General features: G+C 53.5%; 51 protein-coding genes and 1 tRNA gene (1 of these 52 running past the window's edge). 36 read left to right on the forward strand and 16 right to left on the reverse strand.

All coding sequences use genetic code 11. The features are described 5' to 3' along the window. The 11 genes from NTH01S_RS05460 to NTH01S_RS05515 all read left to right on the forward strand — a co-directional run. On the forward strand, positions 1-404 hold a 404-nt coding region (locus tag NTH01S_RS05460), incomplete at its 5' end, for a type III pantothenate kinase (protein ID WP_157070875.1). 48 nt (positions 405-452) lie between these two features. Then, the gene (locus NTH01S_RS05465) at positions 453-2111 is read left to right on the forward strand and encodes a ribonuclease J (RefSeq protein WP_068170903.1); all 1659 of its coding nucleotides are present in this window, start codon (positions 453-455) and stop codon (positions 2109-2111) included. 15 nt (positions 2112-2126) lie between these two features. Next, on the forward strand, positions 2127-3443 hold the full coding sequence (gene proS, locus NTH01S_RS05470; protein WP_068170708.1) for a proline--tRNA ligase: 1317 nt from the start codon (positions 2127-2129) through the stop codon (positions 3441-3443). Next, on the forward strand, positions 3443-4690 hold the full coding sequence (locus tag NTH01S_RS05475; RefSeq protein WP_068170713.1) for a lipoprotein-releasing ABC transporter permease subunit: 1248 nt from the start codon (positions 3443-3445) through the stop codon (positions 4688-4690). The genes proS and NTH01S_RS05475 overlap by 1 nt, the downstream gene beginning before the upstream one ends. Beyond that, on the forward strand, positions 4683-5366 hold the full coding sequence (locus NTH01S_RS05480) for an ABC transporter ATP-binding protein (RefSeq protein WP_068170715.1): 684 nt from the start codon (positions 4683-4685) through the stop codon (positions 5364-5366). Before NTH01S_RS05475 ends, NTH01S_RS05480 begins: the two co-directional genes overlap by 8 nt. A gap of 263 nt (positions 5367-5629) precedes the next feature. Beyond that, on the forward strand, positions 5630-9052 hold the full coding sequence (gene dnaE / locus NTH01S_RS05490) for a DNA polymerase III subunit alpha (RefSeq protein WP_068170719.1): 3423 nt from the start codon (positions 5630-5632) through the stop codon (positions 9050-9052). 202 nt (positions 9053-9254) lie between these two features. Continuing rightward, positions 9255-10043: a 30S ribosomal protein S2 gene (rpsB, locus tag NTH01S_RS05495; RefSeq protein WP_068170722.1), complete on the forward strand. Its 789-nt coding sequence runs from the start codon at positions 9255-9257 to the stop codon at positions 10041-10043. 96 nt (positions 10044-10139) lie between these two features. Continuing rightward, positions 10140-11045, forward strand: coding sequence for a translation elongation factor Ts (gene tsf / locus NTH01S_RS05500; protein WP_068170724.1), 906 nt, complete (start codon positions 10140-10142; stop codon positions 11043-11045). Positions 11046-11163: 118 nt separating this feature from the next. Next, a complete protein-coding gene (gene recO / locus NTH01S_RS05505) occupies positions 11164-11922 on the forward strand; it encodes a DNA repair protein RecO (RefSeq protein ID WP_068170725.1) in 759 nt (252 codons plus the stop codon). A 173-nt stretch (positions 11923-12095) separates the two neighbouring features. Continuing rightward, positions 12096-14303 (forward strand): DNA topoisomerase IV subunit A, encoded by a 2208-nt coding sequence (gene parC, locus NTH01S_RS05510; protein ID WP_068170728.1) that lies wholly within the window; start codon positions 12096-12098, stop codon positions 14301-14303. A gap of 100 nt (positions 14304-14403) precedes the next feature. Continuing rightward, positions 14404-15648, forward strand: coding sequence for a cation:proton antiporter (locus tag NTH01S_RS05515; protein WP_068170731.1), 1245 nt, complete (start codon positions 14404-14406; stop codon positions 15646-15648). Between the two features lie 39 nt (positions 15649-15687). Here NTH01S_RS05515 and NTH01S_RS05520 read toward each other — a convergent pair whose 3' ends face one another. Next, entirely contained in the window at positions 15688-16401 is a 714-nt protein-coding gene (locus tag NTH01S_RS05520; protein ID WP_084367042.1) for an arginyltransferase, read from the reverse strand. Positions 16402-16528: 127 nt separating this feature from the next. Here NTH01S_RS05520 and cls point away from each other — a divergent pair, with 127 nt between their 5' ends. Next, entirely contained in the window at positions 16529-17953 is a 1425-nt protein-coding gene (gene cls / locus NTH01S_RS05525) for a cardiolipin synthase (RefSeq protein ID WP_068170734.1), read from the forward strand. A gap of 124 nt (positions 17954-18077) precedes the next feature. On the opposite strand, the gene NTH01S_RS05530 is transcribed toward cls, so the two are convergent. Together NTH01S_RS05530 and NTH01S_RS05535 are read right to left on the reverse strand one after the other, a co-directional pair. After that, complete coding sequence (locus NTH01S_RS05530; RefSeq protein WP_068170738.1) at positions 18078-18713, reverse strand: endonuclease/exonuclease/phosphatase family protein; 636 nt, start codon at positions 18711-18713, stop codon at positions 18078-18080. Further along, positions 18710-19795 carry an AI-2E family transporter gene (locus NTH01S_RS05535; RefSeq protein ID WP_068170740.1) on the reverse strand — a complete coding sequence of 362 codons (1086 nt, stop codon included), beginning with the start codon at positions 19793-19795 and terminating at the stop codon, positions 18710-18712. Before NTH01S_RS05535 ends, NTH01S_RS05530 begins: the two co-directional genes overlap by 4 nt. Before the next feature lie 148 nt (positions 19796-19943). Here NTH01S_RS05535 and NTH01S_RS05540 point away from each other — a divergent pair, with 148 nt between their 5' ends. Together NTH01S_RS05540 and metC are read left to right on the forward strand one after the other, a co-directional pair. After that, complete coding sequence (locus tag NTH01S_RS05540) at positions 19944-20774, forward strand: sulfurtransferase (protein WP_068170744.1); 831 nt, start codon at positions 19944-19946, stop codon at positions 20772-20774. Positions 20775-20818: 44 nt separating this feature from the next. Continuing rightward, positions 20819-21994 (forward strand): cystathionine beta-lyase, encoded by a 1176-nt coding sequence (gene metC, locus NTH01S_RS05545; RefSeq protein WP_370664302.1) that lies wholly within the window; start codon positions 20819-20821, stop codon positions 21992-21994. A 5-nt stretch (positions 21995-21999) separates the two neighbouring features. Here metC and NTH01S_RS05550 read toward each other — a convergent pair whose 3' ends face one another. The 3 genes from NTH01S_RS05550 to NTH01S_RS05560 all read right to left on the reverse strand — a co-directional run bounded on the left by NTH01S_RS05550 (position 22000) and on the right by NTH01S_RS05560 (position 25700). Further along, positions 22000-23499, reverse strand: coding sequence for a YifB family Mg chelatase-like AAA ATPase (locus NTH01S_RS05550; protein WP_068170749.1), 1500 nt, complete (start codon positions 23497-23499; stop codon positions 22000-22002). 36 nt (positions 23500-23535) lie between these two features. Then, positions 23536-24783, reverse strand: a complete 1248-nt coding sequence (gene serA, locus NTH01S_RS05555) for a phosphoglycerate dehydrogenase (protein WP_068170753.1) — start codon at positions 24781-24783, stop codon at positions 23536-23538. Positions 24784-24887: 104 nt separating this feature from the next. Beyond that, entirely contained in the window at positions 24888-25700 is an 813-nt protein-coding gene (locus NTH01S_RS05560) for an inositol monophosphatase family protein (protein ID WP_068170756.1), read from the reverse strand. A gap of 101 nt (positions 25701-25801) precedes the next feature. Between NTH01S_RS05560 and NTH01S_RS05565 the strand changes: the two genes are divergently transcribed. The 4 genes from NTH01S_RS05565 (at position 25802) to smpB (ending at position 28807) form a co-directional block, all read left to right on the forward strand. Next, on the forward strand, positions 25802-26536 hold the full coding sequence (locus tag NTH01S_RS05565; RefSeq protein ID WP_068170909.1) for a 3-deoxy-manno-octulosonate cytidylyltransferase: 735 nt from the start codon (positions 25802-25804) through the stop codon (positions 26534-26536). Continuing rightward, on the forward strand, positions 26527-27357 hold the full coding sequence (locus tag NTH01S_RS05570) for a prephenate dehydratase (protein WP_068170759.1): 831 nt from the start codon (positions 26527-26529) through the stop codon (positions 27355-27357). Before NTH01S_RS05565 ends, NTH01S_RS05570 begins: the two co-directional genes overlap by 10 nt. 72 nt (positions 27358-27429) lie before the next feature. After that, positions 27430-28308, forward strand: coding sequence for a 4-hydroxy-tetrahydrodipicolinate synthase (gene dapA / locus NTH01S_RS05575; protein ID WP_068170910.1), 879 nt, complete (start codon positions 27430-27432; stop codon positions 28306-28308). A gap of 4 nt (positions 28309-28312) precedes the next feature. Then, complete coding sequence (smpB, locus tag NTH01S_RS05580) at positions 28313-28807, forward strand: SsrA-binding protein SmpB (protein WP_068170762.1); 495 nt, start codon at positions 28313-28315, stop codon at positions 28805-28807. A gap of 149 nt (positions 28808-28956) precedes the next feature. On the opposite strand, the gene NTH01S_RS12155 is transcribed toward smpB, so the two are convergent. Beyond that, a complete protein-coding gene (locus tag NTH01S_RS12155) occupies positions 28957-29673 on the reverse strand; it encodes a cold-shock protein (protein ID WP_068170765.1) in 717 nt (238 codons plus the stop codon). Positions 29674-29975: 302 nt separating this feature from the next. Here NTH01S_RS12155 and NTH01S_RS05590 point away from each other — a divergent pair, with 302 nt between their 5' ends. Then, the gene (locus tag NTH01S_RS05590) at positions 29976-30998 is read left to right on the forward strand and encodes a lipid A deacylase LpxR family protein (protein WP_068170767.1); all 1023 of its coding nucleotides are present in this window, start codon (positions 29976-29978) and stop codon (positions 30996-30998) included. 43 nt (positions 30999-31041) lie between these two features. Here the strand turns inward: NTH01S_RS05590 and NTH01S_RS05595 are convergent, their stop codons facing one another. Beyond that, positions 31042-32625: a GGDEF domain-containing phosphodiesterase gene (locus NTH01S_RS05595; RefSeq protein ID WP_068170769.1), complete on the reverse strand. Its 1584-nt coding sequence runs from the start codon at positions 32623-32625 to the stop codon at positions 31042-31044. Between the two features lie 59 nt (positions 32626-32684). Beyond that, entirely contained in the window at positions 32685-34781 is a 2097-nt protein-coding gene (gene recG / locus NTH01S_RS05600; protein ID WP_245642203.1) for an ATP-dependent DNA helicase RecG, read from the reverse strand. Positions 34782-34834: 53 nt separating this feature from the next. On the opposite strand from recG, the gene mfd reads away from it, so the two are divergent. Continuing rightward, on the forward strand, positions 34835-38326 hold the full coding sequence (mfd, locus tag NTH01S_RS05605) for a transcription-repair coupling factor (protein ID WP_068170772.1): 3492 nt from the start codon (positions 34835-34837) through the stop codon (positions 38324-38326). A 65-nt stretch (positions 38327-38391) separates the two neighbouring features. Here mfd and NTH01S_RS05610 read toward each other — a convergent pair whose 3' ends face one another. Beyond that, positions 38392-39387 (reverse strand): pectinesterase family protein, encoded by a 996-nt coding sequence (locus tag NTH01S_RS05610; RefSeq protein ID WP_068170776.1) that lies wholly within the window; start codon positions 39385-39387, stop codon positions 38392-38394. A gap of 9 nt (positions 39388-39396) precedes the next feature. Beyond that, positions 39397-40251, reverse strand: a complete 855-nt coding sequence (locus tag NTH01S_RS05615; protein WP_068170778.1) for a hypothetical protein — start codon at positions 40249-40251, stop codon at positions 39397-39399. A 94-nt stretch (positions 40252-40345) separates the two neighbouring features. Here NTH01S_RS05615 and NTH01S_RS05620 point away from each other — a divergent pair, with 94 nt between their 5' ends. Continuing rightward, positions 40346-41182 carry a DUF1217 domain-containing protein gene (locus NTH01S_RS05620; RefSeq protein WP_068170781.1) on the forward strand — a complete coding sequence of 279 codons (837 nt, stop codon included), beginning with the start codon at positions 40346-40348 and terminating at the stop codon, positions 41180-41182. A 98-nt stretch (positions 41183-41280) separates the two neighbouring features. Here the strand turns inward: NTH01S_RS05620 and NTH01S_RS05625 are convergent, their stop codons facing one another. The 3 genes from NTH01S_RS05625 to NTH01S_RS05635 all read right to left on the reverse strand — a co-directional run bounded on the left by NTH01S_RS05625 (position 41281) and on the right by NTH01S_RS05635 (position 44899). Next, the gene (locus NTH01S_RS05625) at positions 41281-43092 is read right to left on the reverse strand and encodes a cobaltochelatase CobT-related protein (protein ID WP_408887596.1); all 1812 of its coding nucleotides are present in this window, start codon (positions 43090-43092) and stop codon (positions 41281-41283) included. A 95-nt stretch (positions 43093-43187) separates the two neighbouring features. Next, complete coding sequence (locus tag NTH01S_RS05630; protein WP_068170784.1) at positions 43188-44204, reverse strand: AAA family ATPase; 1017 nt, start codon at positions 44202-44204, stop codon at positions 43188-43190. A gap of 86 nt (positions 44205-44290) precedes the next feature. Further along, entirely contained in the window at positions 44291-44899 is a 609-nt protein-coding gene (locus NTH01S_RS05635; RefSeq protein ID WP_068170786.1) for a J domain-containing protein, read from the reverse strand. A gap of 119 nt (positions 44900-45018) precedes the next feature. Between NTH01S_RS05635 and NTH01S_RS05640 the strand changes: the two genes are divergently transcribed. Together NTH01S_RS05640 and NTH01S_RS05645 are read left to right on the forward strand one after the other, a co-directional pair. Then, positions 45019-45318 (forward strand): BolA family protein, encoded by a 300-nt coding sequence (locus tag NTH01S_RS05640; RefSeq protein ID WP_068170788.1) that lies wholly within the window; start codon positions 45019-45021, stop codon positions 45316-45318. After that, entirely contained in the window at positions 45315-45926 is a 612-nt protein-coding gene (locus tag NTH01S_RS05645; RefSeq protein WP_245642206.1) for a LolA family protein, read from the forward strand. Before NTH01S_RS05640 ends, NTH01S_RS05645 begins: the two co-directional genes overlap by 4 nt. Here NTH01S_RS05645 and lipB read toward each other — a convergent pair. Next, positions 45907-46581, reverse strand: coding sequence for a lipoyl(octanoyl) transferase LipB (gene lipB, locus NTH01S_RS05650; protein ID WP_068170791.1), 675 nt, complete (start codon positions 46579-46581; stop codon positions 45907-45909). The two genes, NTH01S_RS05645 and lipB, sit on opposite strands and share 20 nt — an antisense overlap. An 84-nt stretch (positions 46582-46665) precedes the next feature. Between lipB and NTH01S_RS05655 the strand changes: the two genes are divergently transcribed. From NTH01S_RS05655 to NTH01S_RS05685, 7 genes are all read left to right on the forward strand, one after another. Next, positions 46666-46752: transfer RNA gene (locus tag NTH01S_RS05655), tRNA-Leu, on the forward strand. Positions 46753-46943: 191 nt separating this feature from the next. Continuing rightward, on the forward strand, positions 46944-47816 hold the full coding sequence (gene galU, locus NTH01S_RS05660; RefSeq protein WP_068170794.1) for a UTP--glucose-1-phosphate uridylyltransferase GalU: 873 nt from the start codon (positions 46944-46946) through the stop codon (positions 47814-47816). Between the two features lie 79 nt (positions 47817-47895). After that, complete coding sequence (locus tag NTH01S_RS05665; protein ID WP_068170797.1) at positions 47896-48081, forward strand: DUF3553 domain-containing protein; 186 nt, start codon at positions 47896-47898, stop codon at positions 48079-48081. After that, positions 48044-48880 carry a ComF family protein gene (locus NTH01S_RS05670; protein WP_084367048.1) on the forward strand — a complete coding sequence of 279 codons (837 nt, stop codon included), beginning with the start codon at positions 48044-48046 and terminating at the stop codon, positions 48878-48880. The genes NTH01S_RS05665 and NTH01S_RS05670 overlap by 38 nt, the downstream gene beginning before the upstream one ends. Further along, on the forward strand, positions 48873-49133 hold the full coding sequence (gene grxC / locus NTH01S_RS05675; RefSeq protein ID WP_068170801.1) for a glutaredoxin 3: 261 nt from the start codon (positions 48873-48875) through the stop codon (positions 49131-49133). Before NTH01S_RS05670 ends, grxC begins: the two co-directional genes overlap by 8 nt. Continuing rightward, on the forward strand, positions 49130-49624 hold the full coding sequence (locus tag NTH01S_RS05680) for a DUF2147 domain-containing protein (RefSeq protein WP_245642208.1): 495 nt from the start codon (positions 49130-49132) through the stop codon (positions 49622-49624). Before grxC ends, NTH01S_RS05680 begins: the two co-directional genes overlap by 4 nt. Before the next feature lie 83 nt (positions 49625-49707). Continuing rightward, complete coding sequence (locus NTH01S_RS05685; RefSeq protein WP_068170803.1) at positions 49708-50985, forward strand: lactonase family protein; 1278 nt, start codon at positions 49708-49710, stop codon at positions 50983-50985. A 57-nt stretch (positions 50986-51042) separates the two neighbouring features. Here the strand turns inward: NTH01S_RS05685 and ubiG are convergent, their stop codons facing one another. Further along, a complete protein-coding gene (gene ubiG, locus NTH01S_RS05690; protein ID WP_068170806.1) occupies positions 51043-51810 on the reverse strand; it encodes a bifunctional 2-polyprenyl-6-hydroxyphenol methylase/3-demethylubiquinol 3-O-methyltransferase UbiG in 768 nt (255 codons plus the stop codon). A 4-nt stretch (positions 51811-51814) separates the two neighbouring features. Between ubiG and NTH01S_RS05695 the strand changes: the two genes are divergently transcribed. The 6 genes from NTH01S_RS05695 to hisS form a co-directional block, all read left to right on the forward strand. Continuing rightward, a complete protein-coding gene (locus NTH01S_RS05695; protein WP_157070876.1) occupies positions 51815-52000 on the forward strand; it encodes a hypothetical protein in 186 nt (61 codons plus the stop codon). Continuing rightward, entirely contained in the window at positions 51987-53312 is a 1326-nt protein-coding gene (locus tag NTH01S_RS05700) for an aspartate kinase (RefSeq protein WP_084367050.1), read from the forward strand. Before NTH01S_RS05695 ends, NTH01S_RS05700 begins: the two co-directional genes overlap by 14 nt. Beyond that, positions 53309-54349: an NAD(P)H-dependent flavin oxidoreductase gene (locus NTH01S_RS05705; protein WP_068170815.1), complete on the forward strand. Its 1041-nt coding sequence runs from the start codon at positions 53309-53311 to the stop codon at positions 54347-54349. Before NTH01S_RS05700 ends, NTH01S_RS05705 begins: the two co-directional genes overlap by 4 nt. Positions 54350-54404: 55 nt before the next feature. Then, a complete protein-coding gene (locus tag NTH01S_RS05710) occupies positions 54405-55733 on the forward strand; it encodes a helix-turn-helix domain-containing protein (RefSeq protein WP_068170818.1) in 1329 nt (442 codons plus the stop codon). A 99-nt stretch (positions 55734-55832) separates the two neighbouring features. Continuing rightward, on the forward strand, positions 55833-56978 hold the full coding sequence (ispG, locus tag NTH01S_RS05715; RefSeq protein ID WP_068170821.1) for a flavodoxin-dependent (E)-4-hydroxy-3-methylbut-2-enyl-diphosphate synthase: 1146 nt from the start codon (positions 55833-55835) through the stop codon (positions 56976-56978). Between the two features lie 11 nt (positions 56979-56989). Continuing rightward, positions 56990-57671: the 5' portion of a histidine--tRNA ligase gene (gene hisS, locus NTH01S_RS05720; protein WP_068170924.1), read on the forward strand. Its footprint extends 560 nt past the window's final position; only the first 682 of its 1242 coding nucleotides appear in the window; it begins with the start codon at positions 56990-56992; the stop codon falls past the right edge of the window.

Raw genomic sequence — 57671 nt, forward strand, 5'->3', positions numbered from 1 at the left:
CGACTTTTGATGTGATTAATGCTCAAGGGCAGTACTGTGGTGGTGCTATTGCGCCGGGTGTGAATTTGTCGAGTGAAGCCCTGCATCGGGCTGCGGCGCGACTGCCCCGTATGAGCATTGGTCGGCCTATTGCTGTCATTGGGCGCAATACCAGCATTGCGATGCGCTCTGGGTTGTTTTGGGGCTATGTGGGGCTTGTCGAAGGTATTATTCGACGCATTGCCGATGAAATGGATGCGCGCCCTAAAGTGGTGGCGACGGGCGGTTTAGCGCCGCTGTTTTCTGAAGGTACAGATCTTTTTGACGTGATGGCACCAGATTTGACGCTGGATGGTCTCCGTCTGTTGGCAGACCGTAATGCGGCTGTTGAACAAGAACATTCTTCCGGTCGCACAGAAAAGTGATCGGCCATGGATACACTCTCTCATTGATGACAAAAGTAAGGATTTATGATGACGGATATGCCTGACGGTTTGTCCTTCCTGCCCATGGGTGGGACGGGCGAGATTGGCATGAATTTCAATCTCTATCGTCTCACGAAAGATGGGCGCGAACATTGGTTGGCTATTGATTGCGGTATTGGGTTTTCGGGCAATGATACGCCAGAAGCTGAAGTGCTTATGCCGGATCCATCCTTTATTGCGGAGCGTAGAAGAGATCTGCATGGGTTAGTGATTACGCATGCGCATGAAGACCACTTGGGTGCTGTGGCGCATTTGTGGCCGTATTTGCAGTGCCCAGTTTATGTGACGCCTTTTGCTGCGGCTGTATTGCGCCGTAAATTGTATGAAGCTGGTCTTTTGAACCAGGTTCCGGTCAATATTATTTTGCCTGCGTCTCGTTTTGATGTGGGACCATTTGACCTGCAATTTGTGCCGGTGACGCATTCTGTTGCTGAAGCACAGGCCATTGCGCTGCGCACGCCGCATGGTTTGATCGTGCATACGGGTGACTGGAAGCTGGATGAAAACCCGCTGGTCGGACCTAAAACGGATCTTGAGACCTTTGAACGCCTTGGCAAAGAAGGTGTTCTGGCCATGGTGGGTGACAGCACCAACGTCATGAAGGAAGGTCGTTCAGAGTCCGAAGCTGATGTCCGCATTGGTCTGACAGAACTCGTGGCTGGTTTGACTGGGCGTATTGCGGTGACGTGCTTTGCAAGTAACGTTGCCCGTGTTGAGAGCATTGCGAAGGCAGCACGTGCTTCTGGCCGCGAAGTGATGATTGTTGGTCGTTCGTTGCGTAACCTTGAAACGGCTGCGCGTGAATGTGGCTATTTCTCTGATCTGCCACCGTTCCTGACGGAGCAGGATGCTCGTGATATTGAAGATGATCGTTTGCTGATGATCATTACGGGCAGCCAAGGTGAGGCGCGTTCTGCTCTGTCGCGCATTGCTGGTGATACGCATCCCAATATTTCTTTGGGTGAGGGCGATACGGTTATTTACAGCTCCCGCGTTATTCCGGGTAATGAGCAAGCCGTGATGGGTGTGCAGGATAATCTGTCCCGTCGTGGCGTGCGTGTGCTGACGGATAAGGACGGGAAGGTGCATACCTCTGGTCATGCGACGGGCGGTGATGTGCGCGTTCTGTATGACTTGGTAAAGCCCAAATACAGCATCCCGACCCATGGTGAATGGCGTCATTTGACGGCGCATGCGGCTCTAGCGCGTGAAGCTGGGGCTGAGCCAATTTTGTTGGAAGATGGGGATATTTTGAACCTGTCTCCGGGGGCAGTTGGGGTTGTGGATACAGCGCCAACGGGACGTTTGGCGCTGGATGGTGGCCGTTTGCTGCCTATGACGGGCGGTGTTTTGGCTGCGCGTCGTAAGATGCTGTTTAATGGTATCGTTCTGGCCAGCTTCGCAGTGGATGATGAAGGTTACGTTATTGGTAACCCGAAGATCAGTGCGCCGGGTTTGCTGGAGGTTGAAGATCCAGAAACGCTGCGTATCCGTGAAGAATTTGCAGATGCGATTGACGCGATTCCGGATGAACTGCGCGAAGATGACCTGATGTTCCGTGATGCGGCGCGTACGGCATTGCGTCGGGCATTGGGGCGTAAGTTGCAGAAGCGTCCGTTGGTTGATGTCCATTTGCTGCGCGTTTAAGGGAATTTAAAAATCATGCGTTTAAGTAAAGCATTTCAGCCAACGCTGAAGGAAGTCCCGGCGGAAGCGCAAATTGCGTCACATCGTCTTATGTTGCGGGCAGGTCTGATTCGTCAGACTGCTTCGGGCATTTATGCGTGGTTGCCAGCAGGGCTGCGCGTGCTGCGCCGTATTGAAGATATCGTGCGTGAAGAGCAGGATGCGATTGGGGCGCAGGAACTGCTGATGCCGACGTTGCAATCCGCTGAATTGTGGAAGCGTTCTGGCCGTTATGATGCGTATGGCCCAGAAATGCTGCGTATTCAGGATCGTCAGGGGCGTGATCTGCTCTACGGGCCGACCAATGAAGAAATGGTCACGGATATTTTTGGCGCGGCGATCAAGTCCTACAAGGATTTGCCAAAAGCGCTGTATCATATTCAGTGGAAGTTCCGTGATGAGGTGCGCCCACGTTTTGGTGTGATGCGTGGACGTGAGTTTTTGATGAAGGACGCATATTCCTTCGACGTATCATACGAAGACGCTGTGGCCAGCTATCGCCGTATGATGCTGTCTTACTTGCGTATTTTCCAACGTCTGGGTGTGCGTGCCGTGCCAATGGTGGCGGATACGGGGCCGATTGGTGGTGATTTGAGCCATGAATTCTTGGTTCTGGCACCAACGGGCGAAAGCGGCGTGTTCTTTGATGCCGCTTTGGAAGAGCAAGATTGGCTGAGCCGTCCGGTTGATTGTGATGACCATGCGAGCTTGGGAGAGTTCTTCCAAACGGTGACGGGTCATTATGCTGCGACTGACGAAAAGCATGATGAAGCCGCTTGGGCAGAAGTGCCTGAAGCGCGCCGTCGCGAAGGGCGTGGCATTGAAGTGGGGCATATCTTCTACTTCGGCACCAAGTACACGGCGTCTATGGGCGTTGAAGTTGTAGGGCCAGATGGGGCGAAGCTTGCGCCGCATATGGGGTCTTATGGTGTTGGCGTGTCGCGTTTGATGGGGGCGATTATTGAAGCCTCTCATGATGATGGCGGGATTATCTGGCCAGATTCTGTTGCACCTTATCGTGCGGCGATCTTGAATTTGCGTCCGGGTGATGAGGCGTGTGATCGTCTTTGTGCTGAGATCTATGATCGTGAGCCAAACAACCTGATGTATGATGACCGTGATGAGCGGGCCGGTGTAAAGTTTAACGATGCAGATTTGATGGGGCATCCGTGGCAAGTCGTTGTTGGCCCGCGTGGTGCTAAGAATGGTCTGGTTGAATTGAAGCGTCGTGCTACTGGTGAGCGGGTTGAGGTCACGGTGCAAGAGGCCCTAGAGCGTATCGGAATCGCCTGATGTTTGGCCGCTTTGAGCGTATGGTTGCGGGGCGTTATTTACGCGCCCGCAAAGGTGAACGGTTTGCGTCCATTATCGCCATTTTCTCGTTAATCGGGATTGCGCTTGGAGTGGCTACGCTCATCATCGTGATGTCGGTGATGAATGGTTTTAAGTCAGATTTGATGGGGCGGATTTTGGGCCTGCATGGTGATTTGACCGTGTTTGGCTATGGCCGTTCCATTGATGATTATCCGAATGATGTTGCGGCGATTCGCCAAGTGCCGGGGGTGCGGTCTGCGATTGCGATGACCCAGGGTACGGTTTTGGTGGAAGCCGGGCGTTATTCGACGGGGGCGCAGCTTCAGGGGATTGCGCAGGATGATCTGCGGAACTGGAAAGCGTTAAGCAGCGGTGTTATTGCCGGTAGCCTTGATCGTTTTGTAGGCGATGATGCTGTTGCGATTGGGATTACACTGGCGGAGCGTGCGGGCTTAACGGTTGGTTCGCCATTGACGCTGTTATCAGCCGATGGACAAGCGACGCCATTTGGGACGATGCCACGGGCCAAAGTGTACCATGTGGCGGTCGTGTTCGATGCAAACTGGAACGACTACAACGCGAATGTTGTTCTGGCTCCGATTGGGGCGGCGCAGAAGTTTCAAATGCTGGGCAATGCGGCGTCTTTGATTCAAGTGTCTACCGATGACCCGACGCATGTGCAGCCTATTCGCCAAGCGATTGCGGCGCGTTTGGACGATCCGCGTTTGCGGGTGCTGGACTGGACGCAAAGTGCCAATGGCTTTTTGGATGCTGTGACGGTTGAGCAGAATGTGATGTTCCTCATTCTGACGCTGATTATTCTGGTTGCCGCGTTCAATGTCATTTCATCGTTGATTATGATGGTGAAGGACAAGACGCGCGACATTGCGGTGCTGCGGACATTAGGGGCTAGTCGCGGCGCGATTATGCGAATTTTTCTGATGTGTGGTGCTTTTGTTGGTGTTGCGGGGACATTCGCAGGCTCTGTGCTTGGGATTGCGTTTGCGTTGAATATTGAGCGTATTCGGCAGGCGTTGCAGTCTTTGACAGGGACGAATTTGTTTAACCCAGAAGTGTATTTTCTGGAGCGTTTGCCGGCCAAGCTTGTGTGGTCGCAGGTTATCGAAGTGATTGTTATGTCGTTGGTCTTGTCGCTGTTGGCGACGATTTATCCGGCATGGCGTGCTGCAAAAACAGACCCGATTGAGGCCTTGCGTCATGAATAATGCGGTTTTGCAGCTAAAGAATGTTGTCCGTCGTTTTCGGTCGGGTGATGAAACGTTAGAAATTTTGTCGGGTGCAGATTTTGCGCTCATGCCTGGCGAGATTGTGGCGCTGGTTGCGCCGAGCGGCACGGGGAAATCGACGCTGCTGCATTTGGCGGGGTTATTGGAAACGCCGACGGAAGGTGAAGTCTGCGTTGCAGGGCGTGTTATGGGCCGTAAAGAGGCGGCACGTACGGCGATGCGGCGTGATGAGATTGGGTTTGTCTATCAATTCCATCATCTGTTGGGTGAGTTTTCGGCCTTAGAAAATGTGATGTTGCCGCAGCTTGTTGCTGGGGTGTCTAAGGCTGATGCGAAGGCGCGGGCCGTGTCTTTGTTAGAACGATTTGGCCTGGGGCATCGTTTGCATGCGGCACCGGGGCGGATGTCTGGCGGAGAGCAGCAACGCACGGCAATTGCGCGGGCTTTGGCCAATCATCCTAAAGTTATTTTGGCAGATGAGCCGACGGGTAATCTTGATTCGGGGACGTCTGATCAGGTTTTTGCCGAACTCTTGCGTGTGGTGCGTGAGGAAGGTTCCGCGGCTTTAATTGCAACGCATAATGCGGAATTAGCGGCACGTATGGACCGTACGGTGACGTTGCGTGGCGGTAAAATTGTTTCTTATGAAGGCTAGGTCGATAGGGACGAGCTTTGGTTCGTGGGGTGGCTTCTTTTTCTGAAGAAAAAGAAGCAAAAAGACTTTTGAAAATTTGGGGCTGGTGTGGGGCGTGGACGTCAAGCCTAAGCGTTTGCATTTTTGCGGGGCTTAAAAGCCGCTCGGCCCTAGTGGATAAGAGTTTTTTTGATTCTTTTTTGCAAAAAAGAATAACCAACCCTTTACAGCAAGCACTTCATTAACGGCTGCATAGAAGCGGGTGTGCGTGCTAGAGAAGCAGCATGTCCCATGCTGATTTTGTTCATCTCCGTAATCACTCGGCTTACTCTTTAAGTCAGGGTGCTATTCGTATTCCGGACCTTGTTGGTTTGGCGGTAGAAAACGCCATGCCAGCCGTTGCGCTGACGGATAGTGGCAATCTTTTTGGGGCTTTAGAGTTCTCCCTGACGGCACAGGGCAAGAATGTGCAGCCTATTGTGGGATGTCAGCTATCGCTGCCGCCACGGAGTACGAAGCCGGGTGCGCCGTCTGAGCCTTTGGTGGTGTTGGCGCGGAATGAGGTTGGACTGGCCAATCTGCAGATTCTGTCATCGCATGGTTTTTTGAATGGTGACCCGGGGGATCCGACGGTTGCTGTTGATGTGTTGGGGCAGCATGCGGATGGGTTGTTTTTGCTAACGGGTGGTAAGCGTGGCCCGTTGAACCGCATGATTGAAGATGAGCAGAAGGTTGAGGCTGAGGCGCTTCTGCAAAAATTGGCGGCGTTTTTTCCGGATAATATCGCAGTTGAATTGAACCGGTATGGCGAACCGGGTGAGGCGGCGATTGAAGATGTTCTTGTGGCAATGGCGGACCGGCATAATGTGCCGCTTGTTGCGACGAATGAGTGTTTCTTTCCTAACCCGAAGATGCATGAAGCCCATGATGCGCTGATTTGTATTGCGCAGGGTCGGACGATGGCGGAGACGGATCGGTGGCATGTCTCGCCCGAAGCGTGGTTTAAAACGCCGGCTCAGATGCGGGCGTTGTTTCACGATTTGCCTGAAGCCTGCGACAATACGCTGATCATTGCGCAGAAATGCGCCATTGCGGCAACGACGCGTAAGCCTTTGCTTCCAGTGTGCTCGAAAGTTCGTGAGGGGACCACGGAAGAAGAAACCTTGGGTGCTATGGCACGCGAAGGGTTGGACGCACGCTTCGAGGCGATGACTCTTAGCGATGAAGAAAAGCAGACATATCGGGATCGTTTGCAAGTTGAACTCGATATTATCGCAGGGATGGGTTTCCCGGGTTATTTCTTGATCGTTGCGGACTTCATTCAGTGGGCGAAAGCGCATGATATTCCTGTGGGGCCTGGGCGTGGTTCGGGTGCAGGGTCATTGGTGGCGTATGCGCTGACGATTACGGATATTGATCCGCTGCCATTTGGGTTGCTGTTTGAGCGGTTTTTGAATCCTGAACGTGTATCAATGCCTGACTTTGATATCGATTTTTGTCAGGATCGGCGTGACGAAGTCATCCGGTATGTGCGCGAGGAATATGGCGGAAGCCGTGTGGCGCAGATTATTACGTTCGGAAAGCTGCAAGCAAAAGCGGCGGTGCGGGATGTCGGGCGTGTGCTGGGCTTGCCGTATGGGATGGTGAACCGCGTTGCGGAACTGATTCCTAATAACCCGGCTAAGCCTGTGACCTTGGCGCAGGCTATTGAGGGCGAAACGCGCTTACAGGAAATGCGTGATAGTGATGAAGCGCTACGCCGTTTGTTGGAGATCGCGCAGCAGCTTGAAGGATTGTATCGTCACGCATCAACGCATGCTGCGGGCGTGGTGATTGGTGATCGTGAACTAGTCGAACTCGTACCGTTGTACCGAGACCCGAAGAGCGACATGCTGGTGACGCAGTTCAACATGAAGTTTGTTGAGCAGGCAGGGTTGGTGAAGTTCGACTTCTTGGGTTTGACTACGCTAACGATTCTAAAAAGGGGTGTAGACTTCCTTAAAGAACAAGGGGTTACGGTTGATCTTTCACGTATTCCTTTGGATGATAAAAAGACCTTTGAGATGCTCGCACGCGGTGATGCGGCGGGTGTATTCCAATTTGAAGGCGCGGGCATGCGTGACATGCTCAAACAGATGGCTGCCAGCCGTTTGGAAGATTTGATTGCGGGTGTGTCGCTCTATCGACCGGGGCCGATGGCGAATATTCCGGATTATTGCCGTCGTAAACATGGGGAGGCATGGGAGCCGCCGCATGAAGAGATCCGCGATATCTTGTCTGAGACCTATGGTATTATGGTCTATCAGGAACAGGTGATGCAGATTGCGCAGCGCATGGCTGGGTATAGCCTCGGCGGTGCGGATTTGCTGCGTCGTGCGATGGGTAAGAAAATTGCTTCTGAGATGGAGAAGCAGCGAGCGATCTTTACGGAAGGTGCGACGAAGCGGGGTATTACACCAGAGAAAGCGACGGAGGTTTTCGACCTCATGGCGCGCTTTGCGGATTATGGTTTTAACAAATCCCATGCGGCGGCTTATGCCTTAGTTTCGTACCAGACCGCGTGGATGAAGGCGAACCACCCGGTGGCGTTCCTGGCTGGTTGTATGTCTCTGGCGCGTGAAAAAACGGAAAAATTGGCGGCTTTGTGCCAAGAGGCACGCCGCATGAAAATCAAAGTTTTGCCGGTTGATATCAACCGCTCTTTGGCTGATTTTTCGATTGAGACTTTAGAGGACGGGACGCAGGGTATTCGTTATGCGCTCTCTGCGGTGAAGCGTGTTGGCGCTGCGGCGATGGATGCTCTGGTGGCGTCACGCGGGGATAAGCCATTTATTGATATGACGGATTTTGCAGAGCGTGCAGATCCGGCGAGTATCAATAAAATACAATTAGAAAGTCTTGCAAAAGCAGGGGCTTTTGACAGTATCCTGAAAGAAAGACATACGGTTTTTGCGAGTGCGGAAACCATTTTGCGCCGGGCTCAAGCGAAAGCGCAGGAACAGAAAATGGGTCAAGCGGGCCTCTTTGGGGGGGCTGGTCAGGACCGTGAAATTCTTAAGTTAAAAGAGGGGCAAGCATGGCCTGATTTTGAGCGCTTGTCCTTGGAAGCGGCAGCGGTGGGCTTCCATATGAGTGCGCATCCGCTGGATGCGTATCGTACGGTGTTGCGTCGCTTAGGCGTTACGCCCGCGAGTGGCCTAGAGGCCGCGGCTAAAACGGGTAGCACGCGTGTGAAAATAGCCGGATGTGTGATTGATAAAAAGGAGCGCCCAACCCGGACAGGGAAGAAAATGGCGTGGGTCAATTTATCGGACAGCACGGGGACATGTGAGGCAACGCTATTTTCTGAGACGTTGGTCTCGTGCCGAGAGCTTCTCGTGGCAGGGCAGGCTGTGCTGGTGAATGCAGAGTTGAAGCTGGATGGCGATGCGCTGAGAATTACGGCTCAGAGTGTTGTTGATCTGGAGCAGGCGGCGGCTGAAGAGCGTGGGGAAATTCGGGTATGGCTGCAAGAGCCTAAGACCTTGCCGGCTTTGTCTGCCATGCTGGATGACATGCGGGGGGGGCGCGGCCGTATTACGCTTTTGCCGTCTTTGGCGGAAACGAGGGATGTCGAAATCGCGTTGCCGGGGACGTATAAAGTGACGCCTCGTTTGGCGGAGCGTCTGCGGACGATACGTGGGGTTGAGCGCGCAGAGCAGGTTTGATGGCAATCCGATGAAGACTGCCGAATCATGCTTGCAAAAGCGCGGCATTTCAGCCATACCGCAGGCGTCCGCGTACCTTGGTTTTGATCAAGGCGGTGGGCAATTCGCACGCATGGCTGGGGCGTTTACCCAAACGTTCTTCTGGTGTTCCTGAGGGGACCACGCCGTGCGGAGGCTAAACCAGAGGCAAGGAATTCGATTCATGGCAGCGCCTGAATTCACCATGCGTCAGCTGCTCGAAGCTGGCGTTCACTTCGGTCACCACACACGTCGCTGGAACCCAGCGATGGCTCCATACCTGTTCGGTGTCCGTAACCAAGTTCACATCATTGATCTGCAGCAGACAGTTCCTCTGCTCGATCGTGCACTGAAGCAAGTTCGTGATACCGTTGCAAACGGTGGCCGCGTTCTGTTCGTTGGTACGAAGCGCGCTGCTGCTGAGCACGTTGCTGAAGCTGCAACGCGTTGCGGTCAGTACTACGTCAACCACCGTTGGCTCGGCGGTATGCTGACGAACTGGAAGACCATCACGGGTTCCATCAAGCGTCTGCGTCAAATCGACGAAATGCTGAGCGGTGACACGGCTGGTCTGACGAAGAAAGAAGTGCTCGACATCACGCGTGATCGTGAAAAGCTTGAGCGTTCGCTGGGCGGCATCAAGGAGATGGGTGGTCTTCCAGACCTGATCTTCGTGATCGACACGAACAAGGAAAAGCTGGCCGTTGAAGAAGCTAACAAGCTGGGTATCCCGGTTATTGGCGTTCTGGACAGCAACTCCAACCCGGCTGGCGTAACGTTCCCGGTACCGGGCAACGATGACGCTATCCGTGCAATCACCCTGTATTGTGATCTGGTGTCTGCTGCAGTTCTGGACGGTATTTCCGCTGAGCTGGCTGCTTCCGGTCATGACATTGGTGCAGAAGAAGAACTGCCAGCTGAAACAGTTGTCGCTGAGACGGCTGCTGAAGGCGAGCAGGCTTCCGCGAACTGAAACGGTGTGTCGACTCTGCAAAGAGACGATAGCTGAACCAGTCATGCGGCCGGGCGAGTGCGTCCGGCCGCATTAATTTTTTGAGGGATGAGAGATATGGCAGAGATCACAGCAGCCCTAGTCCGCGAACTGCGCGAAAAGACCGGCGCAGGCATGATGGATTGCAAAAAGGCTCTTAAAGAAGCCGCTGGTGACATGGAAGCCGCTGTTGACTGGCTTCGTAAGAAGGGCCTCTCTCAGGCTGCTAAGAAGTCTGGCCGTACGGCAGCTGAAGGCCTGGTAGGCGTTGCGTCTGAAAAGAACCGCGCTGCTATGGTTGAAGTGAACGCTGAGACGGACTTTGTCGGCCGTAACGAAGCGTTCCAACTGCTGGTTGAGCAGGTTGCACACGTAGCGCTGAAGGTTGGTGACGACCTCGAAGCGATCAAGGCGGCTACGGTTCCTTCAGGCCGTACGGTTGCTGACGAACTGACACATCTGATCGCAACGATCGGTGAAAACATGTCACTGCGTCGCGCTAAGGTTCTGGCGGTTTCTAGCGGTGTTGTTGCAAGCTATGTTCATGGTGCGCTGCGCCCGGGCATCGGCAAGATCGGTGTGCTGGCTGCTCTGGAAGCGGAATCTGAAAACGACGCTCTGCTGACGCTGGGCCGTCAAATCGGTATGCATGCTGCTGCAACGCGTCCGGCTGCTCTGGATGTTTCCAGCGTTGATGCTGACGCTCTTGAGCGTGAGCGCGCTGTTCTTGTTGAGCAAGCTCGTGCATCTGGTAAGCCAGAAGCAATCATCGACAAAATGGTTGATGGCCGTATCCGCAAGTTCTACGAAGAAGTTGTTCTTCTGGAGCAAGTTTGGGTGCATGACGGTGAAAGCCGCGTTGCTAAGGTTGTTGAAAAGGCTGGCGCTAAGCTGGTTGCTTTCGAGCGCTTCCACCTTGGTGAAGGCATCGAAAAGGAAGAAAGCGACTTTGCTGCTGAAGTGGCTGCTGCTGCTGGCAACTAAAGGCGTATTGTGTCTGCCCGATTATGATGTATCGGGCAGAACGAAGGCTTATTCTTCGTGTATGCTGAAAACTCCCACATGGTATTCATGTGGGAGTTTTTTTATGGAGTGACGGCGTGTGAAGGAATGGCAGGAAGCGGGTTTGGTGCTCTCTGTATGTCCTTATGGGGAGGGGAGCATTTTGGTTCATCTCTTCACGGAAGAACACGGCGTGGTGCACGGCATTGTGCGTGGTGGTGGGGCACGGCGGAATGCGGCAACGTGGCAGGTTGGTAATCTGGTCATGGTGCAGTGGAAGGCGCGATTAACAGGGCAGTTGGGTTCTGTGGCCGGTGAGTTGGTGCAGAGTGTTGCGGCGCGCTGTTTGGATTATCCGGTGGCGCTTTCCATGTTAAGCAGTGCGTGTGCTGTTGCGGATGGTGCATTGCCGCAGGATGAGGCGCATCCTGAAGTGTTTATGCGTTTGGTACGTTTATTGACGTTGATTGGTGTTGCGCCTGAACCGCCACCAATGGCGGCGTATTTGCGGTGGGAAGCGTGTCTCTTATCCGCTTTGGGCTACGGCTTGGATTTGCGGGTTTGTGCGGTGACGGGTACGCGTGAGGGGTTGGAGTATGTTTCTCCGAAAACTGGGCGTGCTGTCTCGGTTGAGGGGGCGGGTGAATGGCGTGATCGTTTATTGCCGTTGCCGTCGTTATTTTTGGATGAAGATCTCGAAGGTGCGCGTGATGAATGGTGCGCTGGGATTGATCTGACAGGGTATTTTTTAGAGCGCTGGGTGTTTGGGGTGCGGCATAAGGGGATGCCGTTAGCGCGGGGGTATTTGAGGGAACGTTTATCGGTTCCGCTCGGTAGTACTGAAGATGATGCGGAATGAGATGGCCGTATTCATAGCTAGAATGTGTTATTGGGCAGTATGAAGCGGCAGAAAAAAGTGGATGTTTTCTTTTTTCTGCGCAGGCAGGTTAATAAACTACGTTAAGGCGTTTTGAGAGCGCTGGACAGATGGGCGGTGCAGTGTCTAAGTCCTGCGTAAACGAAGGAGTGGGCATGGGCACGGATCTGGCTGGTCATATTGAAGATACGCGTTTCGCTGAGGCTTTGAGCGAGCGTTATATTGCGTATGCCATGTCCACTATCATGTCTCGATCGCTGCCGGATGTGCGCGATGGGTTGAAGCCGGTACATCGGCGCTTGTTGTATGCTATGCAGCAATTGAAGCTTGACCCATCTTCGGGTTTTAAGAAATGCGCCCGTGTTGTTGGTGACGTGATCGGTAAGTTTCACCCGCATGGTGATGCTTCGGTTTATGACGCATTGGTGCGCCTCGCGCAGGATTTCGCGGTGCGTTATCCGTTGGTAGAGGGGCAAGGCAATTTTGGTTCCGTCGACGGTGATGGTGCGGCGGCCATGCGTTATACGGAAAGCCGCCTGACGGAAGTTGCGTGGACGTTGCTGGATGGGTTGGCCGATGATGCCGTGGACTTCCGCGCGACGTATGACAACGAAGATCATGAGCCGGTTGTGCTCTCCGGTACGTTCCCGAATTTGCTGGCCAATGGTGCTGCGGGTATTGCCGTAGGGATGGCGACGAGTATTCCGCCCCATAATGCTGCGGAAGTCTGCCGTGCTGCGAAGCTTTTGATTGAGAAGCCTGATGCTGAGGTGGCCGAACTGGTTGGGCTGATGCCGGGGCCGGACTTTCCGACGGGTGGTATTCTGGTAGAAGATCAGGATGCGATTATCCGGGCGTATGAGACGGGCCGTGGTAGTTTTCGTACGCGTGCGCGCTGGGCTGTGGAGCAAGGGCGCTTTGGTACGTGGACGATTGTGGTTACGGAAATTCCGTATCAGGTGCAGAAATCACGTCTTATTGAGCAAATCGCACAGCAGATGGATGAGAAGAAGCTGCCATTGCTGGGTGATGTGCGCGATGAAAGTACGACGGATATTCGGCTGGTTTTAGAGCCGAAGAATAAGACGGTTGATCCTGATCTTCTGATGGAGACGCTGTTTCGCAATACGGCGTTAGAAAACCGTTTTAGCCTGAATATGAATGTGTTGGGTGGAGATCGGGTGCCGGGGGTTTTGTCCCTCAAGCAGGTTTTGCGGGCATGGTTGGACCATGTGCATGAGGTTTTGGTCCGGCGTTCTAATCATCGCTTGGCGGCAGTTTTGCGCCGCTTGGAGATTTTGGAAGGGTTCCTTGCGGTTTATTTGAATCTGGATGAGGTGATCCGGATTATCCGTGAGGAAGATCATCCTAAGGCTGCGTTGATGGAGACGTTTAGTCTGAGCGATATTCAGGCTGAATCTGTTTTGAATATGCGTTTGCGGTCTCTGCGACGTTTGGAAGAAATGGAGATCCGCAAGGAGCGGGACAAGCTTGATGATGAGCGGCGCTCACTGGAAACATTGCTGGGATCAGAAAAACGTCGTTGGACGCGTATTGGCCGTGATCTGGACGCAACGATTAAGAAGTTTGGTGCGGGGGCCTTAGGAGATCGGCGTACGACGATTTCTGAGCCGCCGAAAGCGATTGATTTGTCGGTTGCGTTTGAGGTGGATCGTGAGCCGTTGACCGTGCTTCTGTCTCGTGAGGGATGGATACGGGCGATGAAGGGCCATAATCTTGATCCGGCGGGGCATCGCTTTAAGGAAGGTGATGATGCTGGTGTCAGTGTGGAATGTCAGAGTACGGAGCGGCTGTGCCTGATTGCCTCTGGCGGTAAGGCCTTTACGCTGAAAGCGGCGGATTTGCCGCGTGGGCGCGGGTTTGGTCAGCCCGTGCGGACGCTTTTGGACATTCCGCAAGAAGATCGCATTATTGCGATGTTTGCGGTGCGTGACGATGGCAAGCGTTTGATTGCGTCCGCGCATGGGCGCGGCATGATCGTGGCCGATAGCACGATGGTGGCCGAGAAACGAACGGGCAAACAGGTCTTTAACATTAAGCCCGGTGAGGCTGTCTTTGCGTGTATGGAAGCTGTTGGCACGCATGTTTTGACGTTGGGTGAAAACAAGCGTGCGCTGATTTTCCCGATGGAGCAGCTACCGGAAATGAGCCGTGGTGCTGGTGTTGCGCTTCAGAAATTGGGTGAATTTACGCTTCGCGATATTCGGACGTTCACCATGGCTGATGGGCTGGTTTGGCAAGAGGGGCAGCGTGCGCGGAGTGCATCTGATCTCTCCGTATGGGAAGCGCGGCGTGGTGCGCTGGGTAAGGCGGCTGCGCAGTGGATGCTGCGGAAGGGGTGATTGGGGCCATCGTATTTGACGGTGCGTGATGTGAGCGGGGGTGCGAGCGTGAAGCGTTTGCTGAGCCGTATGGAATGATCACTGTGAGCGAGGAAAAAGCATGGATACGATTAGTCTACTCGCTCTGCTTTTAACGTGCGCAGCCGGTTTGAGCATTTTTAATTATCACACCGTTCGTCTTCCCATGACGATTGGGGTGCTTGTTTTTTCATTATTGGCCTCTGTGTTTATGATGGCCCTGAATGTGCTGTTCCCCTCTTATGATTTTCAGGCCCTGCCACGATCTGTTCTCGGAGCCATAAATCTTCCAGTGGCATTGCTGAATGGCGTTTTGTCGTTGCTGCTGTTTGCTGGGGCTATGCAGGTTGATGTTGGGCATTTGCGGGCAAAATGCGCTTCAGTGGCGGCGCTTTCTGTTTTAGGGACGGGGTTGGCTGTAGCTTTTCTGGCTATTGTGGCGTGGTATGTTTTCTCTTTGTTAGGCCACGACATTCCTTTTTCTTGGTGCGTTGTGTTGGGAGCTATTTTGGCACCGACAGACCCGGTATCCGTCGTTGGCATGTTGAAACGTTTGGGGCTGCCAGGGCCAATACAGGCTGTGTTTGCTGGTGAGAGTTTGTTTAATGATGGTGTGGGCGTTGTTATCTTCGGTGTGATGATTGGGGTGGCAACGGGAAATAGTCATGGGGTGATGTTCTCGGAGATTGCTTGGAGTTTTTGTCGAGAAGCGCTCGGTGGCGGTGTTGTGGGAGCATTGACGGGCTGGGTCGCTCTTCATGTGCTGAAGAAGCAACGAGATGCATATATTGACCTGTTGACATCGCTCGCTTTAGCGACGGGAACGTTCAGTATTGCCAATCAGTGTGGCATGTCTGGCGCTATTGCCGTTGTTGTTGCTGGGCTGTGTTTTGGGAGTAGTGGCAGTCAGTCTGTTTTTGATGATACGTCGCGCAAGGAGCTTGATGTTGCTTGGGCATTGATTGACGAGATATTGAATGTTCTCTTGTTCATGATTATGGGCTTTGAGATCCTCGACATTACGCCGTGCTTCTTTGCGATATTGGCTACTCTTTTTATAATCCCGCTCTCAATTGTTGTGCGCGCATTGAGTGTATTTTTTTCGACTTTGCCTGTTCATTTGCGGCAATGGGAACGGGGGCGTGTGTTGAGTATCCTGACTTGGGGTGGGTTACGGGGTGGGATCTCTGTCTCTCTTGCTCTTGGCTTGCCGTCTGGAGATTTGCGCGACCTGCTCTTGCCTATTTCTTATGGTGTGGTGGTGTTCACCATTATTGTGCAGGGATTAACCATGGAGCGTGTTGCTCGGGTATTTTATTCAGCATAAATTTTATGTATAGATAATTTTTATTATAATAAAATAAGTCTATTCAGGCGGTAATAGTTCCCAGTGTCCGTTATAAAACACTTCTGCGGGACGGAAGCGGGCTTTATAGGCCATTTTTATGCTACCGGGTACGTAATAGCCGAGGTAAAGCTGGGGGAGGCCGATCTGGCGGGTGTGTTGGATGAGCCAGAGGATGGAGTATGTCCCCCATGAGTGTGCGTGGGGTTCGGGCTCATAAAAGGTGTAGACGGCGGACAGGCCGTCTGACAGGGCGTCAATAAGGCTAACGCAGATGAGTGCGGCGGTATCATCACGGAATTCAACGACATAGGTTGTGACGGGGGTATGCGCGATCATGGCCGCGTAATCATCCCATGACATGGTCACCATTTCGCCTTCCGCGTGGCGGGCGTTTTGGTAGCGTTGGAACAGCAGAAACTGCTCCTCCGTGGGGAGTGGTGGATGAAGTGTGACGCTGAGGTTGGGGTGGCGCCGCCAGATGCGCTGTTGTGTGCGTGATGGCTGGAACTGCGCCACGGGTAAGCGCAGGGACATGCAGGCGCGGCATGTGGCGCAGGCGGGAGTATAGGCCATGGAATGACTGCGCCGAAAGCCTGCTTGGGCGAGGCGGTCATGAATAATATCTGCGTCTTGGCCGCCTAACGCGGTGATGAGCTTACGTTCTAGACGTTCGGGCAGGTACGGGCACGGGGCCGGATCCGTTGTATAGAAAAGCTGCGGCCTGTGTTGCACCGTTGGGTCTGTCCTGCTGCAAATACCGTGTCATGCTAGCGTAATAATATGAGTTGTGCATCCTTGTTCTGACTGACGCGCTTGTACATGGTCAGATTGGATGATTGAGTTAAGCAATGGAGCCTGCATGAACCACGGGGGTGTGTTGTTAGAGTGGTGGAGGTGTTTCTATGCTGTGCTGCGGTGGGCTTTGCCGTTGGGCGTGACGGTGCATGCTTTAAGGCGCAAGCAGGATACGGCGGCGTGTACCGGGTGGATTGGTGTGTGCTGGATTGCGCCGGTTATTGGTACGATTTTGTATATGATGTTCGGCATTAACCGTGTGCAGCGCCGGGCGCGGCGTTTGGTGGACGAGCATGCATGGGCAGGGCGTGAGACGCTGGCGCAATATCGGCATGTTGCACAAGGGAATATGGCGCATTTGGCGCGGATGTTGGGGCGTTTAACGGAGCGCCCGTTGATGCGTGGGAATGTTTTACGTGTTCTGCATGATGGGGATCAGGCCTACCCTGTGATGTTGGAGGCGATTAACAACGCGCAGTCTTCTGTGGTGCTGTGCTCGTATATTTTCCGTGATGATAGGATCGGGCGGGATTTTGTTTGTGCTCTGATTGCTGCCAAGGCGCGTGGTGTTGTGATCCGGGTATTGGTGGATGGCATTGGGAGTGGGTATTTCCATTGCGGTGTGGCGCGGGCATTACGTCGGGCTGGTATACCGTGCCGTCGCTTTATGCATTCTGTTTGGCCGTGGCGTATGCCGTTCATTAATCTACGAAACCACCGTAAAATCCTGATTATTGATGGGCGTTATGGCTTTATGGGCGGATTGAATATCGGCGCGGAGAATGTTTTGAACTTCAAGGCGAAGCTCCCGGTAGCGGACACGCATTTTGCTGTGCAGGGGCCTGTGGTGAGGCAACTTGCAGAAGCATTCGCGCGGGATTGGTCGTTCACGACGGGAGAAGAGCTGCATGGTGAAGCTTATTTCCCGCTTTTGACCCCGCAAGGGGATATGCCCATGCGGGTTGTGACATCTGGGCCCGATGCGGATCTTGAAAAAATTGAATATGGCATGTTGCAGGCCATTACTTTGGCGCGACGGAGTGTGCGTTTGATGACGCCGTATTTTGTGCCAGATGATCGGTTCTCAACGGTTCTGACACTGGCAGCGTTGCGTGGGGTGCAGGTTGATGTAGTGGTGCCGCGCAGTAGTAATCATGCGCTGATTGATTATGCACGTGATGCCAGCGTGCGACCATTTTTAGACGCAGGGTGTAGGATTTGGATGGCGGCTCCGCCGTTTAATCATTCTAAATTAATGGTTGTGGACGAGGAATGGAGTTTTGTTGGGAGCACGAATTTGGATGTGCGTTCCTTGCGACTGAATTTTGAGATTAATCTTGAAGTCTATGATGAGGGGGTAGCGCAGGGCTTGGCGCAGTTCATTGATAGCCGCCCACGCCAGCGTTTGACGCATCATGATGTGGATCGGCGGCCATTATGGATGCAGTTACGGAACTCTGCCTTACGGTTATTGATGCCTTATTTGTGAGAGTGTTCTGTTTTTTCTGAAGAAAAAAACGTCTGAAGGTTGGGGGAGAAACGGTTGAGTATGCATGTCCCATTTCGGTGCGTGGAGGCGTTCTGTTTTATTTGCCCCCACGGTGTTTAAACATTTACGCGTGTTGGCGCAGGGTGAGGCAGATAGGGCGGTGATCGGACCCGAAGCGTGGGAGTGTTTTGGCCTCAATGCGTGAAAAGCCTTTAGCGAGGCAACGGTCCAAGCGCAGGGGCAGTTTGTTGAGCATATGATGGGTGCGTTCTCTGGGGCCGATATCTTGGAATCCGGGAAGGAAAACCGGTCCGACAATATTGAAGTCACCGATGATGAGGGCGTGTTTAGGAAGAATGTCGGCTGTTGTTTTGAGTTGGCGGCGGTTTAAAATTTGGCCGTGAGAGAGATGAACATTTGCAATTGAAAATATTTTAAAATCAATAACTTGAGCATTTCTTCGTACAATGACGCCGCGTGGTAAGCGGTATAATGTAGGTTTGGTATGGACGGGCAGTCGGCTCCAATAAGCAGTGCCGTGGGCGCGGCCGGGTAAAGGTGTACGGTCGTAAGTGCCGCCGAGTTCATGTGGGAGGATATCTAATTCTGGACGGGCTTCTTGAAAGGTGACGATATCGGGGTTTTCAGCCCGGATAAGGGTGAGAATATCTGTGAGGGTAGCGCCGTTAGTGTGCAGGAGGTTCCAGCTTAGGATTTTGATGACGTTGCCTGATGTCAGTGAAGAGACCGGGGAAATCATAATGGGGTATCCGTTGGTCGTTCAGGAATGAAAGCTAAGCGTGGGCTGGCAGATGCAGGATGGGCAAAGCGGCTGATGAGGGTGTATCCGACGGCAAGGAGAACAGGGCCTAGGAAAATCCCTAAACCACCCAAGGCGATAACGCCTCCCAGCACGCCAATGACGGTTAAAAGATAAGGGAGTTGTGCGCCGCGGGCAATGAAGGCGGGGCGGATGAGGTGGTCCGCACCGGAAATGATGAGCACGCCCCAAGCCATGAGAAAGATACCGTCACCGAAGTGATGGGTTGCCATCAGCCATAGTGAGGCTGGAACCCATATAATGGGTGCACCTACGGGGAAAACAGCAATAAATGCTGCAATACCGCCAAGCAGTACGGGAGCGGGCACGCCGCAGATCATAAAGCCAATACCGGTGAGAATACCTTGTATAATGGCGGTGCCCAACACGCCGTAGACTGTACCGCGAATAGTACGGCCGATCATGGAAATGAGATGGGGCGCGGCTAATGGGCCAGCGATGCGGTATGTGAGTGCGGATATGGTGTGGCCAAGCGCATCCCCACTGAGCCAGAGGAAAAACGCGATGAAGAGTGCCATGGCCAGTTCGACGAGGCCGCTAGTGAGTTTGACCAGAATATTGAGCGTAATATGCGCAATTTGTCCGAAATAAGGGCGCAGGAGTTCGCTTATAGCGCCGACGTCATGGTTCAGCCTTGTCCAGATTTCGGTGAGGTGTGGGCCTATAATGGGGGCATGCGTAACCCAGCGTGGCGGGGGGCCGGAGGATGCTGTGTTGCGGAGAAAGAGGTCCAGTTCGTTCACGAGGGAGGGTAAGTCGTTCAAGCCCGCAGATGTAAGGATGGCGAGGGGTACAATAATGGCGATGGCACTGAGGGCCATCATGGTGACGGATGCAATCACTGGGCGGACATGGCTGCATAAGCGCCGATATACGGGCCAAGTGGTAAAGGTCAGGATGGCAGCCCACAAAATGGCCGAGAGAAAGGGCCATAAAATGATGCCGCAGCCATAGGCAATGCCAACGATCACACAGGCCAGAATAATCCGCTCAGTTTTCATGCGTGGTCTGGCCTTGTGGTGCGGAAGGATGAGCGGCGTGTATGTTCATATGCGGAGTGTGCCATGCTCTTGTGTTTCGTGCATCCCTTGACCCCGTGATCATTATGCAGGTCAGATACAGTATTTTGTGAACGTAAGAGAGCGTATTATGTCGCACCGCATTGTGATTCAGCCGGATGAATTGCCTGATGAGTACGTGGCGCTGGATGCCAGCGTGCTGTTGCCGGGGCAAACGGGTGATCTGGATGCTGACTTTCGTAAGTCCGCTTTACCGGGTGCGCGTCGGTTTGACATAGGGGTGTTTTCTGACCCGGAGAGCACTTTGCCGCATACGGTGCCGAGTGCCGCACGTTTTGCAGCGCTTATCGGCGCTTTGGGAATCGAAGCGACGACGACGCTGGTTTTCTATGATCGCTCAGGGTGTGTTGGTGCGGCGCGTGGTTGGTGGCTGACACAGCTTTTTGGGCATCAGGGACCTGTCTATGTGTTGGATGGTGGGTTGGAGCAATGGCGTGCTGAAGGCGGTGTGCCAGAGCCGGGCGTGATGCAGTCTCCGCCGGTCACGTACTGGACTTGCCCGAATTATCGCTTTTTGGTGGGGAGCGGTGATGTTGTGGCGGCTTTGGAGGCGCCAGAGCATTTTAGTGTGGTGGATGTGCGGGCCGCTGGGCGCTTTCGTGGTGTGCAGGCTGAGCCGCGGCGGGGTATGCGGCCGGGGCATATGCCGGGCGCGATTAATATTGAATGGCAATATTTCTTTGATTCATCCGGGTGTTTTATCGACCCTGAACGCTTGCGTGAGGTCCTGGCACCTGCCGGAGATAAGGCGATTATCGCCAGTTGTGGGTCAGGGCTGACGGCATCCACATTGGTGTTGGCTGCTCACGTGGCTGGGTTAGGGCCAGCAGCATTATATGACGGATCATGGGCAGAATGGGGCAGCAATACGAGCTTGCCCGTTGTGAAGGACGAAGACTAATGGATCATGCTCTGGACAAAAGCCTGACCGCTGGATGGCATAAAATGGCGACGACTCTTGTGCAGGGGGGGCGCGCCGACGTGGAAGAGAGCGGAACGCTGGTGAACCTGCCTGTGGAGCGTGGTTCGACGGTTTTGTTCCCCAGTATTGAGGCGATGAACCGTCAAGATGGGCGTAGCCATGCGCATAAGGCGGTGTATGGCGCTATGGGGAACCCGACGCAGCATGAACTGGAGCAGTTTATTGCTGTGTTGGAAGGGGGCAGTCATACGCAGATTGTCAATTCAGGGTTGAGTGCATGTACGACGCCGTTGCTCGCCTTTTTGGGGCAGGGTGATCATCTTTTGCTGCCAGATTCTGTTTATGGCCCAACGCGTCGTTTTGCGGAGACGATGTTGCGGCGGCTCGGAGTGCAGACGAGCTATTATCCGCCCATGGCGTCTCGTGAGGTGGTGGAAGGCTTTTTGCAGAGCAATACGCGTATTGTGTTTGCGGAAAGCCCGGGGAGCCACACGTTTGAAGTGCAGGATGTGCCCATGCTGGCGGATGTGGCGCATCAGGCTGGGGCGCTATGTTTTTTGGATAATACGTGGGGTTTTGGCATTTTCCAGCCTTTTGAGCATGGTGTGGATGTGTCCATTCAGGCGTTGTCCAAATATCCAAGTGGGCATGCAGATGTGATTATGGGCTCCATCACGGTAAATGATGCGGCGCATTGGAAGATTTTGCGGGATGCATCCATTCAATTAGGGCAATGTGCGAGCCCAGATGATTGCTGGTTGGTGCTGCGCGGGCTGCGGACGATTGGTGTGCGTATGGCGCATCAGAGCCAGAATGCGTATGCGCTGGCCGCGTGGTTGAAAACGCGCTCTGAAGTGGAGCGTGTGCTGCATCCCGCGTTTGAAGACTGCCCGGGCCATGATTTTTGGAAGCGGGATTTTCAGGGGGCGAACGGGCTTTTTGGGGTGCAGTTGAAGGCGGATATTTCGGTGCAAGCGGCTGAAACTATGCTGGATGGATTGCGCCATTTTGGCATTGGTGCGTCTTGGGGCGGGTATGAAAGTCTTGTTCTGCCGACGACCGGGCATATTCGCCGTAGTGCGGAGGCAGGACCAACGGCAGCGACATTCCGCGTGCATGTTGGGCTGGAAAGCTTGGAAGATTTGAAGATCGATCTTTCACGTGGGCTGGATAGTCTCGCGTATCACGCGGCGGAGTAAGGTGTTCAGCGCCGTCTGAAGCTGAGGGCTTCGGTGACGTGATGGCGCTGGACTTCAGTCGTGCCTTCTAAGTCCGCAATGGTGCGGCTGACGCGCATGAGGCGTGTCATGCCGCGATTGGAGAGCTTAAGCCTTAGGGCTGCGTGTTCGATGACGGAACGGGCATCATCATCCATCACGAATAAATCTGGATTTGTATGTGCGTTCGCAGCACCTTGGCGGGCGTATTGTTGATGGCGGGCGGTGATGACACGGGCACGAATGGCTGCGCTGTTCTCGCCGCAGGGTGCGCGGGTCATGAGGTTGGGTGGTAGCGGATCTATCGTGACGTAGAGGTCGATGCGGTCCAGCATTGGGCCAGAGATGCGTCCTGCGTAATCATCGCCGCAGCGTGGGGCTTTGCGGCAATTTTGTTCGGGGTCGCCTAAATGGCCGCAACGGCATGGGTTCATAGCGGCGATCAACTGAAAACGTGCAGGGTATGTTGTGTGCCGGGCGACGCGTGAGATGGTGACATTGCCCGTTTCGAGTGGTTGGCGCAGGGCCTCAAGGCTGTTGCGGGCAAACTCTGGGAGTTCGTCTAAGAACAGAACACCGTGATGGGCCAAGCTGACCTCGCCGGGGCGTGCTTTGGCACCGCCGCCAATAAGAGCGGCGAGGCTCGCGCTGTGATGGGGTGCACGATAAGGTGGCCTGACAATTAGGTGTCCATTCTCCAGCATACCGGAAATGCTGTGGATACGGCTGGCCTCAAGGGTTTCTTCGGCGGTGAGGTCTGGAAGAATGCTGGGGAGACGTGAGGCCAGCATGGATTTTCCGCCGCCGGGCGGCCCATTTAAGAGTGCCGAATGTCCGCCAGCGGCAGCAATTTCAAGAGCACGTCGGCCAATGGTCATGCCTTTGATATCGGCGAAGTCAGGGCCGTATTCTTTCGGGTGATGCTCAGGGGCGGTTGTTGTGGGTAAAACTTGCTCCCCACGGAAATGTGCCATCAGGGCTATGAGCGTTTCGGGTGCGAGGACATCATGAGCGTAATTGGTCCAGCGTGCTTCGCGTTCTTGGGAGGCCGGGCAGATGAGGCCGAGTTCTTGTTCTGCGGCACCAAGGGATGCGGAAAGGACGCCATGCACGGGGTTGAGGCGGCCATCTAAGGAGAGTTCGCCTAAAGCAGCATATTCAGAGAGAGCTTCAACATCTAAAAGCCCCATGGCGATGAGCAGGCCTAGGGCGATTGGTAGATCAAAATGCGCGCCTTCTTTGAGTAAATCTGCGGGGGTGAGATTAATCAAAATACGTTTGGGCGGTAGGGCAAGGCCCATGGCCGTGAGAGCAGCTTTAACGCGCTCTTTTGCTTCGCCAACGGCTTTATCGGCCAGGCCAACGAGTAAAAATGCCGGTAAGCCGCTTGATATTTGCACCTCGACCGTAACGGGTATGGCCTCAATGCCGGAAAAGGCAAAGCTCTGAACGCGGGCGAGTGTTGGGTGCAGTGCGGCCGATGTCATGGTGGCTACTATGCGGTAGCCACCATGAGGAAAGTGTTAACGCTGGTAGATCAAGCGTGCGCGCAATGTGCCGTCAAGTGCGCGGAGGCCATCAAGCAGTTGGTGATCTTGATCATGCCCGGCTGATTCGGCTTCAACGACGACGTAACCCAATTCACCATCTGTTTGCAGATATTGTGCGGTGATGTTGGCGTCTGCTGCGGCAAAGAGTTCGTTGATTTGGCGCATGATACCGGGGCGGTTTGCATGCAGATGCATGAAGCGCGTACCGCGTGGGCGCTCTGGCAGTTGCACACCGGGGAAGTTTACGGCGCCAATGGTGGAGCCTACATCGGAGTAATCGGCCAGTTTAACGGCGACTTCTACGCCAATGCGCTCTTGTGCTTCCATTGTGGAGCCGCCGATATGCGGCGTGAGTAGGACGTTTTCTAGCCCTTGAAGTGGTGATGTGAAGCGTTCGCTTGAGCCTTTTGGTTCAACGGGGAACACGTCAATGGCTGCGCCCATCAAGTGTCCGTCTTTCAGGGCTGCGGCGAGGGCATCAAGGTCCACGACCTTACCGCGTGCGTTATTGATGAGAATGCTGTTGGGCTTCATGGCCCGGATTTCAGCTTCACCAATGAGATTGTTGGTTTCCGGTGTTTGGGGGACGTGCAGCGTCACAACATCGGACTGGCCCAGAAGTTCTTCTAAGGTTGGTACAGCAACGGCATTGCCGTGCGGAAGGCACGGAACGGTGTCATAATAAATGACGCGCATACCGAAGGCTTCGGCCAGTACGGAAAGCTGTGAGCCGATGGAGCCGTATCCGACGATACCAAGAGTTTTGCCGCGTACTTCCCATGCATTGGCTGCAGATTTTTCCCAGCCGCCATCATGACAGGCGACGGAGCGTGATGGAATGCGGCGCATGAGCATGACCACTTCGCCCATGACCAATTCGGCAACGGAGCGTGTGTTGCTGTAAGGCGCATTGAAGACGGGAATGCCAGCTTCACGTGCGGCGGTTAGGTCGACTTGATTGGTCCCGATGCAGAAGCAACCGATGGCCATCAGGCGGTCTGCTGATTCGATGACTTCGCGCGTGAGCTGGGTGCGGCTACGAATGCCGACCATGTGCACACCGCGCAGCGCGTCTTTCAGGGCGTCGCCTTCAAGGGCACCTTTGAGGCGGGTGACTTGAGCATAACCCTGTGCGGCAAGATGCGAGACGGCGCTGTCATGGACGCCTTCGAGCAAGAGGATGTTGATTTTGTTCTTGGCAAGGGAAAGCTGGTTGTCCATCGCGCTGCTCCGGTCCGTCTGTCATCATACGCCAGCCTGCACGCGTTCGTCCGGGCGGCGGGGGGATCCTGCCTAACGTATTGTGGCAGGATCGGAAAGGTCTGTTAGGTGGTGGGGGATAGGACAGAAATCAACTGTGGCACTAATGCCGGGTTCCCGCAGGCCAGAACTGTTCCATCACTTTCGAGGCGTAAGGGCGCGCCTTGCCAATCAGAGATATGGCCACCTGCACCTTGAATAATAGGCACTAAGGCGCCCCAGTCCCAAGGTTTCATGGTGCATTCTGCGATGACATCAATTTGGCCGAGAGCAAGGAGGCCGTAAGAATAACAGTCTCCGCCCCATGACGTCCGTAATGTTTGCGCCTGAAGTGCTTTGAAGCGTGGCGTATGCTCTGGGGTAAGCATTTCTGGGGATGTGCAGGATAATTCGGCCTGGTTGAGCGCGAGGCAAGCGCGTGTGCCAGCTTTGCCGGGAATGGATGCTGCGGTGAAGGTGGTTGGGCGGCCCTCAACGCCGAGCCAGCGTTCATTGGTAATGGGTTGGTCAATCAGCCCTAAGACCGGGCGGCCTTGGTAGAAAAGCGAGACAAGAATGCCGAAAGTAGGACGGCCTGTAAGGAAGGCGCGGGTGCCGTCAATGGGGTCCAGTACCCAAAGCCAGTCGCCGTCATGCCCGCTTTGGCCGGCTTCTTCACCGAGAATACCGTGATCAGGGAGGTGCTGTTCTAAAATATCACGCATGGCGCGTTCGGCAGCACGGTCTGCGATGGTGACCGGGCTGTCATCCGATTTGGCATCGGCTTGCAGAGAGGTGCGGAAATGAGGGCGGATGACAGTACGGGCAGCATCCGCACAGGCATGGGCAACCTGAATGATGGTATCCGTGACGAGAGGGGATGTGTGTTGTGCAGTCATATACCTTACATACCTAATAATGGGGTTTCAGTGTCAAAAAATCCCCAGAAGGGGGCTGCCTATGATTGACGGCGCCGCGGGTGAGCGGCATCACAGAGAGTATGAAGCCGATTATTGTTATCCCTGCCAGACTTGCCTCCACGCGCCTTCCGCGCAAGCCCCTTGCGGAGATTGGTGGGCGCACCATGATCGAACAGGTTGCTCTCAGAGCGCTGGAAGCTGATTTGGGGCGCGTAGTTGTCGCGGCAGGTGATCAGGATATTATAGATGCTGTTGCGCATCTTGATGGGGTCGAAGCTGTTTTGACAGCGCCTGATCTGCCCAGTGGTTCAGACCGTGTGCATGCTGCTTTGCAGCATATTGATCCGGCGGGTGAGCATGATGTGGTGGTGAATTTTCAGGGCGATTTGCCTTCTATGGACCCGCAGGCGCTGCGTGCTGTGTTGGCGCCGGTGGAGTGTGGTGCTTTTGATATTGGTACGTTGGTTGCGCCTATTCATACGGATGAGGAGTTACATGCCTCACAAATTGTGAAGGTGGCGTGTACGTTTGATGATCACCCTGTGGCGCGTGGGGTTTATTTCTCACGTCTTCCGGTGCCGTCAGGCGCGGGGGAGCATTGGCATCATATTGGTATTTATGCGTGGCGCCGCCAGGCTTTAGAACGCTTTGTCACCTTGCCACCTTCGGGGTTGGAACGGCGGGAGAGTCTTGAGCAGTTACGCGCACTTGAAAACGGTATGAGTATTGGGTGCGTGCGTATTGCGGAGGCACCGCGCGGCGTTGATACGGCAGATGATTTGGCCTTTGTACGAAAGGCATTTACATGCCCATAATTGCTTTCCAAGGGCGTCCCGGCGCTTATTCTGATCTTGTTTGCCGTCAGGCACGTCCTGTGTGGGAAACGCTGCCATGCTCAAGTTTCTCTGCGGCGATTGAGGCTGTACATGATGGCCGTGCCGATGAGGCCCTCTTAGCGTGCGAAAATTCGCTTGCGGGACGTGTGCCAGAAATTCATGCTCTTTTGCCTAACGCTGGGCTGCATATTGTTGGCGAACATTTTCACCGGGTTGAACATTGTTTGCTGGTTGTGCCGGGTACGCCGATAGAAGCAATTCGTGCAGTACACACACATCCGGTTGCGCTGGGGCAAATTCGCAATCTTCTTGCAGAGTTAGACGTTGAAGGTGTGCCGCAATTTGACACAGCAGGCGCGGCCGAGATGGTGGCACAATGGCAACGGCCGGGGGATGCCGCGGTGGCGTCGTCCTTGGCTGGGGAGCTAAATGGGCTGGAAATCCTCAGGCGAAATGTTGAGGATGCCGCGCATAATACAACACGATTTTACCGCGTGGCGCCGCAGCCGGACTGGCCAGATCCGTCTCATGACGGTACGTTGACAACCTTGCTTATGCGGGTTGGCAATAAGCCGGGAGCGTTGTATGCCGCCCTCGGCGGGTTTGCACGATACGGTGTGAATATGACGCGCCTTGAAAGCTATATGCTGGGTGGCTCTTTTGCGGCAACGCAGTTCTTGATGGATATTGAAGGGCATCCAGAGCAGGACAATGTGCGTTTGGCACTCAAAGAGCTGACACAAGTCAGTGATGATCTGAAGCTACTCGGTATATATCCGCGCAGTTTGGCCCGCGTGTAGGGGTACAATTATCATCGTTATGGTGGTGGTTGGTTAAGGATGAACAGGAACGAGAAGATGGTAGGCACGCGCATGGTTCGTGGAGCGCTGACGGCTTTAATAACGCCGATGCAGACAGATGGCGCTGTTGATTATACGGCTTTTGCGCGGCTGATAGAGCGTCAGGTCAAAGGCAAAGCGGCTGGTGTTATCCCGGCGGGTACGACGGGTGAAAGCCCGACTTTGTCACATGATGAGCACCGTCAGGTTGTGGCGCGTTGTGTGGAAGTGGCGGATGGCCGTATTCCTGTGATGGCTGGTGCGGGGTCCAACAGTACGTCTGAAGCAGTCGAGATGGCGCGTCATGCACATTCTGTCGGTGCAGATAGCGTGCTGGTGGTGGTGCCGTATTATAATAAGCCAACTCAAGAGGGCTTGTACCGCCATTTTATGGCAGTTGCAGATGCAACGCCTTTGCCTTTGTATTTGTACTGTATCCCGGGTCGTTCCATTGTTGATATTGCGCCGGACACGATGGCGCGTTTGGCTCAGCATCCTAATATTGTGGGTACAAAAGATGCGACGGCTAATATGGCGCGTCCGATTGCGGTGCGTCGTGCGATTAATAAGCCGTTTAATCAGCTTTCAGGCGATGATAATTCGACCTTGGCCTTTATGGCGGCTGGCGGTGATGGCTGCATTAGTGTGACCTCTAATGTTGTGCCTGAGTTGTGTGCTGAACTGTTTACAGCATGGGATGAAGGGCGCATTGCGGATGCTATTGCGCTGCAAGACCGGTTGACACCACTGCATGATGCTCTTTTTGCGGAGAGTAATCCGGGACCGGTGAAATATGCACTGTCACGGCTTGGTTTGTGTACGCCAACATTGCGTTTACCATTGGTTGAACCAACAGAAGCAACGCAGCGTGTGGTTGATAATGCTTTACGCTCTCTTGGATTGATTGACTGAGTTTATGGCGGCACCGAAAAAAAAGAGTGGTATGATTTCTCACGGAATCGCTGCGCAAAATAAAAAGGGTCGTTTCAACTATACGATTCTGGAAACGGTTGAGGCTGGATTGGTGCTGAAAGGGCCGGAGGTTAAGAGCCTCCGCCTAGGGCGCGCGACCATTACCGAAGCCTATGCCGGGGAGCGTGATGGTGAAATATGGCTCTATAATTCGTATATACCCGAGTATCAGGGGGGCGTTTTATCGCGCTTTGATACGCGTGCTCCGCGTAAGTTGTTGATGAGCAAAAAGCAGATCAACCATTTTGTGGGGGCAGTGAGTCGCTCAGGGGCATCGTTAGTGCCGTTGGACATTCACTTTAATGCACGTGGTGTTGCGAAGGTGACGTTAGGTCTGGGACAGGGGCGCAAAAAGGAAGACAAGCGTCACGCCATTGCAGAACGTGATTGGCAGCGTGATAAAGCGCGCTTGATGCGCAGCAAAGGCCGGGACTTCTAAGTCTCTAAACATTTCTTGTACGCAGAATGTGAGAAATGTTTCCCTAGTGGGTTTTGAGCATTTCAATTAGGTTATAAAAAAAACGCCGCATCCTTTTGAAAAGGGCGGCGTTTTTTACGTATTGGGAGGCCGAAGCCTCCCAAACGGGATTAGTCAGCGTCGATAACAGCTGCTTCTGGACCCTTCTGGCCCTGAACAACCTTCACGTTGATCGTCTGACCTTCGTTCAGCGTCTGAAGCTGTGAGCGCTCCAGAGCGGAAGCGTGAACGAAGATGTCCTTGCCACCGCTTTCTGGCGTGATGAAGCCGAAGCCCTTCGTTGCATTGTACCACTTTACAATGCCGCGGGTTTCTTCAGCCATGGACAGGTCAGGAGCAGGGCGACCCGGACGTGCAGATGGAGCACCGAAGCGTGGTGCTGCACCCATAGGCGCACGTGGGCGTGGTGCTTCTGCTGTGCTTTCGTCAACGGAAACCACTTCAGCAACCTGACGGCCCTTAGGACCTTGGCCGATGCGCACAACAACTGTTGCGCCTGGGTTTACGCTGCTGTAGCCAGCGTTGCTCAGTGCATTTGCATGCAAGAAGATGTCGCCTGAGCCGTCAGACAGTTCAACAAAGCCGAAGCCCTTTTCTGTGTTGAACCACTTTACGCTGGAGCTGATTTCCGGGCCTGATGCTGCAACGAAGCTGTTGCCACCACGACGGGGGGCGCCATAGCCACCACCACCGGCGCTACCACCACCGAATCCACCACGGTCGCTGTAGCTAGGACGGTCATTGTAGGACGGTTGGGAGCCGAAGTCCCCGTCAAACCCGCCGCGGCGAGGGGAATTGAAGCTGCGGTCGGTTCTGTTGTTTCTCAACGGTCTAATCCCGAGATAGGGGTGCCTCGGTGGGGAGTTTCCCGCCGGGACTTGTCAATTTCAAACGAGTGAAGCGCGCGTTTTTGCGTCTTCGCTTATAGCTGTAGCATGATTTTTTTGATGTCTGCCACAGGGAAGTGCATTCTTCGGGGGGAGATAAACATTTTTTTTAGTTCATGTGTAAAATTCAAGCTGGGCTAGGCGTCTGGTTATGGACGTGAGATACCTCATTTTAAGTATACTCTGATGCGCTATCTTAAGTGTCTTTATTGGGTATTGAGGAAACAGGAGTAGGGATATCAATGAAACGACAAAGCCGCCTCTTTTTTGGCTTATCTGCTCTCGCTTTTGGTGTGAGTGTTGGGCTGGTTGATGTCCCGAAGGTGCATGCGACACCGCTCCAAGACCCCTATGGGACATGGACGATTCAAGGTGAGAATGATGCTGTCTCAACGTTCAAGGGAACGTCGGATCAGTATTACACTTCCGGCCTGCGGATTAATTGGACATCTGGTACGGATAACCTGCCGAAGCCGATTGCGAATCTGAATCACTTCCTGATGGGAGATGGGGTGCAACGTATCAGCATCGGTTTACAGCAGCTGATTTTTACTCCGCATGCAACGCAGCTCGCGCAGCCGCCTCAGAGTGACCGTCCGTATGCGGGGCTTTTGCTGGGAACGGTGAATCTGATTAACGACACGGATTTGTCGCGCTCGGTTGTGGGTGTACAATTTGGTGCCATGGGGCCTGCTGGTTTGGGGCGGCAGGTGCAGAACGGATTCCATAACCTGATTAGTGATACGCCGAATCAGGGCTGGTCTCATCAGTTGGCGAATCAGCCGGTTTTCCAAGTGCAGGCGGGTCGTGTCTGGCGTTTGCCTGTGGCGTCTTTATACGGTGTTGGTGCGGATATTTTGCCTGCCGTTTCGGGGGCCGCTGGGGATTATCGGACTTATGCGGATGTCGCGACGACGTTCCGTATCGGTCAGGGGCTTGATAGCGATTTTGGCAATGCCACGATTGGGCCGGGCTTAGATGGTACCGATGCTTTCCGTGCGACGCGTCCATTAGCATGGTATGTTTATGGTGGTGTTGAAGGTCAGGCGGTTGGGTATGACTCAACTTTGGAAGGCAGCACGTTCCGTCCGAATGCACCGCACGTCGATAAAATGTGGGATGTTGGTGAGATCCATGCCGGCGTGGCGGTGATGTGGCATGGTGTGCGTATGTCTTACAGCCAGAATTGGCAGTCAGCGCAGTTCAAAACCCAACGTAGTGGCATGTTTAACTATGGCTCAGTGAAGCTTTCCGTGAAGTTTTAAGGGAGAAAGCACTACGCCCTGTGTAAGGGGGTGTAGTGCTTTTTTATGTCAGAATCGCAGGGGGGCCAAAAAGGAAACCTTGTGCTTCGAGGCAGCCATGACTGTCTAAAAACGAAAACTGTTGTTCTGTTTCGACACCTTTGGCGCAGATGCTGAGGTTGAGCATTTGGCCTAGACGCAGGATGCAGCGCATGACGTCATCGGCGCGGTCATCTTCATGAAGGCGCTCCACAAAAATACGGTCAAGTTTGAGCTGATCAATGGGGTAGGTGCGCAAGCGTTCTAATGAGGCTGATCCACTTCCGAAATTATCAAGCGCGATGCGGACACCCAAAGCACGGACACGAGCTAATTCACGGAATAGAATATGCTCAGGGGCTAAGGCAGAGCGTTCGGATATTTCGATTTGTAGTCTTTGTGGGGCGAGGCCCGTTTCCTCTAATACTGTGCTGACAGTGTGGGAAAGGCGTTCATTTATGATCCATGTGGGGGAGATATTGACACAGACGCGGTGTGTTGTGTTCCATTGGCTGCCTACGCTGCAGGCTTCACGCAAGGCCCAACGGTCTAATTGTTCAATCAGGCCGTTTTTTTCTGCATTTTGAATGAAGAGTAGTGGTGAGACTTCGCCAAAATGCGGACGGTTCCACCGTAATAGGGCTTCCCGGCCAATAATTTTATGTGTTTTGAGGTCTATAATCGGCATCCAGCGTAAGAACAACGCATTGGTTGTGATCGCGTAGGAGAGGTCTTGTTCTAGGGTTTTGGAAGCATGGTAGCGTTGTGTCAGTTCGGTGGTGGCGCGTGTATTATGCCCGCCGCCAGTCATTTGGGCTTGGGTGAGTGCTGCAGTTGTAGAGAGGAGGAGGGTATCAGAGGTGTTGCCGTCTTCGGGGAAGATGCTCCAACCCATTGAAAGAGTGAAGCTGATGGAGTGCCCGTCGAGAACAATCGGGTCGGTGGTTAAATGTTGAACCGCATTGATTAAATGCTGTGTGCCGATGGCAGATGTTCCTGTGGGGGTAATGATGATGAATTGTCCCCCTCCAAACCCTCCGAAAAAGCTGTCTTTGGGAAGTAAATCCTGAATACGGCTGATGAGAGTATTGAGGACTTTATCAGCGATATCCCATCCATGATTGTGATTGATATGGTGAAGCTGGTCTAGGGCAAGCAGAATGGTGCCGAAGTGGTTTTTGCGGCTTTGGTATGAGATCTGTTCGATATGTTCAGAAAGGGCCTCGTAACTTGCGGCACGATTGGCAAAAGGGCGTTTACGGTGTGCGGAGGGTGAGCGCAGAAGATGGATGAGGTCTTTGAGCGCTGATTGTATGTGAACGGTTAATGCTTGGCCTGAGTGGTGGCGTATAACGATGAGTTCGCAGCGTTCGGGACTAATAGGAAAGAGCGTTATTCCGGGTTCGCGGGCGAGGGCATCAGGGGCAACGGAAAACTGAGCGAGGAGCGTTTGGAAGTCAAAAGAGGCGTCAGGGTGAGGCGTGATGCGCTTGGAAGAAATATCAAGGCGAGGATAAAGAATGGCGCATTCGGTTGTTTCCGCAAGGGTACTGACGAGGCGTAACAAAGAGAGGTAAAATTGTCGGTCTTGGTCGGTTCGGAAACTCATGGGGGCTCCAAATTGGGGCTGTTTATGGTCGGTTGATCGATAATATTGGTTGGTAATTGTTAGCCTGAAATAAGAAGTCGCTCGGGTTTGTCGCGTTTGAAGAAACGTAGAAGCGTTTGGAGCGCAGGTCCACGGCCCTTTTCAAGGTTGGGATTGCGTGTCACTTCGCGCTCGCTGTCTTGGCGCATAGCATGAGCGAGCGGGGCGATGCGGCGGCCATGCGCTAATCGGAGGCCCGGTAGGCCAGATTGCCGGTGTCCGGCGAGGTCACCGCCACCGCGTAATCGGTAATCTTCATCTGCGATGACAAAGCCGTCTGTTGTATCGCGCATGAGGCTAAGGCGTTGCTGGGCGTTGGATGAGAGTTCATCATCATGGAGCAGTAGGCAGAAAGACTGTTTTGCACCACGTCCGACACGCCCACGCAATTGGTGCAGTTGTGCGAGGCCGAAGCGTTCAGCATGTTCAATGACCATGATGGAGGCATTCGGGATGTCGACGCCTACTTCAATAACGGTAGTGGCCACGAGCAGGCGTGTTTTTCCTGTGCGGAAGGCATCAAGTGCGGTCTGTCTGACCGTGATGTCTTGTCGGCCATGGGCAAGGCCGATGGTGTCTGGGCCAAAAATATCACACAACATGGCCCATCGTTCTTCGGCTGCGGCGGCGGATGCAGTTTCGCTATTTTCAATGAGCGGGCAGACCCAGAAAATTTGTGCATTAGCGGCAAGGGCGCGTTTTACAGCATTGATAATATCGCCCAGTGCACTCATGCGGTGCAACGTTGAACGAATGGGCTGTCGGCCTTTTGGTTTGCTGTCTAGCTTGCTTACGCTCATTTCACCCCATTCCATAAGTTGTAATGTGCGGGGGATGGGGGTGGCGGTCATGACGAGGATGTCGGTGGCGTGGCCCTTATTGCTTAGCGCCATACGTTGTTCGACGCCAAAGCGGTGCTGTTCATCAATGACGGCAAGGCCGAGATTGGCGAAGAGTACGTTTTCTTGGAACAGGGCGTGGGTGCCTATGATCAGTTTGGCCTCACCGCTAGCAATGGCAGAGAGTACCTGTTTACGGGCGCTGCCTTGGATGTTGCCGCTGAGATAGATGCAGGGTGCGGGGCAGAGGTGAGAGATGGTTTCGTAATGTTGGCGGGCGAGAATCTCGGTGGGAGCCATGAGGGCAGCTTGCGCGCCAGATTCAACCGCTTGCAGCATGGCGTGCATAGCCACGAAGGTTTTACCTGCGCCGACATCCCCTTGTAGGAGGCGCATCATCGGGGTGGGGTTAGCCATGTCTTGGGTGATGTCGGCAATGGCGTTGCGCTGGGCCTCTGTGGGCGGATGGCCGAATTTCTCTTGTAATTGCTTTTGTAGGATTCCCGTGCCGGGGCGGCTTTGTCCGGGGCGTGCTTTGGCTTGGTGGCGGGCGAGCGCGATGCAGAGTTGATCGGCGAGGATTTCATCCGCAGCGAGGCGGGTACGGGCGCGCTCTAGGGTTGCATGCCAGAGGATGGGGTCTGCATCAGGGGTTTTGTTGGGGGCTTGAAGTGTGTGCAGAGCTTCCGTGAAGGATGGCCAGCGCCGCCGGGCGACGAGCGTAGGGTCATGCCATTCCGGAATGTCCGATAAAAGCGCGAGCGCAGCTCGCATTGCTTTGGCAACGGTGCCTTGGAACAAGCCTGCGGTGAGGGGCCAGACGGGCTCTAATGTGGGGATACGCCAGTGCTCTTCGGGTGTGACGAGGTGATCAGGCGGCGTCAGGGTGAGCTGGTTATTGAAAACACTGACACGGCCTGAGGTGAGGAGTTCTGTACCCGGAGTGCATTTTGGGATGCTGCGTTTTTGGAAGAAAACGAGGTCTAATGTGCCGGTACCATCTGTGGTGTGCAGGACCGTGGGTTGGCCAGGCCGCGCTGGATCCCGACGGGAGATGACACGGATTTTGGTGGTGATGACGGAGCCGAGTTCACGGGTTGCTGCTTCGGCGAGTGTAATGGGCGTACCCCGGTCAATGATGCGTTCAGGCACGGTGAATAGTAGGTCTAAAACGCGTGGGCCGGTGGCAATTTTTTCGAGTAGTTTGCTGTGACGTGGCCCAATACCCGGGAGGCTGTCGAGGGGGGCATCTAATGCTGGGATCGCGTCGCGTGTCACGGGAATGTCTGGGCCTTCAGAAGATGAGAGCGCTGGTATAGAGTAGGATCAGCATGGAACAAAACGAAACCAAGAATCGCGAAACCGCTGCCGCATTCGGCCCGGTTGTGTGGGGTGTGCCAGATGGGAGCGTGGCGTTTTTGCTGCGTCAGCGTCTGGCTGAGCATGAAGGGCCATTGCTGCATGTGGCGCGCGATGATGCGTCCGTAGCGGCTTTGGCGGATATGCTGGCGTGGTTGATGCCAGAGGTGGAGGTACTGAAGCTGCCCGCTTGGGACTGTCTGCCTTATGACCGCGTATCTCCCAATCCTGCGATTGTTGCGGAGCGAGTTGGTACGTTGTGCCGTTTGCTGGAGCCGACGAAAGCCCGGCGCATTGTGCTGACAACGGTACATGCCATGGTGCAGCGTATGCCGCCAAAGGCCGCTTTTGCTGGGCAGTCGATTAATGTGGCAGAAGGCGAAAGCCTTGATCAGGGGTTATTGATCGAACTCTTGGTGGCGAGTGGTTACACCCGGACAGATACCGTGATGGAGCCCGGCGAGTTTGCAACGCGTGGCGGTATTTTTGATCTCTTCCCGTCTGGCGCGGCTGAGCCGGTGCGGTTGGATTTGTTCGGCGATGAAGTTGAAAATATCCGCAATTTTGATGTGGGTACGCAGCGTTCAACCCAGACATTAAAGCGTTTTGTTTTGCGGCCTGTGGCTGAATTTGCGCTCACGGCAGAAAATATCAGCCACTTCCGCACGGGGTGGCGGGATAGTTTCGGCAGTGGTGCCGCGAGTGATGTTGTGTATGCCCATGTGTCGGAAGGGCGGAGGCATCCGGGGCTAGAGCATTATTTGCCGCTTTTCTACGATACGCATGATCAGCATATGGCCACGGTGTTGGACTATATGCCGGGTGCGGCAGTCAGTTTTGAAGCGCAGATGCCGGATGTGCTGCGGGCGCGGTTTGAAATGATCACGGATCATTATGAAGCGCGCCGTGTCCCGGTGCGTGAGGGGGAAACACCGTACCGGGCGTTGCCGCCGCATCGTTTGTATCTGAACCAGCATAGTTGGGATGCGATGCTGGCCGGTGTGCCTGCCGTGATGCTCAATAGTTTTGCCAAGCCGGATCTCGGGGCGGGTGTTGATGCTGGCGGGCGCCCTGGTGCGTTGTTTGCGCGGGCAAAAGATGGTTCGCGTGATGGTGTTTTTGAAGCGTTTGGTCAGCAGGTTAAAGACTGGGCAGAGCAAGGGCGGCGTACTTACGTCACCGCGTGGAGCCGTGGATCACGGGACCGTATCGCGCATTTGCTAAAAGAGCATGGTGTTGCCGTTGCAGAGTATGAAGACTGGCCATCAGCGGCGTCTTTACCCAAAGGCACGGTTGGCTTGTTGGTGTTGGGGCTGGAACGTGGATTTGTTCTGGACCGTTTGTGCTTTGTGTCCGAGCAAGATTTGCTGGGAGAGCGCATTGCACGTCCGCCACGCCGGAAGAAGCGTGGTGAACAGTTTATCTCTCAGATTGGGGAGATTGCTGAGGGAGACCTCGTTGTTCACCATGAGTACGGCATTGGGCGGTATGCGGGGCTAGAGACGGTTACGGAAGGCCGTGTCGCGCATGATTACCTCTCTATTTCGTATGATGGTGAGCAGCGGCTTTTACTGCCGGTTGAAAACATTGATTTGCTGAGCCGTTTTGGCTCTGAGCAAACGGGTGTGCAGCTTGATCGGTTGGGTGGAACGTCTTGGCAGGACCGAAAAGCCAAGATGAAATCCCGCATCCGCGTTATGGCGGGTGAGTTGATCCGAACTGCTGCGGCGCGTGCCTTGCGGGAGGCACCAACTTTGGCTCCGGCGGAAGGGCTGTGGGATGAGTTTTGTGCGCGTTTTCCGTATGTGGAAACGGAAGATCAGTCCCGTGCGATTGCGGATGTTCTAGAAGATATGAGCGCCGGGCGGCCGATGGACCGCTTGGTGTGTGGTGATGTTGGCTTTGGTAAAACCGAGGTTGCCTTGCGTGCGGCGTTTGTCGCGGCTTTGTCTGGAATGCAGGTTGCTGTTGTTGTTCCGACGACGCTTCTGGCACGCCAACATTTCCGTAGCTTTAGCGCGCGCTTTGAGGGGCTTCCGGTTCGTATTGCGCAGTTATCGCGTTTGGTGACGGCTAAGGAAGCGACCAAGGTCCGTGAAGAACTCGCAGGCGGACAGATCGACATTGTTGTGGGCACGCATGCGCTCCTTGCCAAGACGGTGGGTTTTGATCGTCTGGGTTTGCTGATCATTGATGAAGAACAGCATTTTGGCGTGTCCCATAAGGAAAAACTTAAAGCGTTGCGGGAAGATGTCCATGTTCTGACACTTTCTGCGACGCCGCTGCCACGGACATTGCAGCTTTCTTTGTCTGGCGTGCGTGAGATGAGTTTGATCGCGACGCCGCCGACAGATCGGTTGGCAGTACGGACGTTTATCACGCCGTTTGATAGCGTGATGATCCGTGAGGCGATCCAGCGTGAGCGTTTCCGTGGTGGGCAAGTATTCTGCGTCTTGCCGCGCTTGGCGGATTTGGACCGTATGGCGGAGCGCCTGGCTGAGATCGTGCCGGATGCAAAGGTTGTGCAAGCACATGGCCGTCTAACGCCGACGGAACTTGAACGGGTCATGACGGAATTTGCGGATGGCCGTTATGACATTTTGCTCTCCACGAATATCGTGGAAAGTGGGCTCGATATGCCCAGCGTGAATACGATTATTATTCACCGGGCTGATATGTTTGGTCTTGGGCAGTTGTATCAGCTGCGCGGGCGTGTTGGGCGTGGAAAGCAGCGTGGTTATGCGTATTTGACTTGGCCACAGACGAATTCTCTTTCGGCCGCGTCTCAAAAGCGTTTGGAGATTATGCAAACGCTTGATTCTCTGGGGGCAGGATTCACTTTAGCTTCGCATGATTTGGATCTGCGAGGGGCAGGGAACCTGTTAGGGGATGAGCAGTCCGGGCATATTAAAGAAGTCGGGATTGAGTTGTACCAGCAGATGCTGGAAGATGCGGTCTTGGATATGCGCCGAGAGCGTGGACGCCGGGCAGAAGAAGACGATACAGACTGGACGCCGCATATTATTCTTGGCTTGCCCGTTCTGATTCCAGAAACATACGTGAAAGACCTGCCCGTACGGTTGGGGCTGTATCGTCGTATCGCTGCGTTGCAGAACGAAGATGAAGTTGAAGCCATGCGCGCGGAGCTGATTGATCGCTTCGGTAAAATGCCGGGTGAGGTCGGGAATCTCTTGGATGTGGTTCTGATTAAGCGTGCGTGCCGTGAGGCCGGTGTTGAGCGTTTGGAGACGGGGCCTAAGGGCATGGTCTTACAGTTCCGTCGGAATCGCTTCCGTAATCCAACAGGGCTTTTGGACTGGGTGGCACGCAAGAAGGATGCTGGGGTGAAAATACGCCCGGATCAGAAGCTTGCTGTTATCCGTGAGATGACGAATGCTAAGCGTATTGGTTACGCGAAGCAGGTGACCGGTGTTCTGTGTAAATTGGTACGGAAGGCCAGCTAGAGAAGGGGGGCCGTTAGGGGGGGGGCAGGTGCTGTTTGCATGCTGCTGGCAAAGAGATTCAAGTCCTAGAACGCACCGGAGAGAGGCGGGTCATCAGAGAAAAAAGCCTTTGGCTCGGCCAGTTTTGTCAAATCTTCTAGTGGTAGATGTAACAGATAAGGCTCTTCCCAGTGCGTATTGGGCTGAGGGTTTGTAAGGCTGGCAATAAGGTAATGGGCTGTTGTAAGGCGGCTCTGCCCTTGCCATTCGGTAAACCCTGACGGAACAACACGTGGATCAAGTGTGCAGTCGATATAGGCTACGCTGGCGTAATCTCGCCATGGGCGACCAAGGCTTATATGCTGCACGGCGGGGTCTGCTTGGATTGAGCAGTTATGGAAGACATAGCCGCTCAAATGTTCTGGAAATGTTCTTCCTTGCGCCGTGATGGTAACGGTTGGGCGTGCTACGCCATGCAGAGTGCAGTGTTCGAAATACGCACGGGCATCACCAAAAATAAAATCTACTGCACCGTCTATGACATCATCTTGATAGTATTGCCGTGCGGGGTTGCATGATCCGTGCAGGTTACAGCCATGACTGCCTGCAAAGAGCGTGTCTTGATAGCTAATTAAGTGCAAAGAGAGGAAGAACTGACGGTCGCCCGTGGCAGATAACGCGACGGCTTGTGCCCCTTGAGTAATATCCGGGTGATCATCGTGAAAATGGTTAGCAATTGTGAGGTTACGGAGTGTGATACCGTCAGCTTCTGCAAAAACAGTGGCGGAACGTGATGTGCCACCTGTTTGATCAGCACTTTGACTGCTTTCAATACGCACGTCAGCGGGGGTACGGCCTTCTCCCTGCACCTGTAAGCCGGGGGTGCTGATGTGGAGGACTTCATGGTACAGGCCCGGCGCGATGAGAATCGTCGCATTTTCGGGAGCCGCGTCTAGAGCATCTTGAATATGCGTGTAGGGCTGCCCTGTACCGACATGGAGTATCGGACTTGCACAGAATGCGAGCGGTACGCTGTTACACGACAAGAGCGCGATACCGAGCAGGGCAGCTTTATGTGTCATGATGGTTCGTTAATGTGTTGGCAGGGGTAGGGGAACATTATTAATTGTGGCCACTCCATTATGCAGACCAATGTCCCATTCAGTGGTGTTGCCATTGGCGCGCCCCATTAGGCGAGCGATGGTGAGGGCCGTTGTAACGCGCGCAGGTGCTGTTTGCCGGAGTTGCCCCAGCAGGTCATCAACATTGGTCAGGCTGATATGCAGGTCCACAGTCGAGGCCAGGGGATTAGTGGTCGTTTGGACCGTGCCTGTCCCGGTGAGAGCATTGGTCCCATTCGTCGCATGGAGGCTGTTAATGGTGATGAACGGGGTGGAGGTATGGCTTTGGATACTCAGATCAGTGGTGAGTTGTGAAGGTATAAGGGTAGTGGTGGAATCTTTGACGCCTTCTAGTGCAATTTGCGCATGAATGTTCTTGTTATGTTCGCTTTCAGTGAGTGTTAGATCGTTGATGTTGATCGTGTGGTGCGCGTTGGTGATGAGCGTGTTGTGCCAATGTGCGCTGAGTGAGCCATGTGGGGTTGGTAGATTAAGATGGCATGATGCGCTGGGCTTGCCTTGGACTAGGCTTAAAGCGGCAAAAGCTGTCGCTGCGTTGAGCGTTTCTAGCTCTGCGGAAGAGAGGGTATTGTCCGTGTCATTAACGCGCACGGCCCCTGTCGTGAGGGTAGCGCCGGTTCTTGTGAGAGAGGCATGGAGAGATGAGGCTGTAAAACCATGTGCGCTTCGTTGTGGAGCCTCCAAATGATACGTGAAGCATGTATCTGGTAAGGACGGCAGCGTTTCAGCATGAAGATGTGGCATGCCTATGGCTGCGGTTAAGCTTAAAGCGCTGCATAGAAGGGTAGCGGTATAGCGTGGCATAAAGGCTCACTTTTCGGAGGTAATGTATCATTAGGATTATCTTAGGAATTGGGCTGTAGGAAGGCAGAAGAGTGTGTTTTGTGGATGAGGGCGTATGTCTGTTTCATGGCCGATGATGGCAGCCGTTCCTCAATATGTATCGATTGTGAAAGATGAACAAAAATCCGTTCAACAATGGACCAAGACAAGTCCGCAAACACAGCAGACATTGCAAACCTTTCAGAAAACGGCATCTCAAATTACAACACCAGATCAGTTATTGAAGAACTACCGCGCACTCTCTGTGGTGTTGGGGGCTTATGGAATGTCCTCATCCATGGGGCAGACGGCTTTATTGCGTCAGCTTATGACACAAGACCCAACCGCTACGACGTCCCTCGCTGCGCGAGGAGGGAATGCTGCTTGGAAAGCCTTTGCAAAAGACTTTTCGGATTGGAGTAGTCCTCCTTTTGCATCTTCTACAGTGCTCTCTAAAATATCTCAGAATTATCTAACGAATAGTTATGAAAACACGGTACAGACGCAAACGCCGGGCTTAGGGAACGCGTTGTATTTTACCCGTATGGTGACGAATGATACGAAACTGGTGAACCTTATGGCAGATCCAAAGCTTCTTAAGGTTGCTGTCACTGTCGCGGGTTTTGACCCTATGCAATTTGGCGCTTTGGATTTCCCTGAGCAGCAGCGCCTTTTAGGGAGTAAGTTGGATTTAAAGCAGCTTGCTACGCCGCAGGGTGTTCAGAAGTTTGCTCAGCGTTATCTGGCTTTGTTGCAAATTCACCCGGAGAAAACGTCTACCCCAGCGAGTATGTTGACCCTGTATGGCGCTAGCGGTGGGCAAAACGGAATTTTATCGCTGTTTGGGGTGGATGATGGGAGTTCATCTACATCATCGTTGTATTCGGCATCGTTGTATTCGGCATTGTTGTGAGCGTATTTGGGCCCAGCACTTAATACGTACGCTGGGCGCGGGGAAACCTCAGGGAACCGTGCGAAAACATAATTCCCTGAGATGATTCTCATGAGAAACTAGCGCGTTCTGCTCCGCGCTGGGCGGAAGAGTTCGCTCAACTGTGCCATCATTGTACCACCCAGTTGTTCGGCGGATGTGATGGTCACACTATCTCGATAATACCGCGTGACGTCATGGCCAATACCGATGGCCAGTAATTCGGTTCGTACGTCATTTTCAATATGGGCGATCACTGAGCGGAGATGTTCTTCCAGATAGTCATGTGGGTTGGCGGAAAAGGTGCTGTCATCTACCGGAGCGCCATCTGAGATCACCATCAGGATACGGCGTTTTTCAGCACGGCGGCGTAAGCGCTGCCACGCCCAGAGGAGTGCTTCTCCGTCGATATTTTCTTTTAAGAGGCCATCTCGTAGCATAAGGCCCAAGTTTCGCCGGGCGCGACGCCATGGTGTGTCCGCGTCTTTGTAGATGATGTGGCGTAGGTCATTCAGGCGGCCGGGCTGTGGTGGGCGGCCTTGACGGATCCATGCTTCACGGCTTTTACCGCCTTTCCACTGACGGGTGGTAAAGCCCAGCACTTCTACCTTCACACCACAGCGCTCCAACGTCCGTGCTAAAATGTCACCACAAATGGCGGCTGTGCCGATGGGGCGACCACGCATGGAACCAGAATTGTCAATCAAGAGTGTGACGACGGTGTCTTGGAACTCCATCTCTGTTTCGAATTTATATGACAGAGGGAGCGTGGGGTTCGTGACCACACGGGCGAGGCGCCCAGCGTCAATCATGCCCTCTTCCTGATCGAATTCCCACCGGCGTTGTTGCTGTGCCATGAGGCGGCGTTGCAAGCGGTGCGCTAGGCGAGAGATCAGACCTTGGAGCTGGACGAGCTGTTGATCCAGTTGTTGGCGCAGCCGGTCTAGCTCAGCCGGGTCACACAGGTCGGATGCGCTGACTTCTTCATCATATTCTGTGGTGAAGGCGGTATACCGCGCGGGTGCTGCCGCATTTTCTGAAGCGGCTTCGTCTTTTGCTTGATCAGAAGGGCCCGCAGCTTCTTCTGCTCCGTTTTCAGGAGCATCCAGCATGTCAGATGTTTCAGCGTCGCCATCATGGCCGCTCTCACCAGCGTCGTTGGAGGAGCTATCTTCTTCGTCTTCCTCCTGCATATCATCGCCTGATTCGGCGGCTTCACTTTGCTCTACGGGCGCGGCTTCGTCATCACTCTCGGGTGTGTCTTCAGTGGCATTGTCGTCAGAGCTGGTTTCGTCTTCTTCTTCAGCAGCATCTGTGAGTGAACATGCGCCTAAAAATCGTGTGCAGGCTTGAGCAAAAGCGCGCTGGTCGTTTTGAGACGCCGCCATGTCGGCTAAGGCTTGGTGCGCTTTGGGGGAGAGATAATCGCGCCATGCGTCTAGGGCGGGGCCGGCTTCAGCAGGAGCTTTCTGGCCCGATATGGCTTCGCGTGCGAGGAGATTAAGCGCGACGGATGCGGGCATGTCTTCACGCTGTACCATGCGCGCACAACCATTATCCCGGCACTCTAGCGCCGTACGAAGGTTCAAATTCGCACGGACGCCATCCATATGGCGTGACCCATAAATCTCACAGCGTGCTTGCTCAATGGCTTCAAATGCTGTGCGGGCTTCGGGTTCAGGTGGGTGAGTGGTGAGGTGGTCACGGTGGTGGCGCAGTCGTAGGGCGGCTGCATCAGCAGCCCCTCGGATACGATCGCGCTCCATGGTAGAGGGGGTAGAAGACAGGCCGGGAAGTTGGACCGTATCTACGCTGGCGTCTTTGTCCCGTCTTGGTGCCTTGGTGGACGAGGCATCCATGAAGTCAACATTCTGGTCAGGGGCGTTGCCCATGGCTCGTAAGGTCGCCACAGTTGCTCGGCGAAACTCTTCATCCGGGTTGTGTGGGCCGGAACGGTGTGTGACTGATTTCAGCGCAGACACAAGTGTTACTCCACGGGTGATGCGTTGAAGCAGCGTTGGTAATATTCGCTGACAATGCCGCGCTCGGCTTCATCACATTTATTGAGGAAGGTGAGGCGGAACGCAAAAGCCAGATCGTTGAATAGGCGTTCATTTTCGGCCCATGCGATGACGCTACGCGGTGACATGACGGTTGAAATATCGCCAGCGGTAAAACCCGCGCGCGTGAGGTTTGCAAGGGCTACCATACGTTCAACACGAGAAATGGCGTCACGATCATCACTCTGAATTTTCAGCTTGCCTGTAATGATGCTGACTTCTTGTTCCAACGGAAGGTAATTCAGGGTTGCGACGATGTTCCAGCGGTCCATCTGTGCTTGGTTGATTTGCTGCGTGCCGTGATACAGCCCTGTTGTATCCCCAAGGCCGACTGTATTGGCCGTGGCAAACAGGCGGAACGATGGGTGAGGGCGGATAACGCGGTTTTGGTCCAGAAGGGTTAAATGTCCTTCAGCTTCCAAGACGCGTTGAATAACGAACATGACGTCGGGGCGGCCTGCGTCATACTCATCAAAAATTAAGGCGCAAGGGTGCTGTAGGCACCATGGCAGCAGTCCCTCACGGAACTCGGTGACTTGCTTACCATCACGCAGGACGATGGCGTCTTTGCCGATCAGATCAATACGTGAGATGTGGCTGTCAAGATTGATGCGGACGCATGGCCAGTTGAGGCGCGCCGCGATTTGCTCAATATGCGATGATTTCCCCGTTCCGTGAAAGCCTTGGACAAGAACGCGGCGATTATGGGCGAAGCCTGCGAGGATGGCGCGTGTTGTGTCCTCATCAAATTGATATGATTCATCAATTGTGGGGACGTGTTCGGTCCGAATTGAGTAAGCTGGGACTTGTATGTCTGTTGTGATGCCGAAGACTTCTGCGGAAGACACCAAGCGGTCCGGTTCACCGAGTACATGCGTTGGGATAGCGGTGTTTTCTGCCGTGGTGACGGTTTCCGGTGCGTCGATCGTCGCGAAATCATTCATGGTAGGTCGGACTCTCTAGGAGGGGATAATAAAAGGATAGATGCCGCTAAGATGGGTCAGAATGTCCTGCACTTCTAGTCGTAAACTTAGGAAATGCTTTCAGCTTCGCGTGTGAAGTGCGTTTTTAGAGCGGTATATGCGCTACCAATGGCTTTGAAATGTTCTTCGGCCTCTGGTGCTGGGTTTGTATCGGGGTGAAATTGCCGCGCTAATGTACGGTAACGGGCTTTGACTTCATCGAAGCTTATAGGCCATGTCAGGTTGAGGGTTGCGAGAGGTTGTTGAAGCTCTGGCGGTATCGTTTTCTGGGGTGGGGTGCGTGCTCGGTCTTTTGCTGATTGTGCACGTGAACGTCGACTGGCACCCAGAATATCGAGCGGGTCCAGAATATCATCTTCATTGAACTCGGCCTTGTTTGCGGTGCCGCTGCCCAGTTTCCATGAAGGGCGTTGCCATGACGTATCCGCTCGCAGATGCGCTTCAATTTGGCCGGGGGTCATGCCACGATAAAAATCCCAGCGGGCATTATAGGCGCGTACATGCTCCAAGCAGAACCAATAATAAGAGCGTAGTGCGTCCCGTCCGCGTGGCGCACGATAACCGGCAGGGGCATCACAGCCGGGGTGGTCGCACACTTGCTGTGGTGCGTCAGGGTCCGGATCAAAAGCTCTATGTTTGGTTGTTTTACGATTCATGGGATCTGATATGGGGAAAGGGTGCTGTAGGGTGCAAGCGGGTGTGTCGCTTTTATGACGAAGAGATATGCTGGTTTGAAGCTAATCCGCAGAATTATTGAAGAGGAAAGCGTATAATCATGACACAAAATTTGTCTCGCCGGGAACGGATTATTGCCATTTTGACCCGTGAGTTAGCACCTTCGGTTTTGGATGTGCAGGATGATAGTGCGCGTCATGCGGGGCATGTGGGCGCGAAAGTTCTGGCAGATTCTGGAGTTCATGGCGAAACCCACTTTAATGTTGCTGTAACGAGTGCGCAGTTTGACGGACTAAACCGTGTGGCCCGTCATCGCTTGGTGCAGAATTTGCTGTCGGATGAGTTTGAAACCGGCTTACACGCTTTGTCGTTGGTTTTGCATGGAGAACAGACATCATGATGCGCTTCACGTGCCGTGCTGCATTGATGACTGCGCTGCTGAGTATGGCGGGATGTGCAACACATGGGCTGGATCGTTTAGCGCCTGAGCAAAGTCATGATGCAGAGCGTGTTGAGGTGTATCTGAACCATCTTCAGGGTATGACGGCACAATTCTCGCAGCAAGGCCCGGATACGATGCGCGGGGCAGGGAGTTTTACTTATATTCCGGGGCATTTGCGTTTGAACTATGTGATGCCGCACCCCATGCAACTTATCGCAGGGGATGGGCATCTTGTGTTTGATGATCCAGCAAGTGGGGCTGTGACGCGCGTATCCTTACGGCGCAATCCGTTGGGTCTGTTGCTGCGTTATCCAGTGCGTTTCTCAGGTGATGTTGAAGTCACGGATGTGCATCATGAAGGAGCCGTTTTAGCGCTCTCATTGGCAGAGGCAGATAATCCGTCTCAGGGGTTATTAACGCTGGATTTCATTGATCAGACGGGGAGTTTATCGTTGATTGGTTTGCAGGGTGTGGATGCGCGGCAGCATAATTTCAGTGTTGCTCTGTCGTCTGTTGTCGATCAAGCAACACCGGATCCGTCCTTATTTAAACTTCCTGCGGAATAGAGCCAAAGCAGCCTGGCCATGCCATTTTAAGGGCGTGGTCTAGGTCTTGCATGGTGATGTCTGGGGAGAAGCGTTTTAGGCTTGTGACGCCAAATTCCCGAATGCCGCAGGGGACGATACCATCAAAATCTTCCAATGTTGGGTCTAGGTTGATGGAAACGCCATGCCAACTGACCCAGCGGCTAATACGGATGCCTAATGCGGCAATTTTGGCTTCTTGTTGTGTGATCGGGTCGATTGTCCAAAGACCGATACGTCCCTCACGGGTGAAAGCCGTGACGCCGAGTAAGGCCAGTGAGGCTTTTAACCACTGTTCGAGTGTGGCGACATAGGCTCTGAGATCACGTGGTGGCACAATGCCATTCTGCTGTGTGAGATCAAGCATAATATAGACGAGGCGTTGACCGGGACCATGATAGGTCCATTGCCCGCCGCGTCCGGCATCATATGTTGGGAAGTTGTGTGGGTTATAGAGATCTTCTGCGCGTGCGGATGTTCCAGCGGTAAAAATTGGTGGGTGTTCGACCATCCAGACCATTGGGCTGTCTGTTTTGGCGTGGATGTTGCGGGTGCGTGTCTCCATTAAGGTCATTGCGTCTGGGTATGGTGTGAGCCCCTTAGACGTTTTCCATAAAATTTCGGAAGTTTTTTGCATTTCTGTTGTTGCCCTCGTGTCTATGTTCGGCTATAGCCCCTCTCACCGGACGGTCATGCACTAAGCAGGGTCGTTTGTCACGGGGCGGCCGTGGCGGAATGGTAGACGCGCAAGCTTGAGGTGCTTGTGGGGGATAACCCCGTGGAAGTTCGAGTCTTCTCGGCCGCACCATCACTCTTCCCATTGAGTGATGACAAAAAATCAAAAATAAAAATTTAGTTTCTTTTCCCCGGAAGGGGATCATTATTCTCTGCCCTAGTATTGCCAGAGTTCTCTTGCACTATTATGCCAATTAGAGATGGCCTCGGCGTTATTTGTTGTAGCGCGCGGGTGTTTTCTCTTTGGTTGACGTGCGAGGTTTTGTGATCAAGCCACTAAAAAAAGCAGTTCTTCCTGTAGCAGGTCTGGGAACGCGCTTTCTTCCAGCTACTAAAGCAATGCCCAAAGAGATGTTGCCGGTCGTTGATAAGCCGCTCATTCAGTACGCTATTGATGAAGCACGCGCTGCCGGTATAGAAGAGTTTTGCCTCGTTACAGGCCGTGGTAAAGATAGTCTGATTGACTATTTCGATATTGCTTATGAACTTCAGGCGACTTTGAAAGAACGCGGTAAAATTTCTGCGCTTGAAGCGTTGGCGCCGAGTAGCATGGAGCCGGGATCGTTTGTGGCGGTCCGTCAGCAAGAGCCTCTGGGGCTAGGGCATGCGATTTGGTGTGCACGTTCTTTCATTGGTGAGGACCCTTTTGCTATTTTGCTGCCAGATGACATCGTTAAGAGCGAGAAAAGCTGCGTAGCGCAATTGGTCGAAGCGTATAATCAAACGGGTGGCAATGTTGTTGCCGTCACGGAAGTCCCGCGTGAGCAAACGAACCGTTATGGTATTTTGGATGTCGGTGTTGATGACGGTAAGTTGGTTGAGGTGAAGGGGCTGGTTGAAAAGCCTAAGCCTGAAGATGCACCATCTAATCTGTCGATCATTGGGCGCTATGTGTTGACGGCTGATGTGATGAAGCATCTTTCCAAGTTGGAGCGTGGCGCAGGTAATGAAGTGCAATTGACCGACGCCATGGCAAAAACCATTGGGCATGTTCCGTTCCATGGCTTGCGTTATGAAGGTACGCGCTATGATTGCGGTGACAAGGCGGGTTTCTTAGAGGCGCAAATCGCATTCTCTATTGAGCGTCCTGACCTTGGGGATGCTGTAAAAGAATTCCTGAAGAAATATACAGCATAACATTTGCTCATGTGATGATGAAAAAGGTGGTTTCCTTTTGTTAGGAGCCGCCTTTTTCTTTTTTAGGGAAAGATTGGCTATGGTCGGTAAAGTCTACCAGTCATTTTTAGAGCCTGGTCAAATGGTCAAGCATCCGGGGTATCCGGAATGGGGGTGGGGGCAGGTCCAGTCGGCTATTGCTGAACGTGTCACCGTGACGTTTGAGCATCAGGGTAAGGTTGTGATCGATGCAACGCGTGTGCATTTGGATGCCGTTGATCCCTAAAATTTTTTCGAGTACGCGCGCTGTGCGGCAAACAATAAGCCGTACCTGCTTGAATACTGTGTTCCCACCATGCTGTGATATGTGTGGTGCGGATGTCGAAGGTACTGGCGGGTTTTGTGGCGAGTGTTTTGCTCAGATGCGCCCGATTATTAAGCCATATTGTGAGCAATGTGGTGTGCCTTTGGCTGCGTCGGGTTTTGCTGACCAGCAAGGTGTTTGTGCGTTCTGTGCGAGCACTGCGCCGCCGTGGAATAGAATGCGGGCCGCATTCATCTACGATGATTGGTTGCGGCAGCTTATTTTGCCACTAAAATACGCCGATAGAACAGAAAATGCGCGTATTCTGGCACGAGAAATGTGGCGATCCGGGGAAGATATTCTGCGTGATGCAAATTTCTTGCTGCCCGTGCCAGTACATAAGCGAAAATTGCGGCATAGGCGATATAATCAGGCCGCGTTACTTGCGCGTTTTTTGGCAAAAGAAAGTGGTGTTTCCTCGTTGCCAATGGCTTTGAAGCGTATCCGTAATACTCAGCCTTTGGCACGTTTAGGAAGTCGAGAGCGGAAATTGGAGGTAGAGGGTTCGATTATAGTCTCGCCCCGTTATGTTGAAAAATTAAAGGGACATCCCGTCGTTGTGATTGATGATGTCTTTACAACTGGTGCTACAATGAGTGCCTGCACACGAGCCTTGTTGGCGGCGGGTGTCAGTCGTGTGGATCTGTTGGTTGCGGGACGAGCAGGAAACATGGAAGAAGATAGGCAGAAAGTAACATCAGCGTTGAGAGATTATGCCTAAGATTGAAATTTATACGCAGCCGTATTGCCCATTTTGTGTGCAAGCCGTTGCGTTGTTGACGTCTAAAGGGGTGGAGTTTCAAGACATTAATGCTCCACGCGGAACGCCTGAGCGGGCTGAATCTATCCAGCGATCAGGTCGTCAGACGGTGCCGCAAACTTTTGTAGATGGGCAAGCTCTTGGTGGGTGCGATGATTTGCTCGCACTGGAGCGCTCAGGGCGTTTGGATGCCGTGCTTGGGTTAACTGCGTGAGGTTGAAAGTCCTTTCTCGGGCCGCATGTGCGGCTGTGCTCACCCTTCTTTCGGTACAAGGGGGCGCGTTATATGCTGCGCCTCCACCCTCAGCCTCTTCAGAGGTGGAAGGCTTGTGGTTGTCTCAAGATAAAGACGGTATTTTTGATGTTAAACCCTGTGATGGTGCGCATGGTGGTGAGGTGTGTGGCTGGCTCGTTGGTTTGGATTATGTCGAGCATGTCCCGAGGGATGTAACGGGGCGTTCTGAATGCCACCTGATGATGATGACAGATTTTGCTCCTCTGGATGGGCAAAAATGGCAAGGTCATATTTTAGACCCACGTACCGGGCATATGTATCAGGCGCGTATTTGGAATGAGGGGAGCAATACCCTCAAGCTAAGAGGGTTTGTTCTGGGAGTGCCCTTATTGGGGGAGACGCAGACATGGACGCGGTATGAGGGGCCTCCTGTGGACACAGAATGTCATATGGTAAAAATGCCCCAATAATATATAATTTTTTAAAATTCGGTGCTTGTGCCATGATGTGGCAGCTTTGGCAGAGCTCATGATAAAAAGGAGCACAGTTCTCTATGTCTAACCCTGTTTCTCGCCGTGAATTTGCGGTTGGTCTTGCTGCTGGAACGGCCGCGATTGGTTTGACAGGTACTGTTTGTGCTGCCGATAACACGGTGACAGACGCAGTGCCTGTTCCTCCTCCTCTGCCTAAACCAGTGTCAAAAACGATTTGTTTTGTTGGCGGTTACACGAAACATGGCCCGCCGGGTGGTGCAGGTAACGGGCAGGGCATTGCTGTCTTTGAGATGGACCGTGTTACAGGGGCTTTAGTCCCGGTGACGACCTTTACCGATATTGCGAGCCCGTCTTTTATTACGCTTTCTGCGGATCATCGCTTTTTGTACGCTTTGAGCGAAATTAGTGATTACGATAAGAACGGCAATGGTTCTCTCACCGCGTTTGAGGTGAACCAGCAGACGGGTTCTTTGCGTAAAATTAATACGGTAAGTTCGTGCGGCTCTGTTCCTGCTCATCTGAGTGTTCACCATTCGGGGCGCTATGTGATGGTAGCGAATTATATGGGCGGCTCGGTTGCAGTATTCCCGATTCGTTCAGATGGCTCCTTGGGGGCAGCGACGGATGTTGTGCATAACTCCGGGCCACGCCAGCCAGATCGTGCAGCGGATAATCCGCAGGGTAATTTCGCTGTCTCTGACCACTCAGGAGCGCACCCACATATGATTCGGTCTGATCCGTCCGGTCGGTTTGTGCTGGTGGATGATGCCGGTCTGGATCGGGTGTATGTGTGGACGTTGAATTTAACGACTGGGAAATTAGAGCCAGCAAAAACACCCTATTACGATATGGAGCCCGGCTCGGCTCCTCGCCATTTTGAGTTCAATCATACAGGCCGGATTGTTTATAATCTGTGTGAACAAGACTCAAAAATTGTTGTTTCTACCTTTGATCCGGAAACAGGGTCTCTGAATAATATTCAGACGGTGAGCACGGTGACATCTCATTTCCGTGGTTCAACGTTGGCGGCAGAAATTCTAATTTCTGCGAGCGGTAAGTATGTTTACGCTTCCAACCGCTTGGGTGATTCTTTGGCTGTCTTCGCCATTGGTGATGATGGTACGCTGACGCTGCAAGATGAGGTGTGGATGCATGCCGATTACGGGCGTGCGATGATGTTTGATCCATCAGGAACATTCTTGTTCTGCGCAAATCAGCGTTCTGATGCGGTGACAGCATTTAAAGTTGATAAAGATACTGGGCAATTGGCATTCACCAATCATTTTACGCCGATTGGTAGCCCAACGACGTTTGCGTTTATGGATACGAAAGTCTGATTGTATCAGCGGTCTAATGATGAAAAAGGCGCCCTGTTTGTGGCGCCTTTTTTGTATTTAGTCCTTGGTGAAGATCGCGATGTAATTAATGCCCGTATCGCGCGTGGTGCGCCATTTAGGAGGGATATAAGACATACCGGCGAGATCCGTCATGCGCAGGCCGGCATTGCGCCCCATGCGCGCTAATTCTTCGGGTTTAATGAATTTTTTCCAATCATGAGTGCCGACTGGCAGAAGACGTAAGAGATATTCTGCGCCGAATTTGGCGAAAGCGTATGAGCGGGCTGTACGGTTAAGTGTGGAAACTGCAATCATTCCACCAGGGAGCGTTAGGTCTGCTAGAAGCTTTAGAAAGGCTTGTGGATCTGTGACGTGCTCAATGATTTCAAGCGCAGAAATGACATCAAATTGCTGTCCTTCTTCCACAAGGGTTTCAGCGCTGCCATTGCGGTAAGAAAGGGCAGCAGCACTCTCAGGTAAAGGGTGTTCTATGAGGTGTGCCTTAGCGGCTTCGATGCCTGCGGTGCTGGCATCTAGGCCGAGAGTGTTAAAGCCGAGTTTTGCAAAAGCTTCACTAGCCAGACCCGCGCCACATCCGATGTCTAGAAGAGACAAGCATGCGCCACGTGCTGTTTGCAGTGGGGTGATACGTTCTGCGACCCATTCCGTGCGAAGGGGGTTCATGGCGTGGAGGGGGGCCATGGGGCCGCGCGGGTTCCACCAGTCATGAGCGAGCGCGCTAAAATGCGCGATTTCATCTTCTGAAACGGAGTGCTGGGTGGGTTTTGAGGTAACTGTAGAGGAAAAATCGTTCTCAGAGGCCATGGGAATGATCCTTATTGGCAGAAGTCCGGTCGAGATTGGCTGGACGCAGCGTGACGAGAGAGGTATGTGGACCGGCGGGTTTGTTGAAGAAAACCATCTGGATTATTTCAGCATGTTCTTTCCGATGCCAGACCCGCGCGCGCAATGCCAGACCATGACCTGGAGTTCTGAACGCGATGTCCAAGACTGACACGCCTGTTTTCGTTTCTCATACTGATACGATGTCCCCCTCGATTAAAAGCGGCGAGGCGATGGGTAAACGCAAAACAATCGTCATGAAATTTGGCGGCACGTCAGTAGGTACTATTGAACGCATTCGTGTTGTGGCGGAACGTGTGAAGGCTGAAGTTGAGCGCGGGCATCGGGTTGCTGTTGTCGTATCAGCTATGTCCGGAGTGACCAATCGTATGGTTGGTTATTGTGCCGAACTCGACACAATGGCAGATCCGCGTGAGTATGATGCAGTGGTTGCGTCAGGTGAACAAGTGACAAGCGGTCTTGTCGCGATTGCTTTGCAAAAGCTCGGTGTGCCTGCGCGCTCTTTCCAAGGGTGGCAAATCCCACTCAAGACCGATGAGGCGCACGGTAAAGCGTCCATCGAAGGGGTTGACGGCGCTGCGTTGGAGCAGAGCCTGTCTGAGAATATCGTGCCCGTGATTGCTGGGTTCCAGGGTATCGGCCCAGATCACCGTATTGCGACGTTGGGGCGCGGTGGGTCTGACACATCAGCCGTTGCTGTTGCTGCGGCTATCCGTGCAGACCGTTGTGATATTTATACCGATGTCGATGGTATTTATACGACAGACCCGCGTATTGTGCAGCGTGCGAAGCGTCTGGACCGTATTACCTATGAAGAAATGCTCGAATTGGCTTCAGTTGGAGCCAAGGTATTGCAGACCCGCAGTGTTGGGCTTGCAATGCGTGAAAATGTACGTGTGCGCGTCCTCTCATCCTTTGCGGAAACAGATGATGAGAGTGGATCGTTAGTGGTGAATGAGGACGAACTGATGGAAAAGGAACTCGTAGCGGGTATCGCTTACTCGCGTGATGAAGCGAAGATTTCGGTTCGTCGTATCCCTGACCGGCCCGGTATTGCAGCGGCAATTTTTGGCCCCCTCGCGGCGGCAAATATTAATGTTGATATGATTGTGCAGAGCATCGGTGCGGATAGCCTGAACAATATGACCTTTACGGTCGGCCTCAGCGATGAAGAAGCGGCACGTGCTGTGCTTGAGCAACAGCGCTCTGAAATTGAGTGGGGTGAAATTCAAGCATCGCGCAACGTGACAAAGATTAGTGTTGTCGGGGTTGGGATGCGCTCCAATGCGGGTCTTGCTGCAACAATGTTCCGTACGCTTGCTGAGCGTGGGATCAATGTTCAGGTTATTTCGACCAGCGAAATTAAAATCTCAGTTCTTATTGATGCAGAATATACAGAATTGGCCATGCGCGCATTGCACACGGCTTATGGACTGGACAAAAAAGAGGAACCTAAGACGTGAATGCCACAAGTAACGCCCGTGAGACGCTGCAAAAACTCTGGCAGCCCGGCTGCGATTTCTTAGGCAGTGATGTCGCCATTCTTGGCGGTGCGATGTCTTGGGTGAGTGAGCGTAACCTTGTTTCCGCGATTTCAAATGCGGGCGGTTTTGGTGTGATTGCGTGTGGCGCAATGACACCAGAGCGCCTTGAAGAAGAAATTGTTGCAACGCAAGCGCTGACGAAGCGTCCCTTCGGTGTGAACCTTATCACCATGCACCCTGAGTTGGAGCGTCTGGTTGATGTGTGTTTGGCGCATGGTGTGACGCATATTATTTTGGCTGGCGGCGTGCCAAGCAGTGCTATTATCCGCCGCGTGCGTGATGGTGGCGCGCGTGCTGTTGGGTTTGCCCCTGCTTTGGCGCTGGGTAAGCGTTTGGTCAAAATGGGCATTGAAGCGCTTGTGATTGAAGGGTCTGAAGCTGGCGGGCATATTGGCCCCGTGTCTTTGACGGTTCTGGCACAAGAAATTTTGCCGCATATGCGTGACGTTCCCGTGTTTGTGGCGGGCGGTTTGGGCCGAGGTGATGCGGTCGTGTCTTATCTTGAGCAAGGCGCTTCAGGTGCGCAGTTGGGTACGCTTTTTGCTGCGTCTCAAGAAAGCATTGCCCATGAGAACTTCAAAAAATCATTCTTGCGCGCCAATGCACGTGATGCTTTGACCTCGGTTCAGTTGGATGAGCAGTTCCCTGTGATTCCGGTGCGTGGTTTGGCAAATGCTGGAACGCGTGAATTCTTAAAGCATCAGGCTGAAGCGATTCGTGCATTCCAAAGCGGTGAGAAGAGCAAAGAAGACGCACAACTGTCGATCGAGCATTTCTGGGCGGGTGCATTGCGCCGCGCAGTGGTTGATGGTGATGTTGAAAACGGTTCTGTGATGGCAGGTCAGTCCGTTGGTATGGTGAAGGAAATTCGTCCGGTTGCGGATATCATTACGGGCTTGGTTGATCAGGCGGTTGAAGCGATTGAAAAACGCGAGCAACGTATCCACGTATCCTGATTATTCTGCTGTACTGTCCTTGGTTTGATAGCCTTGTTTGAACGGGTTTGTATCCATGCCTACGCCCTCATCTGACCGTATGACGCCGCTTCGCTCTGATCAGCCGAGTGTTGGTACCGTGCTGCGTCATCGGCGTGAGGAGTTGGAGTGGCATATCGAGGATGTTGCACAGTGGCTGCGCATTCGGGCGCGTGTGTTGGTCGCGTTGGAATCCGATGATTTTACGTCATTACCCGGCGAAGCATATGCTGTTGGGTTTGTACGCGCCTATGCACAGGCGATGCAGTTGGATGCGACAGATCTGGTCACTCGTTTCCAGAGGGATTATCACCGCGTTTCGGGTGCAAAAACCGAATTAGTGTTTCCGCAAGCGCAGGGGGAAAAGGGGCTTCCCCTAGGCTTGTTGATTGGTGTGGGGCTTGTCTTTGTCGCTGTGGCTTATGTCGGGTGGTATCATTTTTCATCGCATGATGAGCCTATTACAAAGCAAGTTCCGTCTCTGGCGGCATTAATGCCCAATACAGCGCATTCGGTGATGACATCTCCGCAAGTCGCGTCTGTTATGCCAAGGAAAGCACCGACAGTAGAGCAACAAGCGCCCGTTGCACCTTCGCTCGCACAGAAGAGCCCTGTCGTCGCGCCGGATCAACGGGCTGCCCTGACTGTATTCCCGGCTATGAATGATAAGATTCAGGCTAACCGGGATAAGACCGTTACGGCCGCAGAGCAGGCGGCTCCAACCGCCGAAAAGCTGGATGTATCTTCACCGCCAGATAGTGTCTCTTCTGAGAGCGCTGCGTCTGAACCTTTGATGGCGGATCAAGGGAAAACAGATCAGCAGGTGCCGCTAGAGCCCGCTCTGAGGGTTGCAGATGGGCAATTGGCGGTGCATGCGATTGCATCAGTTTGGGTGCAAATTGCGGACCATACGGGGCATGTTCTGGTATCGCGTGTTTTGTCTCAAGGAGAGAACTGGACGGGTGATGCGGTGAATGGCCCGTATCGTGTCTCGGTTGGTAATGCCGGAGGCGTCGTTTTCATGACGCATGATGTGGTGAGTGCGCCTTTGGGGCGCAGTGGTGCGGTTATCCGGAATATATCGGTTACGGCTGAAGCTGTGCAACATGGTGCGTTTGGGCGCGGTGCGCTGCCGGTTGCGGAGCTCTCGACACCACGGGCAACGGCAGGTCAGGGAAACACTATGTCTTCATCGGTCATTGTGCCATCATCACCCACACCCGTTGCAATCCGTACGTCACATATCGTGCCTGTTGTGAAGAAGAGTCTTCCAAAAGAGACACGGCACGATGTGACAACAGATGAACTCAATGCGCGCCAACTAACGGGGCAATCACCGAGCGGTGATGCATCATTAGGCCATTGATCTGGAATAAATCATCATCCGCCTCTAAAATGGTCGGACGATTGAAGAAAACGCAGAACCTGACAGGCCCGGTCTGGTCCGGGCACGAAGAGGATTAACATGAGCAGCTACCGTCCGTATCAGTACATTGAGCGTCGTAAGTCGCGTCAGATCCACGTTGGTAAGGTTGCCGTGGGTGGTGATGCACCGATTTCTGTACAGACGATGACCAATACGCTGACATCTGATGCACAAGCGACGATTGAGCAAATTCGTCGTGCTGAATTGGCCGGCGTTGATATTGTTCGTGTTTCGTGCCCAGATGAAGCCAGCACGGCCGCGTTGAAAGAGATCGTGCATGAAGTGAATGTGCCGATCGTTGCAGATATTCACTTCCACTATAAGCGTGCTCTTGAGGCTGCGCGGAATGGTGCGGCGTGTTTACGTATTAATCCGGGCAATATCGGTAGTGCCGAGCGTGTGCGTGAAGTGGTGAACGCAGCCCGTGAGCATAATTGTTCCATTCGTATTGGTGTGAATGCGGGCTCTTTGGAGCGTCATTTGCTGGAAAAATATGGTGAGCCAAACCCTGAGGCGCTGGTTGAGAGTGCGTTAGAGCACGCCAAAATCCTTCAGGATCATGACTTCCATGAGTTCAAGATCAGCGTTAAGGCGTCTGATGTGTTCATGGCGGTTGCGGCGTATCAGCAACTGGCAGATTGCTGTGACCATCCGTTGCATATTGGTATTACGGAAGCAGGCTCTAAGCGTGCTGGTACGGTGAAGTCTTCGATCGGTTTGGGTAATCTGCTCTGGGCTGGCGTGGGTGACACGATGCGTGTGTCTTTGTCTGCGGCACCAGAAGAAGAAGTATTGGTGGGCTGGGATATTTTGAAATCCCTTGGCCTGCGTCATCGTGGTGTAAAAATTATCTCATGCCCGTCTTGTGCGCGTCAGGGCTTTAATGTGGTTGAAACGGTGCAGACGCTGGAAGACCGTTTGCAGCATATTAAGACACCTTTGACGTTGTCGATTATCGGCTGTGTTGTGAACGGTCCGGGTGAAGCGTTGATGACGGATCTGGGTGTTACAGGCGGCGGTCAGGGCCGTCACATGGTGTATTCAGCCGGTAAGCAAGACCATACGATGCCCGCAAAAGATATGATTGAGCATATCGTTGAGCTGGTTGAGAACAAGGTTGCTGCTATTGAGGCCGGAAAAGTTGAAGCCACAACGGCTAAGCAGATGGACCCGGCGAGCGCATAATGGCTGGTGGTATGACAGGATTACAACCGCCACGCGGGACGCATGATCTGATTGGTGAGACGATGCGGCGGCATCGTCATGTGGTGCAAACGGCTGCGAAAGTTCTAGGGACTTACGGGTTCGAGGAATGGAGCACACCGATTTTTGAGGATACGCGCGTTTTTGCGCGGACATTGGGCGAGGCGTCTGATGTTGTGTCCAAAGAAATGTACAGCTTTGAAGACCGTGGGGGGGATAGCATCACGCTGCGCCCGGAAAACACGGCGTCAATCTGTCGTGCGCTGGTGACAAATGGTCTGACGCAGTCTTTGCCGCAAAAAGCATGGTATAACGGGCCGATGTTCCGTTATGAGCGGCCGCAGAAAGGGCGTTACCGGCAGTTCCATCAAATCGGTGCGGAACTCATTGGTGCTGATGGTCCGCTGCGCGACGCTGAAGTCATTGCTATGGCGTTTGATGTCTTGAAGGCATTAGGGCTGGCCGATGATGTTGTGCTGGAACTGAATACGCTCGGTGATGTTGCTTCGCGTCAGGCTTGGCGTGATGCATTGGTTGCGTATTTCCGGCAGCATGTTGATGCATTATCTGACGATAGCCGGACGCGTTTGGATGTGAATCCATTGCGGATTTTGGACAGTAAAGCGGCTCAAGACCGTGCATTACTGGACGATGCTCCACGATTTGCGGATTACT

The sequence above is a fragment of the Neokomagataea thailandica NBRC 106555 genome, assembly GCF_001598495.1.
GTDB classification, from domain to species: domain Bacteria; phylum Pseudomonadota; class Alphaproteobacteria; order Acetobacterales; family Acetobacteraceae; genus Gluconobacter; species Gluconobacter thailandicus_A.

What these genes read in the sequence shown, in the direction of transcription:
- NTH01S_RS05670 (WP_084367048.1), top strand. Translation starts at nt 48,044, where the DNA reads ATGCAACGCGTGTGCATTTGGATGCCGTTGATCCCTAAAATTTTTTCG.
- NTH01S_RS05480 (WP_068170715.1), top strand. Translation starts at nt 4,683, where the DNA reads ATGAATAATGCGGTTTTGCAGCTAAAGAATGTTGTCCGTCGTTTTCGG.
- NTH01S_RS05685 (WP_068170803.1), top strand. Translation starts at nt 49,708, where the DNA reads ATGTCTAACCCTGTTTCTCGCCGTGAATTTGCGGTTGGTCTTGCTGCT.
- tsf (WP_068170724.1), top strand. Translation starts at nt 10,140, where the DNA reads ATGGCAGAGATCACAGCAGCCCTAGTCCGCGAACTGCGCGAAAAGACC.
- NTH01S_RS05640 (WP_068170788.1), top strand. Translation starts at nt 45,019, where the DNA reads ATGACACAAAATTTGTCTCGCCGGGAACGGATTATTGCCATTTTGACC.
- NTH01S_RS05615 (WP_068170778.1), bottom strand. Translation starts at nt 40,251, where the DNA reads ATGCCACGCTATACCGCTACCCTTCTATGCAGCGCTTTAAGCTTAACC.
- ispG (WP_068170821.1), top strand. Translation starts at nt 55,833, where the DNA reads ATGAGCAGCTACCGTCCGTATCAGTACATTGAGCGTCGTAAGTCGCGT.
- NTH01S_RS05550 (WP_068170749.1), bottom strand. Translation starts at nt 23,499, where the DNA reads ATGACATCGGCCGCACTGCACCCAACACTCGCCCGCGTTCAGAGCTTT.
- NTH01S_RS05695 (WP_157070876.1), top strand. Translation starts at nt 51,815, where the DNA reads ATGATCCTTATTGGCAGAAGTCCGGTCGAGATTGGCTGGACGCAGCGT.
- NTH01S_RS05465 (WP_068170903.1), top strand. Translation starts at nt 453, where the DNA reads ATGACGGATATGCCTGACGGTTTGTCCTTCCTGCCCATGGGTGGGACG.
- metC (WP_370664302.1), top strand. Translation starts at nt 20,819, where the DNA reads ATGGCGACGACTCTTGTGCAGGGGGGGCGCGCCGACGTGGAAGAGAGC.
- NTH01S_RS05610 (WP_068170776.1), bottom strand. Translation starts at nt 39,387, where the DNA reads ATGACACATAAAGCTGCCCTGCTCGGTATCGCGCTCTTGTCGTGTAAC.
- smpB (WP_068170762.1), top strand. Translation starts at nt 28,313, where the DNA reads ATGGCGGCACCGAAAAAAAAGAGTGGTATGATTTCTCACGGAATCGCT.
- NTH01S_RS05560 (WP_068170756.1), bottom strand. Translation starts at nt 25,700, where the DNA reads ATGACTGCACAACACACATCCCCTCTCGTCACGGATACCATCATTCAG.
- dapA (WP_068170910.1), top strand. Translation starts at nt 27,430, where the DNA reads ATGGTTCGTGGAGCGCTGACGGCTTTAATAACGCCGATGCAGACAGAT.
- dnaE (WP_068170719.1), top strand. Translation starts at nt 5,630, where the DNA reads ATGTCCCATGCTGATTTTGTTCATCTCCGTAATCACTCGGCTTACTCT.
- NTH01S_RS05475 (WP_068170713.1), top strand. Translation starts at nt 3,443, where the DNA reads ATGTTTGGCCGCTTTGAGCGTATGGTTGCGGGGCGTTATTTACGCGCC.
- NTH01S_RS05625 (WP_408887596.1), bottom strand. Translation starts at nt 43,092, where the DNA reads ATGGGCAACGCCCCTGACCAGAATGTTGACTTCATGGATGCCTCGTCC.
- NTH01S_RS05665 (WP_068170797.1), top strand. Translation starts at nt 47,896, where the DNA reads ATGGTCGGTAAAGTCTACCAGTCATTTTTAGAGCCTGGTCAAATGGTC.
- ubiG (WP_068170806.1), bottom strand. Translation starts at nt 51,810, where the DNA reads ATGGCCTCTGAGAACGATTTTTCCTCTACAGTTACCTCAAAACCCACC.
- NTH01S_RS05570 (WP_068170759.1), top strand. Translation starts at nt 26,527, where the DNA reads ATGCCCATAATTGCTTTCCAAGGGCGTCCCGGCGCTTATTCTGATCTT.
- NTH01S_RS05630 (WP_068170784.1), bottom strand. Translation starts at nt 44,204, where the DNA reads ATGAATGATTTCGCGACGATCGACGCACCGGAAACCGTCACCACGGCA.
- grxC (WP_068170801.1), top strand. Translation starts at nt 48,873, where the DNA reads ATGCCTAAGATTGAAATTTATACGCAGCCGTATTGCCCATTTTGTGTG.
- proS (WP_068170708.1), top strand. Translation starts at nt 2,127, where the DNA reads ATGCGTTTAAGTAAAGCATTTCAGCCAACGCTGAAGGAAGTCCCGGCG.
- NTH01S_RS05700 (WP_084367050.1), top strand. Translation starts at nt 51,987, where the DNA reads ATGTCCAAGACTGACACGCCTGTTTTCGTTTCTCATACTGATACGATG.
- NTH01S_RS05620 (WP_068170781.1), top strand. Translation starts at nt 40,346, where the DNA reads ATGTCTGTTTCATGGCCGATGATGGCAGCCGTTCCTCAATATGTATCG.
- parC (WP_068170728.1), top strand. Translation starts at nt 12,096, where the DNA reads ATGGGCACGGATCTGGCTGGTCATATTGAAGATACGCGTTTCGCTGAG.
- NTH01S_RS05635 (WP_068170786.1), bottom strand. Translation starts at nt 44,899, where the DNA reads ATGAATCGTAAAACAACCAAACATAGAGCTTTTGATCCGGACCCTGAC.
- NTH01S_RS05540 (WP_068170744.1), top strand. Translation starts at nt 19,944, where the DNA reads ATGTCGCACCGCATTGTGATTCAGCCGGATGAATTGCCTGATGAGTAC.
- NTH01S_RS05710 (WP_068170818.1), top strand. Translation starts at nt 54,405, where the DNA reads ATGCCTACGCCCTCATCTGACCGTATGACGCCGCTTCGCTCTGATCAG.
- NTH01S_RS05530 (WP_068170738.1), bottom strand. Translation starts at nt 18,713, where the DNA reads ATGATTTCCCCGGTCTCTTCACTGACATCAGGCAACGTCATCAAAATC.
- mfd (WP_068170772.1), top strand. Translation starts at nt 34,835, where the DNA reads ATGGAACAAAACGAAACCAAGAATCGCGAAACCGCTGCCGCATTCGGC.
- NTH01S_RS05645 (WP_245642206.1), top strand. Translation starts at nt 45,315, where the DNA reads ATGATGCGCTTCACGTGCCGTGCTGCATTGATGACTGCGCTGCTGAGT.
- lipB (WP_068170791.1), bottom strand. Translation starts at nt 46,581, where the DNA reads ATGCAAAAAACTTCCGAAATTTTATGGAAAACGTCTAAGGGGCTCACA.
- NTH01S_RS05590 (WP_068170767.1), top strand. Translation starts at nt 29,976, where the DNA reads ATGAAACGACAAAGCCGCCTCTTTTTTGGCTTATCTGCTCTCGCTTTT.
- NTH01S_RS05515 (WP_068170731.1), top strand. Translation starts at nt 14,404, where the DNA reads ATGGATACGATTAGTCTACTCGCTCTGCTTTTAACGTGCGCAGCCGGT.
- cls (WP_068170734.1), top strand. Translation starts at nt 16,529, where the DNA reads ATGAACCACGGGGGTGTGTTGTTAGAGTGGTGGAGGTGTTTCTATGCT.
- NTH01S_RS05565 (WP_068170909.1), top strand. Translation starts at nt 25,802, where the DNA reads ATGAAGCCGATTATTGTTATCCCTGCCAGACTTGCCTCCACGCGCCTT.
- NTH01S_RS05535 (WP_068170740.1), bottom strand. Translation starts at nt 19,795, where the DNA reads ATGAAAACTGAGCGGATTATTCTGGCCTGTGTGATCGTTGGCATTGCC.
- NTH01S_RS05595 (WP_068170769.1), bottom strand. Translation starts at nt 32,625, where the DNA reads ATGAGTTTCCGAACCGACCAAGACCGACAATTTTACCTCTCTTTGTTA.
- serA (WP_068170753.1), bottom strand. Translation starts at nt 24,783, where the DNA reads ATGGACAACCAGCTTTCCCTTGCCAAGAACAAAATCAACATCCTCTTG.
- rpsB (WP_068170722.1), top strand. Translation starts at nt 9,255, where the DNA reads ATGGCAGCGCCTGAATTCACCATGCGTCAGCTGCTCGAAGCTGGCGTT.